General features: G+C 63.0%; 58 protein-coding genes and 1 pseudogene (1 of these 59 only partly in view). 18 read left to right on the top strand and 41 right to left on the bottom strand.

The window, feature by feature from the left end; all coding sequences use genetic code 11:
- Positions 1–32: 32 nt before the first annotated feature.
- Positions 33–2,255, top strand: a complete 2,223-nt coding sequence (locus LB547_RS13710) for an AMP-binding protein (RefSeq protein WP_140764372.1) — start codon at positions 33–35, stop codon at positions 2,253–2,255.
- Positions 2,256–2,356: 101 nt separating this feature from the next.
- Here the strand turns inward: LB547_RS13710 and LB547_RS13705 are convergent, their stop codons facing one another.
- From LB547_RS13705 to LB547_RS13695, 3 genes are all read right to left on the bottom strand, one after another.
- Positions 2,357–3,175, bottom strand: coding sequence for a CDP-alcohol phosphatidyltransferase family protein (locus tag LB547_RS13705; RefSeq protein ID WP_140666238.1), 819 nt, complete (start codon positions 3,173–3,175; stop codon positions 2,357–2,359).
- Positions 3,176–3,178: 3 nt separating this feature from the next.
- A complete protein-coding gene (locus tag LB547_RS13700) occupies positions 3,179–3,877 on the bottom strand; it encodes a phosphatidylserine decarboxylase (protein ID WP_140520667.1) in 699 nt (232 codons plus the stop codon).
- A gap of 90 nt (positions 3,878–3,967) precedes the next feature.
- Complete coding sequence (locus LB547_RS13695; protein WP_181178056.1) at positions 3,968–5,224, bottom strand: DUF4375 domain-containing protein; 1,257 nt, start codon at positions 5,222–5,224, stop codon at positions 3,968–3,970.
- A gap of 246 nt (positions 5,225–5,470) precedes the next feature.
- Between LB547_RS13695 and LB547_RS13690 the strand changes: the two genes are divergently transcribed.
- Entirely contained in the window at positions 5,471–6,352 is an 882-nt protein-coding gene (locus LB547_RS13690; RefSeq protein WP_140764378.1) for an SMP-30/gluconolactonase/LRE family protein, read from the top strand.
- 31 nt (positions 6,353–6,383) lie between these two features.
- Here LB547_RS13690 and LB547_RS13685 read toward each other — a convergent pair whose 3' ends face one another.
- From LB547_RS13685 to LB547_RS13675, 3 genes are all read right to left on the bottom strand, one after another.
- Complete coding sequence (locus LB547_RS13685; protein WP_140517829.1) at positions 6,384–8,267, bottom strand: ABCB family ABC transporter ATP-binding protein/permease; 1,884 nt, start codon at positions 8,265–8,267, stop codon at positions 6,384–6,386.
- Between the two features lie 25 nt (positions 8,268–8,292).
- On the bottom strand, positions 8,293–8,640 hold the full coding sequence (locus LB547_RS13680; RefSeq protein ID WP_140764381.1) for an ArsR/SmtB family transcription factor: 348 nt from the start codon (positions 8,638–8,640) through the stop codon (positions 8,293–8,295).
- A gap of 121 nt (positions 8,641–8,761) precedes the next feature.
- On the bottom strand, positions 8,762–10,129 hold the full coding sequence (locus LB547_RS13675) for a LysM peptidoglycan-binding domain-containing protein (protein WP_140633390.1): 1,368 nt from the start codon (positions 10,127–10,129) through the stop codon (positions 8,762–8,764).
- A 128-nt stretch (positions 10,130–10,257) separates the two neighbouring features.
- Between LB547_RS13675 and LB547_RS13670 the strand changes: the two genes are divergently transcribed.
- Positions 10,258–10,869: a TIGR00730 family Rossman fold protein gene (locus tag LB547_RS13670; RefSeq protein WP_140517827.1), complete on the top strand. Its 612-nt coding sequence runs from the start codon at positions 10,258–10,260 to the stop codon at positions 10,867–10,869.
- 61 nt (positions 10,870–10,930) lie between these two features.
- Here the strand turns inward: LB547_RS13670 and LB547_RS13665 are convergent, their stop codons facing one another.
- The gene (locus tag LB547_RS13665) at positions 10,931–11,827 is read right to left on the bottom strand and encodes a LysR substrate-binding domain-containing protein (RefSeq protein ID WP_140633388.1); all 897 of its coding nucleotides are present in this window, start codon (positions 11,825–11,827) and stop codon (positions 10,931–10,933) included.
- A 119-nt stretch (positions 11,828–11,946) separates the two neighbouring features.
- Here LB547_RS13665 and LB547_RS13660 point away from each other — a divergent pair, with 119 nt between their 5' ends.
- Positions 11,947–12,237: a muconolactone Delta-isomerase family protein gene (locus tag LB547_RS13660; protein WP_140555775.1), complete on the top strand. Its 291-nt coding sequence runs from the start codon at positions 11,947–11,949 to the stop codon at positions 12,235–12,237.
- A 177-nt stretch (positions 12,238–12,414) separates the two neighbouring features.
- On the top strand, positions 12,415–13,413 hold the full coding sequence (locus LB547_RS13655; protein WP_140764163.1) for a transporter: 999 nt from the start codon (positions 12,415–12,417) through the stop codon (positions 13,411–13,413).
- Here the strand turns inward: LB547_RS13655 and rarD are convergent.
- The 8 genes from rarD to cysS all read right to left on the bottom strand — a co-directional run bounded on the left by rarD (position 13,391) and on the right by cysS (position 20,576).
- Positions 13,391–14,317: an EamA family transporter RarD gene (rarD, locus tag LB547_RS13650; RefSeq protein ID WP_140494526.1), complete on the bottom strand. Its 927-nt coding sequence runs from the start codon at positions 14,315–14,317 to the stop codon at positions 13,391–13,393. The two genes, LB547_RS13655 and rarD, sit on opposite strands and share 23 nt — an antisense overlap.
- Positions 14,318–14,400: 83 nt before the next feature.
- Positions 14,401–16,017 carry a citramalate synthase gene (gene cimA, locus LB547_RS13645; protein WP_140764160.1) on the bottom strand — a complete coding sequence of 539 codons (1,617 nt, stop codon included), beginning with the start codon at positions 16,015–16,017 and terminating at the stop codon, positions 14,401–14,403.
- A gap of 187 nt (positions 16,018–16,204) precedes the next feature.
- Positions 16,205–17,164: a prolyl aminopeptidase gene (gene pip / locus LB547_RS13640; RefSeq protein WP_140764157.1), complete on the bottom strand. Its 960-nt coding sequence runs from the start codon at positions 17,162–17,164 to the stop codon at positions 16,205–16,207.
- A complete protein-coding gene (locus LB547_RS13635) occupies positions 17,161–17,637 on the bottom strand; it encodes a GFA family protein (protein ID WP_140494534.1) in 477 nt (158 codons plus the stop codon). The genes pip and LB547_RS13635 overlap by 4 nt, the downstream gene beginning before the upstream one ends.
- The gene (locus tag LB547_RS13630) at positions 17,634–18,125 is read right to left on the bottom strand and encodes a GFA family protein (RefSeq protein WP_140494536.1); all 492 of its coding nucleotides are present in this window, start codon (positions 18,123–18,125) and stop codon (positions 17,634–17,636) included. The genes LB547_RS13635 and LB547_RS13630 overlap by 4 nt, the downstream gene beginning before the upstream one ends.
- Positions 18,126–18,131: 6 nt before the next feature.
- On the bottom strand, positions 18,132–18,518 hold the full coding sequence (locus tag LB547_RS13625) for a VOC family protein (RefSeq protein ID WP_140580914.1): 387 nt from the start codon (positions 18,516–18,518) through the stop codon (positions 18,132–18,134).
- Entirely contained in the window at positions 18,515–18,871 is a 357-nt protein-coding gene (locus LB547_RS13620; RefSeq protein WP_140666284.1) for an endonuclease domain-containing protein, read from the bottom strand. The genes LB547_RS13625 and LB547_RS13620 overlap by 4 nt, the downstream gene beginning before the upstream one ends.
- A 256-nt stretch (positions 18,872–19,127) precedes the next feature.
- Positions 19,128–20,576: a cysteine--tRNA ligase gene (gene cysS / locus LB547_RS13615; RefSeq protein WP_140764154.1), complete on the bottom strand. Its 1,449-nt coding sequence runs from the start codon at positions 20,574–20,576 to the stop codon at positions 19,128–19,130.
- A gap of 416 nt (positions 20,577–20,992) precedes the next feature.
- Between cysS and LB547_RS13610 the strand changes: the two genes are divergently transcribed.
- Positions 20,993–21,148 carry a hypothetical protein gene (locus LB547_RS13610; protein ID WP_140494544.1) on the top strand — a complete coding sequence of 52 codons (156 nt, stop codon included), beginning with the start codon at positions 20,993–20,995 and terminating at the stop codon, positions 21,146–21,148.
- A 65-nt stretch (positions 21,149–21,213) separates the two neighbouring features.
- Here LB547_RS13610 and LB547_RS13605 read toward each other — a convergent pair whose 3' ends face one another.
- Entirely contained in the window at positions 21,214–21,990 is a 777-nt protein-coding gene (locus tag LB547_RS13605; RefSeq protein WP_140565025.1) for an SOS response-associated peptidase, read from the bottom strand.
- A gap of 123 nt (positions 21,991–22,113) precedes the next feature.
- On the opposite strand from LB547_RS13605, the gene LB547_RS13600 reads away from it, so the two are divergent.
- The 4 genes from LB547_RS13600 to LB547_RS13585 all read left to right on the top strand — a co-directional run bounded on the left by LB547_RS13600 (position 22,114) and on the right by LB547_RS13585 (position 24,494).
- A complete protein-coding gene (locus LB547_RS13600; RefSeq protein WP_140764150.1) occupies positions 22,114–22,548 on the top strand; it encodes an NUDIX hydrolase in 435 nt (144 codons plus the stop codon).
- A 62-nt stretch (positions 22,549–22,610) separates the two neighbouring features.
- A complete protein-coding gene (locus tag LB547_RS13595; RefSeq protein WP_140494550.1) occupies positions 22,611–22,985 on the top strand; it encodes a TIGR02301 family protein in 375 nt (124 codons plus the stop codon).
- A gap of 387 nt (positions 22,986–23,372) precedes the next feature.
- Entirely contained in the window at positions 23,373–23,630 is a 258-nt protein-coding gene (locus tag LB547_RS13590; protein WP_008874920.1) for a hypothetical protein, read from the top strand.
- 81 nt (positions 23,631–23,711) lie between these two features.
- A complete protein-coding gene (locus LB547_RS13585; protein WP_140764166.1) occupies positions 23,712–24,494 on the top strand; it encodes a hypothetical protein in 783 nt (260 codons plus the stop codon).
- Positions 24,495–24,598: 104 nt separating this feature from the next.
- Here LB547_RS13585 and LB547_RS13580 read toward each other — a convergent pair whose 3' ends face one another.
- Both LB547_RS13580 and LB547_RS13575 read right to left on the bottom strand, forming a co-directional pair.
- The gene (locus LB547_RS13580; RefSeq protein WP_140764147.1) at positions 24,599–24,826 is read right to left on the bottom strand and encodes a hypothetical protein; all 228 of its coding nucleotides are present in this window, start codon (positions 24,824–24,826) and stop codon (positions 24,599–24,601) included.
- Between the two features lie 51 nt (positions 24,827–24,877).
- Positions 24,878–26,209: a dihydroorotase gene (locus LB547_RS13575; RefSeq protein WP_140764144.1), complete on the bottom strand. Its 1,332-nt coding sequence runs from the start codon at positions 26,207–26,209 to the stop codon at positions 24,878–24,880.
- Between the two features lie 82 nt (positions 26,210–26,291).
- Between LB547_RS13575 and LB547_RS13570 the strand changes: the two genes are divergently transcribed.
- From LB547_RS13570 to LB547_RS13560, 3 genes are all read left to right on the top strand, one after another.
- Complete coding sequence (locus LB547_RS13570; RefSeq protein ID WP_140624531.1) at positions 26,292–27,152, top strand: YgfZ/GcvT domain-containing protein; 861 nt, start codon at positions 26,292–26,294, stop codon at positions 27,150–27,152.
- Positions 27,152–27,784, top strand: a complete 633-nt coding sequence (locus LB547_RS13565) for an HD family hydrolase (RefSeq protein ID WP_140517817.1) — start codon at positions 27,152–27,154, stop codon at positions 27,782–27,784. The genes LB547_RS13570 and LB547_RS13565 overlap by 1 nt, the downstream gene beginning before the upstream one ends.
- 64 nt (positions 27,785–27,848) lie before the next feature.
- Complete coding sequence (locus LB547_RS13560; RefSeq protein WP_140686394.1) at positions 27,849–29,987, top strand: putative bifunctional diguanylate cyclase/phosphodiesterase; 2,139 nt, start codon at positions 27,849–27,851, stop codon at positions 29,985–29,987.
- Positions 29,988–29,996: 9 nt separating this feature from the next.
- On the opposite strand, the gene LB547_RS13555 is transcribed toward LB547_RS13560, so the two are convergent.
- Positions 29,997–30,887 (bottom strand): fatty acid desaturase family protein, encoded by an 891-nt coding sequence (locus tag LB547_RS13555; protein ID WP_140764139.1) that lies wholly within the window; start codon positions 30,885–30,887, stop codon positions 29,997–29,999.
- A gap of 115 nt (positions 30,888–31,002) precedes the next feature.
- Here LB547_RS13555 and LB547_RS13550 point away from each other — a divergent pair, with 115 nt between their 5' ends.
- Complete coding sequence (locus LB547_RS13550; RefSeq protein WP_140672036.1) at positions 31,003–31,920, top strand: LysR substrate-binding domain-containing protein; 918 nt, start codon at positions 31,003–31,005, stop codon at positions 31,918–31,920.
- An 18-nt stretch (positions 31,921–31,938) separates the two neighbouring features.
- Here LB547_RS13550 and LB547_RS13545 read toward each other — a convergent pair whose 3' ends face one another.
- From LB547_RS13545 to LB547_RS13510, 8 genes are all read right to left on the bottom strand, one after another.
- Positions 31,939–32,211: a DUF3303 domain-containing protein gene (locus LB547_RS13545; protein WP_140494567.1), complete on the bottom strand. Its 273-nt coding sequence runs from the start codon at positions 32,209–32,211 to the stop codon at positions 31,939–31,941.
- A gap of 20 nt (positions 32,212–32,231) precedes the next feature.
- Positions 32,232–33,695, bottom strand: coding sequence for a RimK family protein (locus LB547_RS13540; protein WP_140494569.1), 1,464 nt, complete (start codon positions 33,693–33,695; stop codon positions 32,232–32,234).
- Positions 33,696–33,700: 5 nt separating this feature from the next.
- Positions 33,701–34,798: a GNAT family N-acetyltransferase/peptidase C39 family protein gene (locus tag LB547_RS13535; RefSeq protein WP_140494571.1), complete on the bottom strand. Its 1,098-nt coding sequence runs from the start codon at positions 34,796–34,798 to the stop codon at positions 33,701–33,703.
- Positions 34,799–35,005: 207 nt separating this feature from the next.
- Complete coding sequence (locus tag LB547_RS13530) at positions 35,006–35,797, bottom strand: anti-sigma factor family protein (RefSeq protein ID WP_140657961.1); 792 nt, start codon at positions 35,795–35,797, stop codon at positions 35,006–35,008.
- Positions 35,798–35,799: 2 nt separating this feature from the next.
- Positions 35,800–36,312 carry an RNA polymerase sigma factor gene (locus tag LB547_RS13525; protein ID WP_140494575.1) on the bottom strand — a complete coding sequence of 171 codons (513 nt, stop codon included), beginning with the start codon at positions 36,310–36,312 and terminating at the stop codon, positions 35,800–35,802.
- Positions 36,313–36,470: 158 nt separating this feature from the next.
- Complete coding sequence (locus tag LB547_RS13520; RefSeq protein ID WP_140520684.1) at positions 36,471–36,887, bottom strand: type II toxin-antitoxin system VapC family toxin; 417 nt, start codon at positions 36,885–36,887, stop codon at positions 36,471–36,473.
- Positions 36,887–37,129, bottom strand: a complete 243-nt coding sequence (locus tag LB547_RS13515; protein ID WP_140520954.1) for a type II toxin-antitoxin system VapB family antitoxin — start codon at positions 37,127–37,129, stop codon at positions 36,887–36,889. The genes LB547_RS13520 and LB547_RS13515 overlap by 1 nt, the downstream gene beginning before the upstream one ends.
- Positions 37,130–37,181: 52 nt before the next feature.
- On the bottom strand, positions 37,182–39,926 hold the full coding sequence (locus LB547_RS13510; RefSeq protein ID WP_140555802.1) for a DUF2339 domain-containing protein: 2,745 nt from the start codon (positions 39,924–39,926) through the stop codon (positions 37,182–37,184).
- A 255-nt stretch (positions 39,927–40,181) separates the two neighbouring features.
- Here LB547_RS13510 and LB547_RS13505 point away from each other — a divergent pair, with 255 nt between their 5' ends.
- Positions 40,182–40,646 carry an NUDIX domain-containing protein gene (locus LB547_RS13505; protein ID WP_140520686.1) on the top strand — a complete coding sequence of 155 codons (465 nt, stop codon included), beginning with the start codon at positions 40,182–40,184 and terminating at the stop codon, positions 40,644–40,646.
- A gap of 46 nt (positions 40,647–40,692) precedes the next feature.
- Here LB547_RS13505 and LB547_RS13500 read toward each other — a convergent pair.
- The 9 genes and pseudogenes from LB547_RS13500 to LB547_RS13460 all read right to left on the bottom strand — a co-directional run bounded on the left by LB547_RS13500 (position 40,693) and on the right by LB547_RS13460 (position 48,197).
- Positions 40,693–41,188 (bottom strand): annotated as a pseudogene (locus LB547_RS13500) (PaaI family thioesterase).
- Positions 41,185–41,955 carry a DNA repair protein RecO gene (gene recO, locus LB547_RS13495; protein ID WP_140494585.1) on the bottom strand — a complete coding sequence of 257 codons (771 nt, stop codon included), beginning with the start codon at positions 41,953–41,955 and terminating at the stop codon, positions 41,185–41,187. Before recO ends, LB547_RS13500 begins: the two are co-directional and overlap by 4 nt.
- A 131-nt stretch (positions 41,956–42,086) precedes the next feature.
- Entirely contained in the window at positions 42,087–43,223 is a 1,137-nt protein-coding gene (locus tag LB547_RS13490) for a porin (RefSeq protein WP_140633359.1), read from the bottom strand.
- 582 nt (positions 43,224–43,805) lie between these two features.
- Positions 43,806–44,696, bottom strand: a complete 891-nt coding sequence (locus tag LB547_RS13485) for an aminoglycoside phosphotransferase family protein (protein ID WP_140565007.1) — start codon at positions 44,694–44,696, stop codon at positions 43,806–43,808.
- A gap of 5 nt (positions 44,697–44,701) precedes the next feature.
- Positions 44,702–45,634 carry a GTPase Era gene (gene era / locus LB547_RS13480; RefSeq protein WP_140494591.1) on the bottom strand — a complete coding sequence of 311 codons (933 nt, stop codon included), beginning with the start codon at positions 45,632–45,634 and terminating at the stop codon, positions 44,702–44,704.
- On the bottom strand, positions 45,631–46,356 hold the full coding sequence (gene rnc, locus LB547_RS13475; RefSeq protein WP_140494593.1) for a ribonuclease III: 726 nt from the start codon (positions 46,354–46,356) through the stop codon (positions 45,631–45,633). Before rnc ends, era begins: the two co-directional genes overlap by 4 nt.
- Before the next feature lie 4 nt (positions 46,357–46,360).
- Positions 46,361–47,110, bottom strand: coding sequence for a signal peptidase I (lepB, locus tag LB547_RS13470; protein ID WP_140494595.1), 750 nt, complete (start codon positions 47,108–47,110; stop codon positions 46,361–46,363).
- A gap of 77 nt (positions 47,111–47,187) precedes the next feature.
- The gene (gene acpS, locus LB547_RS13465; RefSeq protein WP_140494597.1) at positions 47,188–47,601 is read right to left on the bottom strand and encodes a holo-ACP synthase; all 414 of its coding nucleotides are present in this window, start codon (positions 47,599–47,601) and stop codon (positions 47,188–47,190) included.
- Positions 47,598–48,197: a DUF2062 domain-containing protein gene (locus LB547_RS13460; protein WP_140494599.1), complete on the bottom strand. Its 600-nt coding sequence runs from the start codon at positions 48,195–48,197 to the stop codon at positions 47,598–47,600. Before LB547_RS13460 ends, acpS begins: the two co-directional genes overlap by 4 nt.
- A 216-nt stretch (positions 48,198–48,413) precedes the next feature.
- On the opposite strand from LB547_RS13460, the gene LB547_RS13455 reads away from it, so the two are divergent.
- On the top strand, positions 48,414–48,935 hold the full coding sequence (locus LB547_RS13455; protein ID WP_140559459.1) for a GNAT family N-acetyltransferase: 522 nt from the start codon (positions 48,414–48,416) through the stop codon (positions 48,933–48,935).
- A gap of 6 nt (positions 48,936–48,941) precedes the next feature.
- On the opposite strand, the gene LB547_RS13450 is transcribed toward LB547_RS13455, so the two are convergent.
- The 4 genes from LB547_RS13450 to rpoZ form a co-directional block, all read right to left on the bottom strand.
- The gene (locus LB547_RS13450; protein ID WP_140559458.1) at positions 48,942–49,322 is read right to left on the bottom strand and encodes a VOC family protein; all 381 of its coding nucleotides are present in this window, start codon (positions 49,320–49,322) and stop codon (positions 48,942–48,944) included.
- 10 nt (positions 49,323–49,332) lie between these two features.
- The gene (gene pyrE / locus LB547_RS13445) at positions 49,333–49,911 is read right to left on the bottom strand and encodes an orotate phosphoribosyltransferase (protein ID WP_140520690.1); all 579 of its coding nucleotides are present in this window, start codon (positions 49,909–49,911) and stop codon (positions 49,333–49,335) included.
- A gap of 28 nt (positions 49,912–49,939) precedes the next feature.
- Positions 49,940–52,168 carry a RelA/SpoT family protein gene (locus tag LB547_RS13440; protein ID WP_140565002.1) on the bottom strand — a complete coding sequence of 743 codons (2,229 nt, stop codon included), beginning with the start codon at positions 52,166–52,168 and terminating at the stop codon, positions 49,940–49,942.
- Between the two features lie 128 nt (positions 52,169–52,296).
- Positions 52,297–52,698: a DNA-directed RNA polymerase subunit omega gene (gene rpoZ / locus LB547_RS13435; protein ID WP_140494610.1), complete on the bottom strand. Its 402-nt coding sequence runs from the start codon at positions 52,696–52,698 to the stop codon at positions 52,297–52,299.
- 332 nt (positions 52,699–53,030) lie between these two features.
- Between rpoZ and LB547_RS13430 the strand changes: the two genes are divergently transcribed.
- Entirely contained in the window at positions 53,031–53,612 is a 582-nt protein-coding gene (locus LB547_RS13430; protein WP_140494612.1) for an NYN domain-containing protein, read from the top strand.
- The gene (locus LB547_RS13425; RefSeq protein ID WP_181167210.1) at positions 53,609–54,286 is read left to right on the top strand and encodes a uracil-DNA glycosylase; all 678 of its coding nucleotides are present in this window, start codon (positions 53,609–53,611) and stop codon (positions 54,284–54,286) included. Before LB547_RS13430 ends, LB547_RS13425 begins: the two co-directional genes overlap by 4 nt.
- Before the next feature lie 14 nt (positions 54,287–54,300).
- On the opposite strand, the gene LB547_RS13420 is transcribed toward LB547_RS13425, so the two are convergent.
- A protein-coding gene (locus LB547_RS13420) for a GH25 family lysozyme (RefSeq protein WP_140764136.1) crosses the window boundary here: on the bottom strand, positions 54,301–54,940 show its 3' portion. 71 nt of this gene lie beyond the right edge of the window; only the last 640 of its 711 coding nucleotides appear in the window; its start codon lies off the right edge, out of view; it ends in the stop codon at positions 54,301–54,303.

Genomic DNA, 54,940 nt, shown 5'->3' with positions numbered 1-54,940 from the left:
CGAGGTGCAAGGAACGTTGGGAGAGACGCGGCATGATCCTGACACTGGCGCTGCTTGCGGGTCTGGTCGTGGCCTGGCTGCTGATCGGGGTAGTGGAAAAGTTCCGCCTCGGCCTGCGCTTTGCCCAGGCGCTGCTCTACGTGCCGTTCAAGCTCGCGTACCGGATCAGCGACAGCCGCATGGCAATCGCGCGCGATGCGGCGGCGCCAGTCATCTATGTCATCTCACATCAGTCGCACTTCGAACCGGCGCTGATGCTGTCGCTGCTGCCTGACGACACGCTGCACATCCTCGACGGAGCCTCGGCCAGGGCACCATGGCTAGAGCCGTGGCGCGAGCTTGGCCGCACCATCGCCTTCAACGCCGAACACGTCTTCGTCAGCCGCAGGCTGGTGCGCGTGCTGAAGGGCAAGGGCCGGCTTGCCGTCTACCTGCCGGACGCGGTCGAGCCCGACGTCAAGTCGTTCCGGCTGTTTCGCGCTGTCACGCGCATCGCCATGCAGGCCGATGCCCGCATCGTGCCGATCTTCGTCGGCGGCGCCCGCGACCTTCCGGTCTCGTTGACGCCGGCCAGCATCGTGCCCCGGCGCTGGTTCCCGCGCCTGTCGATCAGCGCATTGGAACCAATGACCATTGCCGAGCTGGTGGCGCGCATTCCCGAGCAGGCCTCGAACACCAACGCGCTGTTCGACCGCTTCGCCGAGGCGCGCTTCGCAGCCGCCGATCTCGATCGCGGCCTGTTCCTGGCCATGCGTGACGCCGCAACCAGGGTCGGCGCATCGCATCCGATCATCGAGGACGTCGTCTCGGGCGCGCTCAGCTATCGAAAACTGTTCATCGGCGCGCGCGTGCTGGGCAGGCATTTCGAGGCGGTGACGGCGCCCGGCGAAGCGGTCGGCCTGCTCCTGCCCAACGCCAATGGCGTGGTGCTGTCCCTGGTCGGGCTGCTCTCGGCCGGTCGGGTGGCCGCGATGATCAACTACACCGCGGGTCCGGCCAGCGTCACCGCCGCCATCCGCACGGCGGTGATCCGCACGGTCGTCTCCTCCCGCGCCTTCATCGAGAAGGCCGACCTCGGCGATATCGTGACGGCGGTCGAAAAGGGCGGCGCGAAATTTCTCTGGCTGGAGGATACACGCGCAAGCGTGACGGCGCTGGAAAAGCTTACCGCCGCCTTGCTGTGGCGCTGGCCGCTGCAGCGCCAGGACGCAGCCAAACCCGCGGTCATCCTGTTCACCTCCGGTTCGGAAGGCACGCCGAAGGCGGTGGTGCTGTCGCACAAGAACCTTTACGCCAACGCCATGCAGGCGGAAGCCCGTATCACCATCTCGCCGGCCGATATCCTGCTCAACGTATTGCCTGTGTTCCACTCCTTCGGGCTGACGGGCGGCACCATCCTGCCGCTGGTTACAGGCGTAAAGCTGTTCCTCTACCCTTCGCCTCTCCACTACAAGATCATCCCCGAGATCGCCCGTAAGGTGAAGCCGACGGTCATGTTCGGCACCGACACTTTCCTCGCCAATTACGCGCGCACCGCCAAGGACGGCGATTTTTCCAGCCTGCGCTTCGTCGTCGCCGGCGCCGAAGCGGTGAAGCCGGAAACCCGCCGCACCTATCGCGAGCGTTTCCAGGCCGAGATCATCGAAGGCTTTGGGCTGACCGAGGCCGCGCCCGTGGTTGCCGTCAACACCGCCATCCATAGCCGCGACGGCACCGTCGGGCGGCTGCTGCCGGCCATCCGCATGAAGCTCGAACCCGTCGACGGCATCGATGGCGCCGGCCGTCTGTGGCTCGACGGTCCGAATATGATGATGGGCTACATGACCGCCGACCGACCGGGCGAATTGCAGCGGCTCGAGGGCTGGCACGACACCGGCGACATCGTCTCGGTCGACCGCGAGGGCTTCATCACCATTCGCGGCCGGGCCAAGCGTTTCGCCAAGATCGCCGGCGAGATGGTGTCGCTGGGTGCGGTCGAGATGCTGGTGGAGTCGCTGTGGCCGGAAGAGCGCCATGCCGCCGTGGCGGTGCCCGACAAACGGCGCGGCGAGCGCATCGTGCTGGTGACCACCGCCGACGATGCGAGTGCCGAGGAACTGCGCCAATTCGGCAAGAAGGCCGGGGCGGCCGAACTGATGGTGCCCAACGACATCGTCAAGGTGGAAGAGATCCCGGCGCTGGGCTCGGGCAAGACCGACTACGTGTCGGCCCGCAGACTGGCCATCGATCGTCTGGGGCTGAGTGCGGCGGCGTAGGCGAAACGGCCTGAAGGGTCGTCTCGCCTAAATCGCAGGCCCGGGCGCAAAGCGTTGGCGTTCAATGCACCCTCTGTCGCCTTCAAAGAGGGATAACAGCGTTATCCTATATCCGAAGGCGGCACCTGCTCGCCTTCCAGCCTGGCGCGCTTCGAATAGGCACGCACGCTGAACGGCAGGAAGAGGAGATAACCGGCGACGGAGGCCGTCAGCGTGTACCAGGGATAGGTCATCAAGAGCAGGATGTAGAGCACGACCCCCAGGATGACCGGCAATACCTTGTCACCCGGCACCTTGACGCTCTTTCCCGAATAGACCGGCAAACGGCTGACCAGCAGGAAGGCGACCAGTATGGTGAAGCCGGTGGCGATGAAGGCGGCCGGGCGGCCGGGCTCCAGCCCAAGCCGCAGGAAATACAGATAAAGCGGCAGCATCACCAGCACGGCGCCCGCCGGCGCCGGTACCCCAACGAAATATTCGGTCTGCCATGCCGGCCGCTCGGCCTTTTCCTCGTCAAGAACATTGAAGCGGGCGAGCCGCATGCCGCAGGCGATGGTGAACAAAAGGGCGGCAATCCAACCCGGCGATCCCGCGCGGTCGAGCAGGAAAGCGTAAAGCACCAGCGCGGGCGCGACGCCGAAATTGACGATGTCGGCCAGCGAATCCATCTGCGCGCCGAATTTCGACGTTGCCTTCAGCATTCGCGCCAACCGGCCGTCTATGCCGTCGAGGAACGCGGCGAGCAGCACCATGACCACCGCGGGCTCGAAGCGGTTCTCGAAAGCGAAGCGGATGCCGGACAAGCCGGCACAGATGGCGAGCACCGTAACCAGATTGGGCAGCACCATGCGCATCGGGATTTCGCGGATGCGCGGGCCGCCGCTGGCATGCGCCTCGAATTTCTTGAACGGCGCGCCCACCGGTCAGGAGATCCGCACGAGAGGCGTGGCGGCGATACCGCCGAATTCCGCCAGCACCGTTTCGCCGGCGACCGCCGTCTGGCCGACGGCCACGCGTGGTGTCGCCGCCTCCGGCAGGAAGACGTCGACGCGCGAGCCGAAGCGGATCAGGCCGAAACGCTCGCCGATGGCGATCGAGCCGCCGGTCTCGGCCCAGCAGACGATGCGCCGCGCCACGAGGCCAGCGATCTGCACTGCCGCGACGGTGCCGTTGGGGCTGTCGATGACCAGCCCGTTGCGCTCGTTCTCGGTGCTTGCCTTGTCGAGTTCGGCATTGAGGAATTTCCCCGGCCGATGCTCGATACGGGAAATCTTGCCGCGCACCGGGGCGCGGTTCACGTGGCAGGAAAAGACGTTCATGAACACCGATATGCGGGTCATTTCGGCATTGCCGAGGCCAAGCTCGCGCGGCGGCACGGCCGGGCCGACCGCCGAGATGACGCCATCGGCGGGGCTCACCACCAGACTGTCATCGACCGGCGTCACCCGCTCGGGATCGCGGAAGAAATAGGCGCACCAGGCGGTGAGGATGAGCCCGATCCAAAACAGGATCGAGGAGAAATAGCCGAGGAAAAGCGTGCCCGCGCCGAAGGCGGCGATGAACGGATAGCCCTCGCGATGGATCGGTACGAACGCGTTCTTGACCGTATCGACAAGGCTCATGGGATGGGGCAGTCCCTGTTTCAGGTTCGGCCTCAATAACCGAAACACCCTCTGCCCGCAACGCGACAATGGGGAAGGAGGGTGGACGAGCTAGCCCGCAGCAGCGGAACGATCAAAGTGCTCGGCGAGTTCCGGGATTGTAGCGTCGGCAAGCTTTTCGTTATCTTTGCCACGCAAGAGCACACTACCATTCCAGGAAGACAGCAAGAGGAAGGCCCGGTCAGACGCCAACACCACCCAGTTCACGACCACGCCTTCCGCCGTTTGCACGATTGAGTTCGCTGAAACGATGGCGTCCGTCGGGTCGAATCCGGCTTTGCGCAGTAGAAGGTCGACAGCAGCCGGGGCATGATACTGCTCAGCCAATTCGACAACCATTTTGATTTCCGAGCCTTCAGCGTGGCCAAGTCGGTTGCCTACTCGCGGAGCGATGGCTCCCAAAGAATTCTCACCCGGGCGTATGACCGGTGGGTCTTCCGCCGCGATGTATTCGTAGATATCGGCGTGCGTCTCAGTTGCAACGCATAGCCGAGGCTCCTTCGCACTGGTACGCAGTTGGAAAACCATCTGCATCTCACCCCCGACATCCAGCATTCTTGCCATGCCAAAGCCCAATCTGACCTCAGGCGGAGACACCTTGGCGCAGGCGAGACCGGCCCCAACGTCGCGCCAGCCGATCATCTGGCGCACCAGCTTGCTAATCGAACGGTGAAGAAGCCTGGCTTCGCGTTGCGGGTTGGCCATCACCAGACCGTGTATAACATCGCTGTAGTCGTCATCTTCGACAATCTGTAGATCAGGCCACGAGACGATCCAGCGCGCCAAGAAACCCTGCATCGGTGCAGCCTCATCTGCGTGGTAGAACTCACCGTCAAGCGCATCCAGAAAATCGTCGCAACCACCCTCGAAGCCCGTTTGTTCGGCCGCCTCATCGGGATGCTCGGCAATCCAGGAGGACATCTTTTCCAAAGTCGCCAATTGGCCGCTCGCACCGCTAGCAGCGAGTCCAACTCGGGCGTTCGTAATCATGGCGTTGGTTTCCTCTGCGCCATTGTAGATGAATTGACTGTGCCCGCCATTCTTCACCTCAGCCGAGTACGAGTTTGCGTGGGAAACCTGCATCGCCCTCGGGCTGATCTCCGGATATCGGTAGAGCCCTTCATAAGTCATGGTATGGATGAAAATCTCAACGGCGAAGACGAGTTCCGAGGGGCTATCGATTGCCTTGTCTACTGTTGAACGGCGCACAAAAACCGGCAGCGGCAGCCTGACCTGTGGCCACCTGGCAGCATTCGGCGCGAGTTTTTCAGACGTTTTTTTGGACTTGCGAAAGAAAAATCCGAACATCGAAAATGCTTTCATAGACCGCAAAGCAACCGCGGCTGGTTGTTCCCGAGGTGACAATATCACCTGCTTTTAGATTTGAAAGAGATCCAGGTATGTGCAGATTTGGCGGGATCACCATCGCGTATTAGCCTTTCAGAATTGTCGGCCGCAATGTCGGCAAGCCATACGCTCGCCCGTCCTTGGCAGGACAGTGCCCCGCGACGCCTTCGGAACGGTGACGTGGGTCACGCAGCCAAGGAGCCAGCAATGTCATCCGTTGCCGAGAACGCCAAGATTATCACCATGGGCCTCGCTTTCGGGGAATCGCCGCGTTGGCATGAGGGACGCCTGTGGCTCTGCAACTGGGGTACCGGAGAGATCGTCGCCGTGAGCGACGAGGGCAAGAGCAGGGTGATGCTCACCGTGCCAGCGGTCCTGCCCTACTCCATCGACTGGCTGCCGGATGGCAGGTTGCTCGTGATTTCAGGCCGCGAAGGCCTGCTGCTAAGGCAGGAGGTGGATGGCAGGCTCGTCACCCATGCCGATCTGCGCGACCTTTCGAAAAGCCCCTGGAACGAGATCGTCGTCGATGGGCGCGGCAATATCTATGTCAATGGCGGCGGCCCGGCGCCGGCACCCGGCCAGCATTTCGGCCCGGGCACGATCGTGCTGATCACGCCGGACGGGACGGCCATGCAAGTGGCTGGGAATATCGCGTTTGCCAATGGCATGGCTGTGACCCCGGACAACAGGACGCTGATCATTGCCGAGTCCCACTCCAACCGGCTGACCGCCTTCGACATAGCCGCCGACGGCACTCTGGCTAATCGGCGGGTGTGGGCCGATGTCGACGGCTATCCCGATGGCATCTGCCTCGATGCCGAAGGGGCGGTCTGGTACGCGGATGTTCCCAACAAGCGCTGTGCGCAGGTACGCGAAGGCGGTGAAGTGATGCAGACCGTGACCGCCGATCGCGGCTGCTTCGCCTGCATGCTGGGCGGTGTCGACGGCAGGACGCTGTTCATCACCGCAGCCGAGTGGCGCGGCTTCGACCACATGACAAGCGACGCCCGCACTGGTCAGGTGCTGGGCGTCGCTGTTTCCTCGCCTGGCGCGGGATGGCCGTCTTACCTTTCGGTCACACGCTGATTGGCGAAAGCGACGGAGATAGCCAACGCCGCTACGACAGCTCCGACGTGCGCCTGCGCACCACCACACCCAGTTCGTCGCTTTCGCGGGCGATGCGCAGACGCTCCTCGGCTTCGGTCGCCTCGCGCTGGCGGTCCCACATCGAGGCGTAAAGCCCGTGCTTGCGCATCAGATCGGCATGTGTACCGCGTTCGGCGATCTGGCCGTCCTTGAGCACGATGATTTCGTCGGCCGTGATCACCGTCGACAGCCGGTGGGCGATGACGATGGTGGTGCGGCCCCGGCTGACCAGGTCGAGCGCGGCCTGGATCTCCTGTTCGGTATGGCTGTCCAGCGCCGAGGTCGCCTCGTCGAGCATCAGGATCGGCGGCGCCTTGAGGATGGTGCGGGCAATCGCCACGCGCTGCTTCTCGCCGCCGGAAAGCTTCAGACCACGCTCGCCGACCATCGAGCGGTAACCCTCGGGCAGCCGTTCGATGAAGGGGCCGATCTGGGCGAGTTCGGCCGCCTTGCGCACCTCCTCCTCGCTGGCGCCGATGCGGCCGTAGCGGATGTTGTAGGCGATGGTGTCGTTGAACAGCACGGTGTCCTGAGGCACCATGCCGATCGCCGCGCGCAGGCTCTCCTGCGTCACTTCCCTGACATCCTGGCCGTCGATCAGCACCTGGCCCGACTGGATGTCGTAGAAGCGGAACAGCAGCCGCGAGATGGTCGACTTGCCCGCGCCCGAAGGACCGACGATGGCGACCGTCTTGCCGGCCGGCACCTCGAAGCTGATGCCTTTCAGGATCTTGCGGTTCGGATCATAGGAGAAATGCACGTCGCGGAATTCGACCTTGCCGGCTTCGATCGCGAGCGGCCTGGCACTGGGCTTGTCGACGATCTCCTGCGGCACGTCGAGCAGGTCGAACATCTGCTCGATATCGGTGAGGCCCTGGCGAATCTCGCGGTAGATGAAGCCGATGAAATTGAGCGGCACCGAGAGTTGCATCAGCATGGCGTTGATGAAGACGAAATCACCGACAGACTGCGTACCGCGCTGCACTTCGAGCGCGGACATGCACATGACAATGACCGTGCCCAGCCCGTAGATGACGCCCTGGCCGAAATTCAGCCAGCCGAGCGACGTCCAGATCCTGGTCGCCGACATCTCGTAGCGCGCCATGGAGCGGTCGAAGCGCTCGGCCTCCATGGCCTCGTTGTTGAAATATTTGACCGTCTCGAAATTGAGCAGAGAGTCGATCGCCTTGGTGTTGGCGTCGGTGTCGCTGTCGTTCATGTCGCGGCGGATCGAAATGCGCCAGTCGCTGGCGCGAACCGTGAACCAGACATAGAGCCAGACGGTGACCGCCACCACGGCTACGTATTTCCAGCCATAGGTGTAGGCGAAGATGCCCGTGGTCAGCGCGAATTCGAGGATGGTCGGCGCCGTGTTGAGCATGATGAAGCGCACGATCGTCTCGATGCCCTTGGTGCCGCGCTCGATGATGCGCGACAGGCCGCCGGTGCGTCGTTCGAGATGGAAGCGCAGGGACAACTGGTGCATGTGGACGAAGGTGCGGAAGGCAAGCTGGCGCACAGCGTACTGGCCGACGCGGGCAAACAGCGCGTCGCGCAACTGGTTGAAGCCGAGTTGCACGAGCCGCACGACATTGTAGGCGACAACCAACATGACCGGGGCGAGCAGGAAGGCGGGCAGCGGCGGCGTCGATCTGCCGTCACCGGCCAAGGCGTCGGTCGCCCATTTGAAGAAATAGGGTCCCGCGACCAATGTCAGCTTGGCAACCACCAGCAGAATTGTCGCCCAGGTGACGCGCGCGCGCAGATCGGCACGATCCGCCGGCCACATATAGGGCCAGAGGTTAAGCAGCGTCTTGAAGGTCGGGGAATCGGCGGAGACGGTTTTTTCGGCCACTTTTCTTGCCTTTTGGGTGAGAGGGTCAGCGGCTGGTCGAGCAGGAAACGACGAGCGCGCTCAGCCAAGCCGACACGCCGGCAAGCGCGGCTTGGTCCACCTCGTAGCGCGAGCGCTGGCGGTCAGGCGCGAAGCGCACCAGCCCCGCCTCGACCAGGATCTTCAGATGCTGCGAGACGGTCGACTGGGCGAGATCGAGATGGTCGACAACGTCCCGACAGCAGCAGAAACCGCTGGCGGACAGGCGTTTCAGGATCTCGATGCGCGCAGGGTGCGAGAGCGCGGCGAAGCGGGCCGCGATGGAGTGGCTGTCGGTGGTGCAAGAGGTTGGCGCGCTCGTCGCGCGGTCCGGTTCAGGCAGGGATTCGGTCATCGTTCATCGGCGATAGACGATGAACAGTGACGAGGCAAGCTGGCCGGATGGGGAGATTGCAGGCGGAGGGCTGCGAAGGATCGGCTTCGGAACGGCTTGCAGCCGCCCCGCTGACGCTTGCCTACTCCGTCTTCGCCGAATGCGTCGTCATCTGGTCACCCATCGCCTTGAGGTCGGCGGCCTCGCCTTCCTTAGACCGTGGCGGGACCTTGAACACCTGTCCCGGCCAGATGCGGTCGGGATTGCGGATCTGGTCCTGGTTGGCGAGATAGATTGTCGAGTAGCGCATGCCATAACCGTAAACGCGCCGCGAAATCCGCCACAGCGTATCGTGGCGGCGGATGATCACGGCGCCATTGGCATGTTCGAGCTTAGGTGAAACAGTCTCGGCCACATCGGAAGGCGGCGTGGCCACTGCATCGGCCGGAGCCGGTTCCGCCGGGTTGGCGGGCGCTTCAGCGGCAGCCGACGGTTCGGCAGACTTTGCATCGGCCGCCTTGGATCCAGCAGGCGCCACGGCGGCGACCGCCTCGCCCGGTTCGCGCTCGAACGGTACGGCGGCGCGGGCCACCACCTTCACCCCGTCGGCATCGAGGCCATCGACACGGATGGTGTAACTGCCGACCGGTACGTCGCGCCTCGCCTCAACCAGGAAATGGCCATTCGGCGATGTCTGCGCTTCGCCAAGCAGGATGTCGTTGGCATAGGCGCGCACCTTGCGGCCCGGGTCGGCGAGGCCGGCGACAAAGATCTTGCTGCCGTCAATCTCGACCGCTTCGACAACGATCTTGGGTTCGGCCACGGATGGCGCGGGCGGCGTTGTCGGCGCCGCAGTCGCAGGCGTTGCTTCGATGGCGGCGGACGCGCCTGGCGCCGGAGCCGCGGCTGCAGGCGCTTCCGGTGTTGTCTGCGGCTGGGGCACGGTCAGCAGTTCGGCCGGCTTGCCCGGTTCCTCGACCATGGCCAGCACCTGGCCGCTCGCATTGGCGGGAATGGAGACGACGGCCGTCTGGGCGGAAGCGGTCGCGACATCGCCGGCGGTGGAGCGCAAGGCAATCGTATAGTCACCAGGCTTCAGCGGATCATCGAGCACGATGACGAAGGCGCCATCCGGACCGGCGACCGTCGAGCCGATCACGGTCGAACCGTTGAGGATCTCGACCTTTGAATTGGGCGCGGCATTGCCGGCGACGACGATCGAACCATCGCCTTCAACGCGCACCACGTCGAAGGTCGGGGCGATCGGACCCGCGACGGCAGGCGCGGTTGCCTCAGAGGTGGGAGCGGACGGTGCCGCAGCCTGCGGCAGCCGCGCTTCCGTGCCCGGATTGGCCGGCTTCGGCGCCACAGGCGGAGCCTGCGCCGCGACGTCCGCCGGCGGCGTGCGATTGAAATATGGGTCGAGCGCGCCCGACACATAGGCGGTTCCCGCGACCGCAACGGTCCCACCCGCCGCGAACAGAAACGCCTTCAACGGATTGATCGCCATCTACTTCCCTGCCCCTTAGCCACCTAACGCCGGTCTAGCCTGTTTTACCATCACCGACAAGAAAAAGCCCGGACTTCTCGGCCCTTAGGGCTTGACCGCGCTTTCAGACCCAATCACCAATCATCGGCATGAATACGATTCGATCCGTCTGCGTGTATTGCGGCTCGTCTCCGGGCCGTGATGAAACCTATGTCAAGGCTGGTCACCTGCTCGGGCGATCGCTTGCGCGCTCCGGCCTCAGGCTGATCTATGGCGGCGGCACCAAAGGTATCATGGGCGCCGTCGCTGAAGGCGCGCTCAAGGCCGGCGGCAAGGTCACCGGCATCATTCCCCGCTTCCTGATCAACAGGGAAGCAACCGAAACCGCGCTAGACCGGCTCGACGAGCTCGTGATCACCGAAAACATGCACGAGCGCAAACATAAGATGTTCGAGAAATCCGACGCCTTTGTGGCGCTGCCGGGCGGCATCGGCACAGTCGAGGAGATCGTCGAGGTCATGACCTGGGCGCAACTTGGCCATCACCGAAAGCCGATCGTCTTCGGCAATGTCGGCGGATTCTGGGATCCGATGCTGGCGCTTATCGACCATATGGCAACCGAAGGCTTCATTCACACCGCACAGCGGGTCAAGCCGCTGGTCGTCAATGACCCCGAGGCAATCGTCGCCGCCATCATGGTGGCAGGCTCCTCGGTCGATGCGCCGACGGAGGGCGTGCAGTCGGTGATAGACAAGATGTAAGGCAGTAGCTGAAGACAGAACCTACTGCCCTACTGCCCTACTGCCCTACTGCCCTACTGCCCTACTGCCCTACTGCCCTACTGCCGGCCAGCCGCAGATCATCGATTACCGCCCGCCGATCCTGGCGCCGCCAGGCGAGATGGATCGAGACCTTGCGCTCGAACCATGGCAGGTCCCGAAACAGGATCCCGGCCGGCGATGCGGTGCGCAGGCTCGCCTGCACGGTGGCAAGGCCGAGCCCGGCGCTGACAAGGCCGAGCGAGGTCAACGGGTCCGCCGTCTCATAGGCGATATCGGGCAGGAAACCCGCCTTGGCGCAGGCGGCCAGGAACTGGCCGCGATTGGTGTCGTCGGGCTGGCGCACGACGGTGATCCAGACGCGGCCGTCGAGATAGTGCGGCTGGATATCGGCCACTTCGGCGAGCGGATCGTCTTCGGGCATCGCCAGCACCAGCGGCTCGTGGCGCAGCGGCGTGCTGGCGATATCGGGATCGTCTGCGGCGGGCGGCGAATAGACCAGGCCCAGATCCAACGACCGCTGCCGCAGTTCCTCGATCTGCGCCGCCGAGCGCAGGCTTCTCAACTGGAGATGAAAATCCGGCCGGTCGCGGCGGAATTGGCGCAGCATCGCGGCGACAAGCCCGGAATGCACGGCGCCTTCGACATAACCGATGGCAAGACGCCCGACAGACCCGCTGGCAAGGTTTCGACCAAGTTCCTCCAGCCGGCGCGCGTTCGACAGCAGCGCGCGGGCCTCGGCGAGAAAGGCGCGGCCTTCGGCATTGAGATGGACGCGCTGTTTTACCCGTTCGAACAGGATCACGCCAAGCTGCTGTTCAAGCTGCATGATCTGCCGGCTCAGCGGCGACTGCGAAATATGCAGCAGTTCGGCGGCGCGACCGACATTGCCGGTTTCCGCGACTGCGACGAAATATCTGATCTGGCGCAAGTCGAACATTTTTTGCTTCGCGGCATCCAGTCCCCAAAGGTCTCAACTTTAGCCTAATCGGTCTTTGACAGTCTGACCACCCAGCGCGATACCTGCTGTCATCAACCGCTGACAAACAGGAGACCGACATGCAGTTCTTTGCCCTTCTCACCCGCAACACCGAAAAGTTTACCGATGCCGATTTCGCGCCGCTGCTGCCCGGCGAGGCCGAGCAGCGGCGCACGCTCTATGCCCAGGGCGCGGTTCGCCAGGTCTGGAACCGTGGCGACATTCCCGGGAGCGGCATGATGTTCGAGGCGGCCAGCGATGCCGACGTGCGCAGTCATCTCGGCAGCTTGCCGCTGGTCAAGGCCGGCATGATGGACATTGCCGCAATCGTGCCGCTGAACCCTTATCCCGGTTTCGGTCCGAAGCGCTAAGTGTGGCAGTCGCAATGCGGTGGCGGCGAAAGGCGCCGCCGCACTGCCGCGGCCGCTCAAGAGAGTGTGATCGGCTGTCAAGGAACCGTCACACGAAACCCCGCCGCCCATGCTAGATGTTGCAATCACGCGCCGCCAAGCGGTGCGATGCTCGAAATATGCATCCGGCACTACACCATGGATACTGCTCTCGCCCCGGAAGGCGCCGACCTGTCGCCCTACCTGCCAGACGAGCATGGGCTGTTCTTCATCTATCATTTCACCGCCGACGGCCTGCGCACCAAGGATGCCGCCGGCGCGCATTGGACGTGGCGCAGCTACCAGCTTTCCGACATGCGCGCACGCCACGAGATCGCCGCCGAACAGGCCCTGCCGGCGCCAGTGCGCGAGGCCTTCCTGTCCGCCAGCCATGGCTGCCACATCGACCTCGAGGATGACTGGCTCTACGGCGACCTGCCGGACCTGCGTCACGACTATTCGGCGGAAGCCGGCGGGCTCGGCCATTTCCGTTTCGCCCTCAACGACACCATGCTGGTCGGCGCCCGCAAGCAGCCCTTGCAGTCGGTCGACAATATCCGCAAGGCGATCGAGAACGGCTCGCGCAAGTTTCGCTCGCCGGCCGAGCTGATCGAGGCGGTCGTGGGCCAGTCGTTCGACGGCATGGCGGTGGAACTCGCTGCACTTGGCGACAGTCTCGACGGCATCGAGGACCGCATCGTCTGCGACGCATGGCACAATGAGCGGCAGGCGCTCGTCGATGCGCGCCGGCACCTGGTGGTGATCCACCGGCAGATGGCGACCCTGACCAATCTGTTTCGCCATCTCGACCATTCGCACCGCAACGACCTGTCCGATTCGATCAACGACATGGCAGCACGGCTTTCGCACCGCGCGCAGACGCTGCACTATGATGGCGAGCAGTTGCAGGCGCGCGCCAGGCTGTTGCAGGACGAGCTGATGGCCAAGCTGACGACGCAGTCGAACCGGCTGCTCTACGTGCTGTCGGTGATGACCGCAGTGCTGTTGCCAATGACGATCATCTCGGGCCTGTTCGGCATGAATGTCGGCGGCTTGCCGCTGGTCAACACGCCGATAGGCTTCTGGGTGGTGACTGCGGTTTCGATGCTGATCGCCGGAGCGACCTATCTCTTCGTCAGGCGGCTCGGGCAGATGTAGCCCGGCGCGCCGTCGCCAGCATCGACCAGGAATACATGGCCAGCGCCGCCCAGATCAGGGCAAAGGCGACAGCCTGGGTGGTGTCGAACGGCTCTTTGAAGATCAGCACGGCGATCAGGAACACAATGGTCGGCGCAATATATTGCATGATGCCAATGGTGGAGAGACGCAAAAGCCTGGCGCCGAATGCGAACAGCAGCAGCGGCACCGCGGTCACCGGCCCGCAACCGGCCAGCAACGCCGCATCGACGCCGTTGCCGGAAACGAAATGGTCCTGTCCGGTGGCGATCAGCCAGGCGATATAACCCAAGGCCGGCACCGACAACAGAAGCACTTCGAGCAGAAAACCCTGGCTGGGGCCGATCGGCAGCGTCTTGCGGAAAAAACCGTAGGCGGCGAAGGAAAAGGCCAGCGCCAGCGATACCCATGGCAACTTGCCAGCCTCGATCGTCAGCACGGCGACCGCGATCGCCGCAAGCACCACGGCCGCGATCTGCAGCCGATCGAGCCGCTCGCCCAGCAGCAGGGCGCCGACCACGACGCTGACCAGGGGATTGATGTAATAGCCAAGGGCGGTTTCTACGGTGCGGTCGACGGCGATCGCCCAGACGTAGACGCCCCAATTGACCGAGATCAGCGCCGCCGTCAGCGCCGCCATGGCGATCGTGCGGGGCGAACGGATTGCCGCCTTGAAATCCGCCGTGCGGCCGGCCCAGACCAGAACCGCGGCGGCGATCGGCACCGACCAGACGATGCGGTGGGCAATCACCTCGGCAAGCGGCAGGTGCGCAACCGCTTTCATGTAGAAAGGCAGCAAACCCCACAAGAAATAGGCACCCAGCGCCAGCAGGAAGCCGCGGCGGGCTTTTGAAACTGCGTCCTGGGTAATTGCTTCAGCGGCCATGGCCCAACGCTATGGCCCAGTAACCTTGGCAAGACCATCGCAAAGTTCTGATGGATCAATGGACTTTCGCTGATGGTTCAAACTTACTCCGCCGCCACCAGACCCGCCATGTCCCGGTTCTTCATCAGCTTGTAGATGATGGAATCCATCAGCGCCTGGAACGAGGCGTCGATGATGTTTTCGGAAACGCCGACCGTCCACCAGCGGGCACCTGTCGCATCATGCGATTCGATCAGAACGCGAGTGATCGCCTCGGTGCCGCCATTGAGGATACGCACCTTGAAGTCGGCGAGTTCCAGATCGACGATTTCGCCCTGGTATTTGCCGAGATCCTTGCGCAGTGCGATGTCGAGCGCATTGACGGGGCCGTGCCCCTCGGCCACCGACATCTTCTCCTCGCCCTCGACCAGCACCTTGACCACCGCTTCCGACACCGTCTTCAACTGGCCATTGGCATCGAAGCGGCGTTCGATCATGCAACGGAACGAGGTGACGTGGAAGAACTCGGGCAAGCCGTGCAGCATCTTGCGTGCCAGGAGTTCGAAGGAGGCGTCGGCGCCCTCATAGGCATAGCCGGAGGCCTCACGCTCCTTGACCACCGATATCAATGCGTCGAGCCGGTGATCGTCCTTCGGCACATCGATGCCGCGCCGCTTCAGCTCGGCCAGGAAATTGGCCTTGCCGCCCTGGTCGGAAACCATGACGCGGCGGCGGTTGCCAACCGCTTCCGGCGGCACATGCTCGTAGGTCGCAGGTTCCTTGGCGAGCGCCGAAGCGTGGATGCCGGCCTTGGTGGCGAAGGCGGAAGTGCCGACATAGGGCGCCTGCGCCTCCGGAGCGCGGTTCAAGAGTTCGTCGAAGGCGCGCGACAAGCGCGAAATGCCGGTAAGCGCCTCGGCGGAAATCCCCGTCTCGAAACGGTCGGCGAAGGCCGGCTTCAACGCCAGCGTCGGCACGATGGAGATCAGATTGGCGTTGCCGCAGCGTTCGCCAATGCCGTTCAGCGTGCCCTGGATCTGGCGCACGCCCGCTTCGACCGCGGCCAGCGAATTCGCCACCGCCTGGCCGGTGTCGTCATGGGCATGGATGCCGAGATGGTCGCCGGGAATGCCCGCGGCGACGACCCTTTCGACGGTTGCGCGTAGTTCCGAGGGCTGCGTGCCGCCATTGGTGTCGCACAGCACCACCCAGCGCGCGCCGGCATCATAAGCGGTCTTGGCGCACGCCAGCGCATAATCCGAATTGGCCTTGAACCCGTCGAAGAAATGCTCGCAATCGACCATCGCCTCCTTCCCCGCGGCAATGGCGGCTTCCACCGAGGCCTTGATGGACTCCAGATTCTCCTCATTGGTGCAGCCGAGCGCCACACGGACATGATAGTCCCAGCTCTTGGCGACAAAGCAGATGGCGTCCGACCGCGACTGGACGAGTGCGGCAAGCCCAGGATCGTTGGAAGCCGACACCCCCGCCCGCTTGGTCATGCCGAAGGCGACGAACTTTGCCTGCGCGGTGCGCTTCTCCCTAAAGAAGGCCGTGTCGGTCGGGTTGGCGCCGGGGTAACCGCCCTCGACATAGTCGAGGCCGAATTCGTCGAGCAGCTTGGCGATGGCGATCTTGTCCTCGACCGAGAAGTCGATACCGGGCGTCTGCTGGCCATCGCGAAGTGTTGTGTCGAAGAGGTAGAGGCGTTGCTTTTTCATCGTCCTGTGGGCGCTTGAACGCCCCCCTCTGTCCTACCGGACATCTCCCCCTCAAGGGGGGAGATCGGCAGTTCGAATGTCCCGCCATCACCTGCGGCGCTGAAAATTTGCGAAACCCCGGGTGATGGCCAATCTCCCCCCTTGAGGGGGAGATGGCCGGCAGGCCAGAGGGGGGTGAGCGCCGACATCAGTTTTTCCCCACAAACCCATCCGTAGCCCGGATCAGCCGGTCCAAGATACCCGGCTCGGAATAGGCATGGCCGGCACCCTCGATCAGGTGAAAATCCGCCTTCGGCCAGGCCTTGTGCAGCGCCCAGGCGTAGCGTGCCGGGCACGGCATGTCGTAGCGGCCGTGGACGATGGTGCCGGGAATGTCCTTCAACTTCCAGGCATCGCGCAGCAACTGTCCCTCCTCCAGCCAACCGGCATGGACGAAGTAGTGGTTCTCTATGCGGGCGAAGGCGACGGCGTAGTCGTCCTCACCAAACGGTCCGCTGGTCTCCGGCTCGGGCAAAAGCGTGATCGTCTCGCCTTCCCACAGGCTCCAGGCGCGGGCCGCCTCGATCTGCGCGTTTCTGTCGGACCCCACCAGCCGCTTGCGATAGGCGGCCATCAGGTCGCCGCGCTCGGCCTCGGGGATCGGCGCCAGGAAGCGCTCCCACTTGTCGGGAAACATCTCGGAGACGCCGAACTGATAGTACCATTCGAGTTCGGGGCGGGTCAGCGTATAGATGCCCCGTACGACGAGCTCACTGACGCGTTGCGGGTGCGTCTCGGCGTAGGCGAGCGCCAGCGTCGAACCCCAGGAACCGCCGAAGACCAGCCATTTGTCGAAGCCGGCCATTTCGCGCAAGCGCTCGATATCGGCGACCAGGTGCCACGTGGTGTTGGCCTCCAGCGAGGCATTCGGCGTCGACTTGCCGCAACCGCGCTGGTCGAACAGGATGACGTCGTAGAGATCGGGATCGAACAGCCGCCGATGCTTTGGCGAGATGGTGCCGCCCGGCCCGCCATGCAGGAATACCGCCGGCTTGGCGCCTTTGGTGCCGGAGCGTTCCCAATAGACCTGGTGGCCGTCGCCGACGTCGAGCATACCGCTCTCGAAAGCTTCGATCTCGGGATAAAGCGTGCGCAGTTCAGAGCTCATAGTTGCAAACCTTTGGACGGCCAGTCCGTCGTTTCATGGTCGGGATGCTGGAAGGAGATGATCTCCTCCTGCCTAGCGTAATAGTCTGGATCCTGGTGGACGGGCTGGTCGAAGATCGTCTCCACCCAAGGCAGCCGCCCGGCGTAATTGACCTGGATCTGCGGCGCCAGGTCGGAGCGATCGTCGAAGGCGCCGATGGCGATCTCGAAGCCGCCGGGCTGGCGGTAGGTCAGCGGCGTGCCGCAGCGGGCGCAGAAACCGCGATCGATGTTGACCGAGGACTGGAAATAGCTCGGCTCCTCACGGGTCCATTCGACGCCGTCCTTCGGCGCTGTCACCAGGGCGCCGAAAAAGGAACCGAACTGTTTCTGGCACATGCGACAGTGGCAGATGGACGGGCGTCCAAGCTTGCCTTTGATGCGGAAGCGCACGGCGCCGCACTGGCAGCCGCCGGTTCGAATGGTCTCGCTCATGATGTTTTCTCCGGCGGCCATTGCTCGGTGTCGTGGTCGGGATGCTGGTAGGAGACAAGCTCTGCCAGATAGGGGGCCGAACCCATATCCGCCATCGTATCCTCGCCCGGCAATTCTGGAATGGAATCGACGTAAGGCAGCTTTGCCTCGGTGCCCCATTGGATGGTCGGCGCGATATCAGCCGGAGCGTCGAAGGCGGCAATCGCCAGCGCCATGCCGTCCGGCGCCTCGAAAGTCAGCGGCGTTCCGCATTCGGCGCAGAACCCACGCCAGGCAGCGTTCGACGAGCGGAAGCGCTTGGGCTCGCCGCGCGTCCAGTCCACCTTGGCGCCGCGCACCGAGACCAGCGGAAGGTAGAAATTGCCGCTCGCCTTCTGGCACATGCGGCAATGGCAGACCGAGGCATCGCCGAGTGCGCCCTCGACGCGAAAGCGCACGGCGCCGCACTGGCAGCCGCCGGTGTAGATCGGCCGGTTGTCGAGGCTCATGGCAGGTCACTCCGCATCATGGCAGACGGCCTCGACATTGTTGCCGTCGGGATCGAAGACGAAGGCGCCATAGTAGTCCGCATGATAGTGCGGGCGCAGGCCCGGCCCGCCATTGTCCTTGCCGCCGGCGGCGAGAGCGGCAGCATGGAAAGCATCAACCTCGGCGCGGCTGCGCGCGGTGAAGGCAACGTGCTGGCGGGCCTTTTGGCCCTCCTTGCCTTCCTGGAGCCAGAACACCGGCCGATCGCGGCCGTAGCCACCGACCTTGGCGCCGCCGGTGTATTCCAGCGGCACCATATGGAGCAGCGAGGCCCCAAGCGGCGCCATCGCCTTGTCATAGAAAGCCTTCGAAGCGTCAAAGTCAGCAACGTCGATGCCGAGATGGTCGATCATGGAACGAACTCCTCCGTTGCTGGTTCCGGCATTTCCGCGCCAGCCAGGCCGGCCGCAATCACGATGTGCTGACAGACATTGTCGATATCCCGGATCACGTCATCATTCCAGAAGCGCAGGGCGGTCCAGCCGAGCGCTGTGAGCTTGGCTGTTCGCGCGGCGTCAGACGCCGAGACCTCATGAGAGGCGTGCTGAGAACCATCCAGCTCAACGATCAGCTTCCTGTTAGGGCAAGCAAAATCGACGATGTAGCCCGCTATTGGCATTTGACGTCGAAACGCCAGCCCCATGAGTCGGTGTGCGCGTATCTCATTCCAAAGCTTCAGTTCGGCGTCGGTCATAGCCTTGCGCATCTTGCGCGCATTGGCTCGATTGACAGGAGACACACGATAATGGATCACGGCGAGGCGCCCCCCTCTGTCCTGCCGGACATCTCCCCCTCAAGGGGGGAGATCGGCAGTTTCGCTGACGGTACCCAACCTCCAACGTCAGCGATTGGCGAAAGCCTCGGTGATATCCAATCTCCCCCCTTGAGGGGGAGATGTCCGGCAGGACAGAGGGGGGTGCTTCGCGCCAACCTCTCCATTCCCGCCACAAGAACAGTCGCCCTCACCGCTTCACCTCCCACGTCGTCACACGTTCGCCGGTGACCGGGTCCTTGCCGTCCTTCAGTTGCACGCCTTTCGCCAACAACTCGTCGCGGATGCGGTCGGCTTCGGCCCAGTTCTTGGCGGCGATCAATTCCAGGCGCCTGGCGATCGCCTTGGCGAGCGCGGCTTCGTCGACCTTGGCCGCCCCGACATCGAAACCCAGGAAGGCAAGCGCACCCTTCAGCGAGGCCGCTGCGGCGTTTTCGCCATCGCCGCTGAAGTCGACCGCCTCGCCGGCCAACTGGGTCAAAACCTGGAAGGCGGCGTAGGTGGCGAGATCATCCGACAACGCCTGCACGACCTCGTCCGGCAATTGCCCGACCGCCGGCGCCAGATCGGCCGCGCGTTTCCACTTGCGCAGCGTGTTCTCCGCTTCCTCGAGCTTGCGCACGGAAAAGTCGATCGGTTCGCGATAATGGGTCATCAGCATAGCCAGCCTGAGCACCTCGCCGGGCCATTTGCGGCCGCCGAACGTTTCGGTCTCCAGCAGCTCGTTGATCGAGTAAAAATTGCCGAGGCTCTTCGACATCTTCTGCCCTTCGACCTGCAGGAAGCCGTTGTGCATCCAGATGTTGGCCATCACATCGGTGCCGTGCGCGCAGCGTGACTGGGCGATCTCGTTCTCGTGGTGCGGGAAGATCAGGTCGAGACCGCCGCCATGAATATCGAAGACCTCGCCCAGATAGGCGGCGGACATGGCCGAGCATTCGATGTGCCAGCCCGGCCGGCCCCTGCCCCATGGGCTCTGCCAGCCCGGCTCCTCCGGGGACGACAACTTCCACAACACGAAGTCGCCAGGATTCTTTTTGTGCGCCTCGACTGCAACGCGAGCACCCGCCTGCTGCTCGTCGAGATTTCGCTTCGACAACTGGCCGTAGTCGGGCATCGAAGCGGTGTCGAACAGCACTTCGCCTGCGGCAACATAGGCATGGCCGCGTTTGATCAGGCTTTGAATCAAGGTGATCATGTCTGCCTTGCCGTCGGCGCGGGGCTCGACGAACTCGGTGGCGCGCGGCTCGACTGTTGGCTCCAGGCAGCCGAGCGTCGCGACGTCCTTGTGAAATTGGCCCGCGGTCTTCTCCGTCACCCGCCTTATCGCCTCGTTGAGCGACAGTCCGCCGGCTGATATCTCGCCGCCGAAATCGCGCAGCGCGCGTGCGTTGATCTTATCGTCGACATCCGTGATGTTGCGCACATAGGTGACATGCATCTCGCCATAGAGATGGCGCAGCAGCCGGAACAGCACGTCGAAGACGATCACCGGCCTGGCATTGCCGATATGGGCGAAGTCGTAGACGGTCGGACCGCAGACATACATGCGCACGTTCAGCGCGTCGATCGGGACGAAATCCTGCTTCGCGCGCGTCAGCGTGTTGTAGAGGCGCAGGCCCTTCGATGCGTCAGACATTCCATGCCTTTCCGGTTCAGAACTTTTGCCTGGATGAAGCCAGTTCCGCGCCGAGGCGCAAAACGGACTCCAGCCTGCTGGCCGGGGCGTTTGTCCAATCTAGGGGAAGATGAGGCGAAAACGTCCGGACCAGCGCGAAGCTAGCCAATAATGCAAATGCCACAAATGGCGAAAGACGTTTTCATAGGCGGCTTTATCGCCTTGGCCAGTGTTGCCGTCAAGTCGCTTATCCCGAGAAAAACGACGCCAGAACCGGCAAATGCGTCGCCCGATCACACGGAATCAGCCACTGAAACATTTTATTAAACATGTCGGCACAGTCATGAAACATACGCCGGCTAGATCAACCTGCGTCACGATTTGGTCGGATTCGGCCGCCAAACGCAGACACGGAAACGTTATCTGGGAAGAGACACATGCCTCGAAGCAAGCAGGAAGCCAACCGCGCCAAGCAACCAGCGCTGGCAAACCATTATCGCGCAATCGGCCCGGCCGCGATCGTCGCCGCCCTGCTCCACACCGCGAAGAAGAAAAAGCCGGTGCAGAAAATCGTATCGCCCCGCGCTGCCTGAAGCAGTGCGCGATCGGCCCAAGGGTCGGAACGAGGCGCCAAACCGCACCTCGAACAGAGTTCCTGCTAAAACAGCGTCATCTGACTGTCGTCCGCGCCGGGTTTCCGGCGCTTGACCTTCTCGGGCTCGGGCCCGATCTCCCCCTTCTCCTGAATCTCCGGCCCGGTGTTGGCGACCTTGTTGACGAGGTCGGAGACCGGAATCGCTTCGAAGAAGTCGCGTTGCGCCGGCCGCAACAGGTCGGCGACGTCGCGCGGCTCAAGTCCGCGGCAATCGAGCCAGCGGGTGAAGTCTTCAGGTGCGATCACCACGGGCATGCGGTCATGGATATGCGCGATGTCGGCATTGGCCTCGACCGTCAGAATGGCGCCGGTGTCCAACTCCGAGCCGCCCGGTTCCGCATAGGTTTCAACCAGCCCGGCAAAGGCGACCAACTCGCCATGCCGCGGCCTGATCCAGTAAGGCTGCCCCTTCCTGCCGCCCGCCTCTCCGGGCCGCGCCTGGCGCCATTCGTAAAAACCTGATGCCGGCACGAGCGCCCGGCGATGGCGCATGGCGGCTTTGAACGAGGCCTTTTCGATCACGCCTTCGGAGCGTGCGTTGAACAGCAGCGGAAATTCGCCGACATCCTTTACCCAGGCGGGGATCAGGCCCCAGCGCACCAGCATCGGCCGGCGGTCCGGCAGGTTGGAACCCGGCGCCCGCGGCGGGCCTGAGATCGCCATCAGCACCGGCTGCGTCGGCGCTATATTGTAGCGCGTAGGAAACTGCTCCACCTCCGCCAGCCCGAGGAAAGCGGCTGTCTGGTCCGGTGTCGCGGTCAAGGCAAAACGTCCGCACATGTCTATTGGTCCTGATGTCCGGTTTCGAAAGTGGCGATGGAACAGCAGCACTGCAACCGTTAAAGCTGTCCGGCGTCGGCCGGTCCACAACAGGCTGCCGTAAATCAGGGCGATCGGATATCCATGGACGAAGTGCGAAAAGTCATTCCCGCGGTCTCGGTCGCCGTTGTGCGCGGCGACGCCGTGCTTCTGGTCAAGCGGGCGCGACAACCCTCGCAAGGGTTCTATGCATTCCCGGGCGGCAAGGTCGAAGCCGGTGAGACGCTGGAACAGGCGGCACGGCGCGAATTGCTGGAGGAGACGCAATTGCAGGCCGAGAACTACCGACGGCTGCGCGAAATCCTCATCGACGGCACGCTCGACGGGCATCCGGTCGATTACCTGCTGACGGTATTCGGTGCGGCCCATGCCGGCGGCGAGGCCGTGGCCAGCGACGACGCCGAGACCGCCGCCTTCTACACGCTGGCCGAAATGGCTGATCTGCCGCTTGCCGGTTCGGTGCTCGCGATCGCCGAGGAACTGCTTGGACGGCCGTCGCAAACCCCTGAGCGACCCTGAAATCCGGAATTCGCCCGGCACAATCGCCTTGCAGGCGGCAAATTGTTTGGCCAGATTGACTTATGCGTTGCCTTCCTCTCCTTCTCGCGACATGCCTTGCCGTCAGCCCTGTGGCGGCACGACCGGCGTTCAGCGCCGAGGCACCCTTCGAACCGGGGCTGATGCGGCTGGCGGAGGTTCTGGGGTCGCTGCATTTCCTGCGCAATCTGTGCGGCGAAAAGGGCGACCAGTGGCGCGGCGAGATGCAGAAGCTGCTCGAATCGGAGAACCCGGATCCGCAACGGCGCGCCCGCTTCATCGCCAGCTTCAATCGCGGCTACCGCTCATTCGGCGGCACCTACACGCAATGCACCGCGTCGGCGACCGAAGCCATCGGCCGCTACATGAAGGAAGGCGAGACCCTGTCGCGCGACATCGCCTCGCGCTACGGCAACTAGCGCATATCGCCCAAAGTGCCCTCGCAAGAGCGCATCCGGCCTTCATCAACAGATATCCGGTCCATTGGCGGCGACTGCGGGCATATCCAGCTTGTGTCGAGAACTGTCATGGTGCAATCCTTTTGTTGCGCTTATGCAACAGCGTTAATGAAACGTTAGCGCGCGGATGTGGAATTAACTCAAACTGAAGGTTTTCACCCCGCAGGCACGCCTAATCGGCTAAGTTTGACCAGGATTGAATGCAGCTTCGCAAGCGCAACCGGCCTCCTGTAAAGAACGATCAAAAAAATGTCGTATTTACAAAGACTTATTTGCGGCTGCGTGTAAACGGAACAGATCAAGCCTGATCCATCGACGGATCGCTGCTTGCAAGGGTGGACATCGCTTATGGAACATGGTGTCAACGACATCGACGCGCTGGTCAGGGAAGAAAAGCGCCTGACCGCGGTGGAGAGCCACAGCGAGGCCTGGGCCGAAGGTCTTTCGGCAGGCATAGAACCCGAGATCATCGCCGAAGCGGCGCTTGAAACCGCGTTCGGCGAAATGCTGCGCGCCAACGGCGAGACATCGGCCCTTGCCCTGCTCGACCGCATGCGTGAAAAGGTCATTGCTGGCGCCTTCGAACCCGAACGGCTGCGGCACTGAACCGACGTCCGGTTCTTTGACGGCAAATGCCGCTCGGGCATCATGCCCGGAAGCAGGGAGAAACGGGCAGTGAATTTTTCGATGTCAGGCGAGCCGCGCGGCTTGGTCCTTTGCATCTGTTTCGCCGCGTGCAGTGCCGCGATTCCCTTGGTTGCGTGTCTGACAAGCAGTCCCGCTTATGCGCTGAGCGAGATCAAGCGCGAAGAACTCCCTTCGCCGGTCCAACCGATGGTAGACGACGACGTGTCGTCGCCGGGAAGCACCGTGCCGATACCCGATCCGGTCGGAACGCCATCTTCGACCAGCCAGCCAACCGCCCCGGACAAGGCCGAGCCGGTCACCCCGCCGAACGGCGACGGTGCCACCAACAGGCCGCGCGTCGATCCCGACGCGCCCACGCCGGAGGTCGTCTACGACCTCGGCAAGCTGCCTGAACCGGTGCGGCGCATGCATGACCTGATCATCGAAGCCTGCGAGAGCGGCGACGTCGAAAGACTGAGGCCTTTGATCGGCACGGGCGACGGCATGACCCAATTGTCACTGACCGACATAGATGGCGACGCCATTACCTTCCTCAAGGGGCTCTCCGGCGACCAGGATGGCCAGGAGATTCTTGCCATACTGGAGGAGGTGCTCAATGCCGGCTATGTCCATGTCGATGCCGGCACGCCACAAGAGCTCTATGTCTGGCCGTATTTCTTCGCTCTACCCCTGGACAAGCTCGACGCCAGGCAACGGGTCGAGCTGTTCAAGATCGTCACCGCGAGTGACTTCGACGACATGAAGCAGTTCGGCGCCTACATCTTCTACCGCGTCGGCATCACGCCCGCTGGGCAATGGACGTTTTTCGTCGCCGGCGACTGAAACTCGGACACGCGAGTGCCTATTCGTGCGGATCGCCTCGTCGAATGGCTGCATCGGGCCCGTTAATATTCCAGTTGCGGAGAAATCAGGAAGGAAACGAAACTTCAGCCAGTGGTCAAAAGAATGCCCTGGCCGAATTTTTCCGCCAAGTTCTGGATAAGCAGCCTTTCAGATGTTGTAAGGCGCTCTTGATCGACAAACCGCCAGTTGCGCTCGTAGATGGCGAAAGCTTCCTCGGCAGGAAGTGGGCGCGTTGCATCGCGGCTCCAGACGAGTGCCTGGAGCTCCGGAAACTCAGCGGGAACAATCATTGGCGTGATATCTGTGCGCATAACCACTCAATTTAGTGGATCGTGCCTAAGAAATCCAATGATGTGAAATAGCTACGCGGAGGGCGCTTCGGAGAACTCCACTGCCCTGCCCTGGCCCGGCGTCACGATCTCGCCCTCCCACATGATGCGCTGGCCTCGAATGACAGTGCCGACCGGCCAGCCGGTGACTTCCTTGCCGTCATAAGGCGTCCAGCCGGCCTTTGAGCCGGCTTGTGCATTGGTGATGGTCTCTCGCCGCTTCATGTCGACAATTGTGAAATCGGCGTCATAGCCGGCGGCGATACGGCCTTTCCTGGCCATGCCAAAGATGCGCTGCGGGCCGTGGCTTGAAAGATCGACGAAGCGCTGCAAGGTCAGCCTGCCGGCGTTGACGTGGTCGAGCATGATCGGCACCAGCGTCTGCACCCCGGTCATGCCCGAGGGCGATGCCGGATAGACTTTTGCTTTTTCGGCCAATGTGTGCGGGGCATGGTCGGAACCGAGTACGTCGACAATGCCTTGCGCGATGCCGTGCCAGACGCCGTCGCGATGGCGCGGGGCACGGACGGGCGGGTTCATCTGGATCAGCGTGCCGAGCCGTTTGTAGTCGTCCGCCGACAGTGTCAAATGGTGCGGTGTCGCCTCGCAGGTGGCGACATCCTTGTGCTGTTCGAGGAACAATATCTCCTCGGCCGTGGAGATGTGCAGGACGTGGATGCGGGCACGGGCGGCCCGCGCGACGCGCACCAGCCGCTCGGTGCAGCGCAAGGCGGCGATCTCGTCGCGCCAGACCGGATGCGATGAAGGATCGCCCTCGATGCGCTCGCCAAGGCGTTCGCGCAGCCGGAACTCGTCTTCCGAATGGAAAGCGGCGCGGCGGCGGGTGTTCCTGAGGATCGAGGCGACGCCTTCATCGTCCTCGACCAGCAGGTCGCCGGTGGACGAGCCCATGAAAACCTTTATCCCGGCCGCGCCCGGCAGGCGCTCGAGCTCGGCGACATCGTTGGCGTTGTCGCGGGTGCCGCCGACCCAGAAGGCGAAGTCGCAGTGCATACGGCCGGTGCCGCGTCGGACCTTGTCGGCAAGCGTTTCTTCGCTGGTGGTCAATGGATTGGTGTTGGGCATTTCGAACACGGCGGTGACGCCACCGAGCACCGCCGCCCGAGATCCAGTCTCCAGATCCTCCTTGTGCTCCAGTCCCGGCTCGCGGAAATGCACCTGGCTGTCGACGACGCCCGGAAGGATATGCAGGCCCCGGCAGTCGATCGTCTCGCCGGCCGAGGCCTGGCGCAGATCGCCGATGGCGGCGATGCGCCCATTCTTCACGCCGACATCGCGTTGCCCCTCGCCGTCATGGTTGACCACCATGCCGCCTGTCAGGATGAGGTCGTAGGTGTTGGCCATGCTGATCGATCTCTTGCGGGGGGAGTGTCAGCGGCTTACGTAATGGCCAACCGTTTTGCAAGATCAGGCTTTTATTCGCCCCATGCCCTTTGCCCTGCTGAAAGACCGCGCGCTCATCTCCATCTCCGGCCCTGATGCCGAACACTTCCTGCAGAACATCCTGACCACCGACCTCGACGCGCTCGGCGCCGGCGAGGCAAAACCGGGCGCGCTTTTGACACCGCAAGGCAAGATCCTGTTTGACTTCCTGATCTCACGGGCCGGCGAAAACGCGTTCCGCCTCGAATGCCGCGCCGACATCGCTGACGATTTCGTACGCCGGCTGATGCTGTACAAGTTGCGCGCCAAGGTCGAGATTGCCAAATCCGAACAGACGCTTGTCTCCATTGCCTGGGGAAATGAGTCAGCTCCCTCACAAAAGGATTCAACCGTGCTGGCCGACCGGCGCTTTCGCGATGAAAGCGTCACCCGCTCCTATGGCAGCGCTCAAGAGACTGACGACGGTGCCGCATGGCAGGCCTTGCGCATCGCGCATGGCATTGCCGAGAGCGGCACCGACTACCAGCTCGGCGACGCCTTCCCGCATGACGTGCTGCTCGACGAGACCGGTGGCGTCGGCTTCAGGAAAGGCTGCTATGTCGGCCAGGAGGTCGTCTCGCGCATGCAGCATCGTGGCACGGCAAGGCGGCGGGTGCTGATCGTCAGGGCCGAACGGGCCTTGCCTGAGGCCGGCGCCGAATTGACCGTCGACGGGCGATCGGTGGGCACTCTCGGCTCGAATGCCGGCACGATCGGCCTCGGCATCGCCCGTATCGACAGGGTCAAGACAGCGCTCGACGCCGGCCAGCCGATCCTGGCCGGAGACGTGCCGGTTACGGTGGCCATTCCACCTTTCGCCAAATTCAGCTTTCCCCAGGAAGCCGCCGGCACGGAGGAGGCCTGATGGCGGCCGACCGCATCGGTGCGCCGCCACGCGCCTGGCAGCGCATGCTGTCCGGCCGCCGGCTCGACTTGCTCGACCCCTCACCCCTCGATATCGAGATTTCGGACATCGCCCACGGGCTCGCCCGCGTCGCGCGCTGGAACGGCCAAACCCGCGGCGAGCACGCCTTCTCGGTCGCCCAGCATTCGTTGCTGGTGGAAGCGCTGTTTTGCGACCTGATGCCCGATGCGCCGGCGGACGCCCGGCTTATGGCATTGCTGCACGATGCGCCCGAATATGTAATCGGCGACATGATCTCGCCGTTCAAATCGGTGATGGGCGGCAGTTATAAGGACTGTGAACTGCGCTTGCAGCGCGCCATCCATCTGCGCTTCTCGCTACCGCCGGAACCAGGCGCCGGCCTGCGCAAGGAGATCAAGCGCGCGGACCAGATCGCCGCCTATTTCGAGGCAACGCTGCTCGCCGGCTTTTCGACCGCGGAGGCGACCGAGTTCTTCGGTCGTCCACGCGGCTTCAGTGCCGAGCGCTTCGATTTCACGCCGCGCTCGGTAACCTGGGCACAGAATGCCTTCCTGAAGCGTTTTTCCGCGATCGAGAAGTCGCGGCGCAAGGTTGCTACGGCGGTAGGGTAGAAAACGCTAAATTAACCGGAACAGCCGACAGTGCGGTGTTCGATCACGAGCCGCAGGCACGCTCATGCCCGTCGTTGACGACAAGGATGGTTCGACCGTCCCTGAACAGGGGGCCGAAGGCGTGGATCGTCGTGATATGGAAGACGAACTGCGCGAACAAAACGAACGCTTTTCGGCCGCCGTCGAGAACATGTCGCATGGTCTTTGCATGTTCGACGCCGACGAGCGCATGATCATCTGCAACGGCAACTATATCAACATCTTCTGCCTCGACGCCAACGTGGCGCAGCCGGGCATCCATTTCATCGACATCCTGCGGCACAGCGTCGATGTCGGCATCGCCTCGCAAAGCGCCGAAGAACTTTACGCCATCCGCAAGCCCTATATCGATGGAGCGAAACCCTCGACCTATGAGGAGGCGCTCTCTGATGGACGCATCATCAGCATCTCGCACCGGCCATTGGCATCGGGCGGCTGGGTTTCGATCTACGAAGACATCACCGAGCAGCGGCGCGCCGAACAGGATCTCAAGGAACAGCATCGCCGCTTCGACGCGGCGCTCGCGAACATGTCGCAGGGCCTGCTGATGTATGACGCCGGCGGCAGGCTGATCGTACGCAATCAGCGCATCCTGGAGCTTTATGGTGTGACCGAGGCGGATCTGCCGCTCGGCATGACTCACCGCGAACTCCTCGAACGGCTGGTGCGGCTTGGCGTCTATGCGCCCATAGATGTCGAGGACGAAGTTTCGAGGACCGAGGCTCGCGTGCTGGCCGGCCAGACGCGGTCGACCCCCCGCCGGCTCGCCGACGGACGAACGCTGATGGTTGCCCGCCGGCCGATGAGCGGCGGCGGCTGGGTCGCCACTTTCGACGACGTGACCGAGAGCAGGCTTGCCGAGGAGCGCATGACCCATCTTGCGCATCACGACGTGCTGACCGGGTTGCCCAATCGCTCGGTGTTTCGCGACCGGCTCGACCGGGCACTGGAGGATGCGGCCGCGGGACCGCTGGCAATCTTCTCGCTCGACCTCGACCGCTTCAAGGTCGTCAACGATACGCTGGGACATCCGGCTGGCGACCGGCTGCTGAAAGGCGTGGCCGCAAGACTGCTGCGCTGCGTGGACAACGACGCAGATATCGTCGCCCGTTTTGGCGGCGACGAGTTCGTGATCGTCCAGTTCAACGTCGAGGGCCTGGCCAGCGCGGAAAAACTGGCGAAACGCATTGTCGAGGCCATCGCCAAACCATTTCATGACAAGAGCCGGGACATGCATGTTGGCGTCAGCGTTGGCATCGCGCTTTCTCCCGGCGATGGCAGGGACGCCGATACATTGCTGACAAACGCCGACATGGCGCTCTACCGGGCAAAAAGCGAAGGGCGCAACCTGTACCGTTTCTTCGAGCCCGGCATGGATGCCACGGTGCGCGCGCGCCGGGCGCTCGAAGCCGATCTCGATACGGCGCTGCCGAGCCGGGAATTCGATCTCGATTTCCAACCGATCATGGCCATAGCTTCGGGCGAGATTGTCGGCGCCGAGGCCCTGATGCGCTGGCATTCGCCGTCGCGCGGCACTGTGGCGCCGGACGAATTCATTCCGGTCGCCGAGGAAACCGGGCTGATCGTGCCGCTTGGCGAATGGGCGCTGAGAAAGGCCTGTGCGACGGCGGCAGCCTGGCCACCTGGCCTGCGCATTGCGGTCAATGTCTCCGCCGTGCAGCTCAAAAGCGGCGGCTTTGCTCGCAGCGTCATCTCCGCCCTGGCCTTTTCAGGCGTGCCGGCCGGACGACTGGAACTGGAGATCACCGAAACCGTGCTGATGGACGAGAGCAAAGCCGTCCTGAAGACGCTGCGACAGTTGCGTGAACTCGGCATCCGCATCGCGCTCGACGACTTTGGCACCGGCTATTCCTCACTCGGCTATCTCAGGCGCTTTCCCGTCGACAAGATCAAGATCGATCGTTCCTTCATCTCCGACATCGGCAATCTCGACACCGCAGCGATCGTGCGCACCATCATCGGACTGGGCGCCGAACTGGGCATCACCGTCACCGCCGAAGGCGTAGAAACCGAAGCACAGCTCGACATGCTGCGCCGAAACGGCTGCGTGGAGGCGCAAGGCTATCTGATCGGCGTGCCGTCAAAGGCGGCGGAGATTCAGCACCTGTTGAAATCGAGCGCGGTGCGCAGCCAGACCGGCTGACGCCATAAATCAGCGCAGCGTCTCGATGTATTTTTCATGGAAGCCGATATAACCCGGCTCGACAACCTTCAGATGCCGCTCGATCAGCGCATGAAACTCCGGCAACCGGTGGAAGGGCACGCCCGGATAGGCGTGATGCTCGGCATGGAAGGGCATGTTCCAGGCAAGCTTGCGCACAGCCCAGTTGGTCAGCGTCGTCCTGGTATTCTCCAGCATGTTTGCGACGAAGGGGCAGCGGCCATGCTCGGCCACCAGATAGAGCCGCAGGAACGGCTGGCCGAGCAGCGCGGGAAAGATCCAGACATGGAGCAGCACCTTCGCCTTGAACCACAGCGCGAGCATCAGCACGACGGCGTAGAAGGCAATCATCGCGCGCGCCTCGGCGCGTACCTTCGGACGCCCCTTGGGGGGCACGTAGCTGTCCTGGCAACGTCCCACAGCATTGGCGTAGAGCGTCTTCAAATGCCCCAACCACACTGGAAGTCCGGAAACGTGGACCAGGTACTGCCGCCAGGTTTCCGGCTTCGGGAAAGCCAGTTCCGGATCGCGTTCGGGATCCTGTGTGAAACGGTGATGGGCGAAATGGAAATAGCGGAACCAGTCGGCCGGCAGCGCGATCGCCAGGCTGCAGACACGCGCGACTGCGTCGTTCAGCCATTGCCTTTCGAAAGCCGTGCGATGCACCGTCTCATGCAGCAGCGTGAACAGGAACACGATCAGTATGCCTTGCGGCAGCATCAGCAGCGGCCAGAACGGCACCTTGGCGGCGATCAACGATCCGAGGAGCAGGATCGCGCCGAGGTGGAAAGCGAGCTGAACAAGGCCGGGCCCATCCGACTTGCCGGTTAGCCGGCTGCGCTCCTCATTCGTCAGCGAGGCGATCACGTCACGATGATCCATAGGGGCATTCCGGCTGATTGAATTCATTCGGTCAGCATACCCCAGCAAGAAACCTTTCTAACAACGAGGATTTCTGCAATATAGATAAGCTGAGCTTATCTTTTTGGTCACCGCCATGGTTGCACTGCCATCGTTGCGAGGTCTTCAGGCCTTCGAGGCGGCTGCGCGCACCGGCAGCTTCGCCGCGGCGGCGGAAGAGCTATCGGTCTCGGCCGCCGCAGTCAGCCAGCTCATCCGCATCGTCGAGGAGCAAGTTGGCCGCAAGCTCTTCCACCGCGCCAACCGGCGTGTCGTCCTGAGCGAGGCTGGCGTCGAGATGCTGCCTCGATTGACCATGGCCTTCCAGGAAATCGGCAGCGTCTCGCGCCAGCTTGCAGGCGATGCGTTCCGCCCGCGGCTCGTTGTCTCGGTCCCTCCGTCCATGGCCATGGGCTGGCTTTCCGAGCGCCTTGCCGGCTTCATCGCCATCCACGGTGCCGTCGACATATCTCTCAGGGGCGATGACGACCCGGTGTCGTTCGACCGCGACCTGATCGACCTCAGGCTCTCCTACGGTCCGCACTATCGTGAGCACCCGATCGAGGACATTGTCCAGGACGCGGTCTATCCCGTCTGCGCGCCAAAGCTCGCCAGTGTGCTGGAGGCGGATGGCGGTCCGCTCGCCGGGCTGCCCCTGATCCACACCGACTGGGGACCGACCGGCGCATCCTTTCCCTCATGGCGCAGCTGGTTCGAGGCGGCCGGCATCGCGCCTGGGCGCGGCATTCAGCGCGGCCTGTCGGCAAACTCCTCGCGCGCGGCGCTCGACCTCGCCATTTCGGGACTGGGTGTGGCGCTGGCGCAAGGGATCTATTGCGCCGAAGCCGTGGAGGACGGCCGGCTGTTCCGGCCTGTCGCCAAGGCGATTGCGCTGCGTCAGCCCTATTGTCTGACAATTCCGCAGCGGAGCGCAAGAAGAGACGTCGTGGCGGCGTTCCGCGCCTGGCTGGTCGATGAATGCCAGCGCGCGGTGGGCTCGCCGGCGCTCCGCTGAGCCAGCAAGCGGCGATGGTCAGAGGTGCCCGCTCAATGCCTCGACCATGTCCTTGTTCGCCGCCACCGGCACGATCTCGAACTCCACCAGATCCGCCCACTCGATCACCCAGCGCTGCAGCAGCGTGACGTCGTCGGTCTCCACCAGCAGGAAACAGCGGCTCATGTCCGCCGCGATCCAGCTATGGTGCACCAGAAGCTCGTTGGGCTTCAGGCGACCGTAATCGCGGAAGCGGCGGTAGATCTCCTTGCGGTCGCAGCCGCGAAAATCCTCGGTCACCAAAAACAGCATCTCTGCCCCCGATTGGATGATTATCGGCCCGGCCGCTCCAAACGTTCCAGGAACCATTGCGTCAGCCGTACCCAGACCTCGTCCTTCTCGCCGGAGTCCTCCCAGCCATGATCGAGGTTGGGATTGTCGTTGACCTCGATGACGAAGACGCCGTCCTTGGTCTCCTTGAGGTCGACGCCGTAGAGGCCGTCGCCGATGCAGCGCGCCGCCTTGACTGCCGTCTCGACGACATGGGGCGGCGTCTCCTTCAGCGTGAAGGTCTTGATGCCGCCCTGGTCGGGCTTGCCGCTGGCCTTGTGGTTGACGATCTGCCAGTGCTTCTTGGCCATTAGGTAATGTACGGCAAACAGCGGTTGGCCGCCGAGCACGCCGACACGCCAGTCATATTCGGTCGGGATGAATTTCTGCGCGATCAGAAGATCGGAATCCTCCAGCCATTCGGTGGCGAGTGTCTTCAATTCCTCGAAATTGGCGCATTTCTTGACGCCGCGCGAGAAGGAGGAATCCGGGATCTTCAGCACCAGCGGAAAACCCAGCGTCTGCGCCGCGAGTTCAAGGTCGGAAGTGCCGGCTATCATCACGGTCGGCGGAACCGGCACCTTGTTGTAGGCCATCAGCTCGTTGAGATAGACCTTGTTGGTGCAGCGGATCATCGACAGCGGGTCGTCGATGACCGGCATGCCTTCCTGCTGGGCGCGGCGCGCGAAACGATAGGTATGGTTGGAGATCGAGGTGGTCTCGCGGATGAACAGCGCGTCGTAATTGGCGAGCTTGGCGAGGTCCCTCTTGGTGATCGGCTCGATTTCGACGCCCATCTTTTCGGCGATCCTGGCCCAGTAGCGCAGCGAGGAGATTTCCGAGGGCGGCAATTCCTCATGCGGATCGACCAGCGTGGCGAAAGTGTAGCGCGCCGGCGTGCGGCCCTTGGTGTCGCGCCATTCGCGATTGGTATAGGTGTCCAGGCATTGCAGGAAGAAGCTCTCTTCCTCCTCGGTCATGCGCGCCAAGGGATGAAAGCCGATCTTGCGGATCGAGGCCCATTCGGCACTATCCTTGATGTGGACCTCGAGCGCCGGCGCGCGGAACCAGTCGAACAGGAGCTTGGCGAATCGGTCCCACACCTTGGACGGGCCAATGCCGAAGAAGATGCAGACCTTCGCCGGAAAAGCGCCGCCAAGATCCTTGCGGCACTTGTTGAGCGCCAGCTCCAGTTCGGGCAGCGCATGTTCGTAAAGCTTGCGCTCCGACAGATCGATCATGGTTTCGACGGTCGGGATGACCTTGTGGCCGCGCGAACCCGCCAGCAGCGAGGCATAATAGCCGCGGCTCTGGTAGCCGTAATTGTTCGACAGGTTGATGACTTTGGGACGCTGGCCGCGAAACAGCGCCGGATGCGCGAGATAGTCGCGGTTCGTGATAATCTTGTGCGGTGTCGCCACCTGGTCGAGATCGCTCTGCCGGCCAGTTAAGATAACCCAGGTCATTGTTATCAGCGCTTCCCCAGAGTGATGGCGGCGCGCAGTCCGTCGCGGCCGAACTGCGCCATGTTCATAAAGATGCCGTAAGGCACGGGAATGTTGGCGGCATCAAGGATGGTCTCCTGCCTCTCGTCCTCAACCCAGGGATCGTGGATCAGGATATGGTCGCCGTCGTCGCCGATGGCCAACACCCAGTGCGGCACCTTCTTGCCGAACATCAGGAAGCCGCTGATCAGCACCAGCACCAATTTTCCTTTCGCGATCGCGGCGCGAATGTCGTCGATGGTGAATGAACGGTAATTCACCGGGATGCCGTAAAGTTCCGCGCGTCGGCGAAAGTCGACCTGGGCCAGTTCCATCACCCGGCGCTTGTCCGCGCTGCGCACCGACTGGAGGAACAACGCGCCGTAGAAAGACACGTAAATCTCGGCCGCAAGGCCGCTCTCATAGCCGGCGACCGCAAGGCCGAACGGCTCGCAGCCACCCGGGCCCGACATCATGAAGACGGTCGTCGCTTCGCGCCAAAGACGAATTTCCCTGACCGGGTCCGGTACGAAGTCGTGATCGAAATTGCCCATGGCCATCATCAGGCAGCAGGGACCGCAAGTGAATTCGCAGGTCTGCTGGTAGAATGGCACGCTGGTGGCGGCCGGAAGTTCGCCGCGCAAGGTCTTCTCGTAGCGCAGCGCCGTGGCGCCGTCCTCGTAGTAATCGGGTTCGCGACCGATCTTGCGGTAGCCGGCCCGCTCGTAGATGCTGATGGCGCGGGCATTATCCTCCCGCACTTCTAGGCGCAGCATCATGCGGTCGTGTTCGAAGGCCGCCTCCTCCGCCGCCACTAGCAACCGGCGGCCGATGCCGAGGGCGCCAAAAAAGGGACTGGTGGCGATCGAATAAAGGCGCGCCACGCCGCTGCCCTTGCGAAACAGCACAATCGCATAACCGGCGACGCGGCCATCTCTTTCGGCGACCAGCGTCTCGGCGGTCTCGCGCTCGATGAACTGTCGGAAGGAGCGACGGGAAATGCGGTCGCTGGAGAAAACAGCTTTCTCGATGGCGGCGAGATCATCGACGTCAGTCGCGCGGGCCGTGCGGATCTCGGCAGGCATGCGGGCTTGGAAAACCTCGATTGGGTTGTGATGAAGGCCCTATTCGAAACGTCCAGACACCAGCCCAGAACGGCAGCGCCCATCCAGCGCTATCGCACCTCGATTAGGGCCGAATTGTGACAGATTCGGCGCCAGCCCGGGAGGACAAAGGCTTTGAACCAGGTCACCGTTTTCGAGTAGGCGGCGCCGCCAAAAAAACGATGCTGTTCAACTCGCCAGGCCGGCCAGAAGCTGGCTGTAGGCGCTCTTGGCCACGATGGCCAATTGCTCGCGCGGCACTGAGCCGACGACAGCGCAGCCATAGCCCTTGTCCAGCCAGTAGACCGCCTGTGGGCCGGCTTGCGCCGAAGCGTAGGTCCCCCTGGCGTTCTCCACCGATTCGGCCGTTACAAAGAGCGATATGCGCTCGCCCTTGTCGTCTTCATAGAGCAGCATTGCCGCCTTGCTCTCGCCAGCCGGCAGCAACCTGCCGCCGACCAGTTGGAACCCGCTGCCGGTCAAGTCCGGCGCAACCAGCTTCAATCCGACCCGGTTGGACAGCCAGGTCAGCAGATGGTCCCTGTCGCTTGCCGGCACTTCCACCGCATGCCGCTTCTCGGCGGCATAGATGACATGCGCGGCGATCGCCTGCTCGGCCAACTGATCCTCGGCCTGATCTTCCCGGCCAATACCGTCGCTGCCGGCAAAGTAGCCGCCAAACCCGCCCGCGGTCAGTAGACCGGCAGCGGCGGCAGCAAGCCACCAGCGCGAGCGTGGCATTGGCGTCCTGGCTGGCGTCTCGCCAAGCACCACCTTGCGCAACCGCACCGGCACCGGCTCGTCGATCACGCCAGCGAAGGCATCTCGCAATGCCGTCCTGTCGGCGATGAAACGGGCGCTTTTCGCCTTCATCTCGGGAGTGGCGTCGAGCCATGCGTCATAGGCGGCGCGCTCATCGGCCGGCAACTCGCCGTCGAGTGCCATGTGGATGTCGCGTTCGGAGAAATCGCGGCGGATCATTTCTAGACGATCCTTATCGAACGGCGGCGTGCCGTGTCGTCCAGCAGCCCGCGCAACTCCTCGCGCCCGCGCGCGATGCGCGACATCAGCGTTCCGGCCGGCACGCCCAGGATGTTGGCGGCCTCGGCATAGGAAAAGCCTTCGATCGCGACCATAACGAGCGCTGCACGGCGGTCGGGGCTGATCGCCTGCAATGCGTCAACGATCTCGCGCGAGGCGATGCTTTCCACCTGCTCGGCCGGCTGTGCAACCGCCTCGCCCGCTTCCAGCGACAGCATCGCGGCTTCGCCGCGCCGGTTCACTTTGCGCATCTGGTCAATGAACAAATGATGCATGATCGTAAACAGCCACCTCCTGGGGCTTTCTCCCGTCTGCCAGTTGTCGAGCCGCATGAGGGCCCGTTCGAGACAGTCCTGGACGAGATCGTCGGCGGCATCGCGGTCGCGCAACAACGAGCGTGCGTAGCGGCGCAGGCGCGGTATTTCGCCGAGGATTGCTGCCTTCTTTTCGTCCATGACCGCTGGTTTTCGGAATTGCCCTATTCATCAGATTGAACGCGCCTTCGCGGCGCGACGCAAGCAGCCAGTGCGAAGCGGTCCACCGCCCCGGTCACCCAAGCAATGATGTAACGATGGGAGCGGCGGGTTTATTCCCGCAATCAACAGGAGGCCAACTACGCCAAATCGGTCTTGAGAAAGTCATTGCCTTTAAAGAGCAACGGAACATCAAGAGCCTTGGCGCAGGCGTAGGAAAAGCAATCACCAAAATTAAGGTCGGCCGGATGACCGACCGCTTTGCTGTACCGGATGCTGGCATCAATGGCGCGCCCACCGATATCCTCGTTGATGGTTACATTGCGAGCGTCGATCTCAACAATGAACGCATCGACCAGATTGCGCGCCGCAGACAGCATTCCGGGAGTCGGCTTTTTGGCACCGGCATTCACTCGCCCGAGGGCAAGCGTAGCTTCGAGCCGAACAAGCGCTGAAATGTACAGCTGACCGTCGACGTCGGCGATCCGCTTCAGCAATTCCTCCCAACCCGATTCCTTGGCGAGAATTGCAACGACAACCGATGCGTCGACAAACATCAGTCTTCCCACATCTCGTCCATGAATGCCTTCATATCGAAGGTGGTGTCGGACGGCCCCAACGCCGCTGCTTGCGCTTGAAGAACGGCAATCCTCTCCCGCAGCGGTTTGCGGGCGCGGCTTCGTTCAAGTTCGTGCAAAAGCGCGGTTCGCACGGCTTCCGTTTTGCTCGGCGCATTCGTCTCGCGCTGCAATTTCGTCGCCAGCGCATCTACCTCATCGTCGCGGATATAGAGCGGCATATGAATATCTCCGTGAATATTCATATATTCCATTTTGAATATTCAAACAATCCTAACCCTCACGCCCCTTCGCCACCCTGGTCAAAAGCCGCTGGTAAAACAGGCCGATGCCAATCAGCACGGCGCCAAGGCCGATGAAGGACAGCGCGCGAAGCACACCCTCCAGCTCCGACATGTCGAAGAGGAACACCTTCAGTACGGCGACCGCAATCAATGCGGCCGAGGCGATGCGCAGCACCTGCGATTTCAGCCAGACGCCGGCGGTCAGCAGCGCCACGCCGATGATCAGCCAGAGTGCCGAATAGGTGTAGGTTTCCAACTGGCCAAGGCCGCTCCACAAGCCGATGAACTCACCCTTGAACAGGCGCCGCACCGACAACGTGGCATAGGCGAAGGCAAGCAGGGCCGCCACCAGCGCCAGCATGGCGGCATACCATTTCGGCCGCTTGTTGCGGGCATAGAGCGCAAGCCCTCCGGCCGCGACCGCCGGCAGCAGATAGGCGAGGAACAACAGGTTGAAGACCGGGATCTGCCCGGTCGACTCGTCGGTGAAAAGCGGGTTCAGCACCAGGAAATGCTGCACGACGATGAAGGCGACCGAGATCACGCCCGCCGCCATGGACCCGTAGCGCAGCACGGAACTTGGCGAGCGCCTGTCGATGGCCACGAGTATGGCGCCGGCGCCGATCGCGATCAGCGTGTAGATGGCCTGTTCGGCAAGTGTGGGCGCATCGCTGTTGAGGACACCGCCATGCATGGCGTGGCGCACCAGCATGGCAAGCGTCAGCAGTGCAAACAGCGCCGCCGAAGCTTCCATGGCCAGGCGCGGCCGGCCGTCGGTGGTGCGGGCCAGTTGCCAGGCGGCGAAAGCGAAGGCGAGCGCCGGCACGCCATAGCCCGGCAGCAGCCAGTTGAAAACCGGGGTCGTCGACAGGAACTCGGGGCCAACGACGGTCGGATCGAAGATGACACGTCCAAGCACCGCCGCGACCGCGCCGACCGAAATCCAGCCGAGCACCGGATAGGAACGCCAGCGCGTGGCCAGCGCCGGCACGATTGCGGCCGCACCAAGCAGGATGGTTGTCCAGCCGGAACTGAAGGCCATATGCAGCATCAGCAGGCCTGCGAGCGCGGCTCCGCCGAGCGCGAAGAATACGGCCGCCCTGCCCTGCAACGGCGGTTGCTCGCCGCGCGCGATCCACTCGCCGCCGGCAGCGAAAACCACGACCAGCAGCGCCGCCACGGCCGCGTAGGCAAGATCGCGGTCGAGATTGCCGAACGTGAACCAGAGTGCCAGCAGGACGACCAACGGCACGATGACGCCCCACGCCGCCCATGACGCAGCGCGGAAGTGGGTCGCAGCGGCAAATTTGCGGGCGGCCCAGAAACCGGCGCCGATGAAGACAAGGCCAAGCGCAACACCGATGCGCAAGGTCAGTGCGTTCGATGTCGCCAGGGGCACGGCATCGATGCCCAAGACGTCGCCTGAAAAATCAGAAGCGATCGAAGTCGGCGGGATGATCCCGAGATAGATCAGCACCGTCACCAGTCCCGCCGCATAGAGCAGTGGCAGCGCCGGGGGGCGGTAGAGCGCGACGGCCACCATCGCGGCGAGCACGACGGCTCCCGGCAAGGCATCGCCGGCAGCGACGAAGGCCGGATCGACCGAAAGGCCCAGCGCCGAGAGGGCAACAAACAGGCCCGGCGCGACGGACGGCCAGTCGAAAGCCGTGGCTGATCCGCCTTCGTCGCTGCGGCGGCCGAGCCAGACGAAGGCGAGCACGGCCAGCGTGACGGTGTTCACGAACAGGATCACGGATAAATTCGCGCCCGGCGCATCGGTCATATAGAGGATCGTCCAGATGCCGGTACCGACAAAGGCCGCCGTCATCAGCAACTTCCAATCGCGCATGCGGGCAATGACGCCGCTGGCGGCAAGCACGATCGCCAGATAGCCGAACAGGGCCCAGGGATTGGGCGCCTGAGAGGCAATCAGCATCGGCGTCACCATGGCGCCGACGAGGCCGATACCAGCCAGCGCCTGGCCGTGGACAAGGGCGGCGGCAATCGTCGCTATGCCGATGGCGCCGAGCAGCGTGAAGGCGAGCGCCGGCCCGATAAATCCGTAGATGCCATGTGCGGCATAGACGGCGCCGAACAGGATGAAGGCGCCCGCCGCAGTCAGGATCGCCGGGATGTAGGCGCCTGCGGCGCCTTGCACGGGCACCCTGAAGCCGGTGCGGCGAATGAATTCGCCGGCTGCAATCAGCACAAGGCCGAGCAGCCCGGCCATGGTCAGCCGCACACCGGGGCCGAAAATTCCGGCTTCGATCGTGTAGCGGATGAGAAACAGGCCGCCCAGCGCCAGTGCCAAACCGCCGACCCAGACCGCCCAGCGGGTGCCGAGCGCCGTTTCGATATCGGGTTTGCCGGGCGCTTTCACCGCTGCGACAGGCTCGGATTCTGCTGCCTTGGGCGCCGCCTCGCCTGGTGTCCATGGTCCCGGCTTGACCTCGTCCGTCGCGGCGTCGGTTTCCAGAGCCGGCAGCGCCTGCCCGGTGGCTGCCTCGCTGGCCGTTGGCGAAACGACCACGGCCGCAGCAACAACGGCTTCGGCCGGCTGGCCCTCGGTCGCCGCCGGTTCGGACTGCTTGGCGAGAGGCGGCACGGCGCCGGAAAGGACGAGGCTCCGCAGTGCGCCTAGCTCACGCTCGATCAGTCCGATGCGGCTCTGCTGGCGCGAAATGATGACGAACAGCGCGATGATGGCGACAAGGCCGATCAGGCTTTCAAACATGGCGGCTCCCCCAAACCAGACCAGTTGCTACTGACAATCAAATGTGGCCTGCAAACGACCAGCCAACGGCCGTCGGATCGGCGGCTGGAAAGATCGAGCATGTTTCGGCGTCGAAAGCCAGCGGCTTGCGCCCATTGGCCCTCGGCATCGCTTGCGAATGGCCGGTTTCCGGAACATTGCCTGCCAAACCCGCAGCCGATGGCCTATGATACCTTGGCCGCAAAGGGTTCTCCAAGCGACGTCATGGGAATACGTATGCCGCAACGAAGCGCAGGACTGCTGATCTACCGGCGAAACGCCGGGGCCCTCCAGTTCCTGCTCGTCCATCCGGGTGGACCGTTCTGGGCAAGAAAAGACGAGGGGGCATGGTCTATCCCCAAAGGGCTCGTCGACGAAGGCGAGGACGAGTTGAAAGCCGCCCGACGTGAGGCGGAAGAAGAACTCGGCGTCGCCATCAACGGCGACTTCCAGCCTGTCGGCAGTTATCGGCAGCCTGGCGGCAAGATCGTGAGTGCGTGGAGCGTCGAGGCCGATGTCGACACCGATGCCATCAGAAGCAACATGTTCACCATGGAGTGGCCGCCAAGGTCGGGATCCATGAAGGCATTTCCCGAAGTTGACCGGGCCGGTTGGTTTTCAGAGTTGGAGGCCGGTCTCAAGATACTCAAAGGCCAGCGCGCGATCCTGGACGATTTCGTGGAACGGCAAAAAGCCGGATAGGCGCCTGCTGTTCTCACCGGTCGTCCAGTGCGTGTTTGGACGATCCTTATCGTGCCGCCAGATTGGCGGCCGGGAAGATCGAGCATGTCTCGGTGCCGAAAGCCAGCAACTTGCCGCCGGCATCCTTCAACGTCGCCTCGGATACCGCCAGCGTGCGACCCTTGTGAATAACCTTGCCCTCACAGACCACCTCTCCGGTCCTGGGCGTGATCGGCCGCGTCAGGTTCACCTTGAATTCCGCCGTCGTATAGGCCTCGCCTTTTGCGAGCAGCGTCTGCACGGCGCAGGCAAGCGCCGAATCGAGCAGTGTCGCCGCCCAGCCGCCATGCACGCCCCCCAACGGGTTCAGGTGGCGCTCGTTCGGCACACCCCGAAACACGGCACGGGAAGCTGAGCTGGAAGGAAATCGGCGGCGCCGGATATTTGCCATCGATGATGCGCTGCAAAAGTTCCAGGCCGGTGTAGGCAAGCATGTCGGCATGCGGAATGGTGCCGAGGCCGAGCGGCGAGACCCGGCCTGGATAAAGTTCCACTTCGCTCATGTGATGATTTCTCTCGCGGCGGTTTCTCCCGACAGGCCTTTTGTCGTGTGGTGCTTCCGCAGCGCGGCGAGGAAGCCGGAGCGCGCGTCCGGCTGCTCGATGCCGCGCGGCTCGTAGACGTGACGGGTGAAGAAGAAGCCGGTGAGCCGGAAGGCATCCTGGATCGCCGCCGGATCGGCGCGCAGGCCGGAGCCACGCAGGAAGGCCGGCAGCGCCAGCATCTTGTCGCGCCAGGGCGCGCCGGCTTCCCGCGACACCGCTCGGCCCGATTTCGGCGAGACATAGGCAAGATCCTGCCGCGTGCCGGTCGCGGCGCACTGGCTGAGATCGAGACCGAAACCCAGTTCGTCGAGGATCAGGAGCTCGAAACGGGCCACCAGTTCGCCGGCCGCATCGACGTCATCGAGATGCACGATCATCACCGACAGCGCCTCGTAGAGGCCGCCATGGGCGTCGCGCTCGGGCAGCAGGCGCAGATGCGCGGCCATGGTCTGCAGGCCATACACGGCGACCGCACTCTCCATCAACCTGGCCGCATTCATCTCGATCGCTTCGGCCTGGAACGTGCCTAGGTGCTCATCAAGGCGCGCCCGCCAAAGCAGGTCGACACGGTTGCCGGGCTGGAGAACAGGCTGCTGCTTGCGCGAGCGCCCGCCACGCACGAGGCCGAGATGGCGGCCATGCGCACGCGTCATCACCTCGAGGATGGCGCTGGTTTCGCCATGCTTGCGGGTGCCGAGAATGATTCCCTCGTCGCGCCATTCCATGCCTGGAGCATTTCACCGATCGGGTGGCGAAATCAAGGTACGGGCTTGGTGCCTGGGCTGGCTCTCGCAAGGGTGCATAAAAAGCCGCCCGCAGCATAGCTGCGGGCGGTCTGGTGGGGTCAGTCGATCCGTTAGAACGAGCGCTGGAAGCGGAGGATGCCGCCGACGCTGCTCTTCTTGTCGGCCTTGGTCCAGTTGTTGAAGTCGGCGTCGTCGAATTTTCCTGCATTGAGGTAATCGACTTCAGCCGTGATCGTGTAACCGGGCACAATCGTGTATGCGACGTTGGCAGCGACGCCGAGGTTCTTCCAGTCGTCATAGGAGATCTGGGCGTTGAACGAGGTCTTGTCGTTGAACTTGTAGGTGCCGCCACCCCAGATCGCCCAGTTTCCGCCCCACGGCTTGTATTGGGTGCGGCCCGTGCCGAAGTCGTTGATGTTGTCGTTGGTGCCGTAGCCGCCCATGACGAACAGCGTCAATTCTTTGCCGACATTGACGTCCAAGCGAACCTTGCCGGCCACTTCCTCGTAGTTGCTGTCATAGGCGACGACGCCGGTGACCGCACCCCAGTCGCCCTTGTACTTCAAGCCGCCGACGACATGCGGAACATAGCTGTCGATCGTGTTGACGCCGGTACCTTCTTCGAGCGAGACCACGGCCGAGAAGCCGCTGCCACCGTCGAAATAGTACTGCACGACGTTGGTATCCTTGATACCGTACGGGATGATCGTGTCCTGGATGACGTTGCCGGCATAGCCGATAAACGAATCGTATGCCGTTTCATCCTTACCGACGCGCAGGCCGCCGAGCTGAATCCAGGCGAAGTTGAGGGTCGTCGCCTTGTTGCCGGCCTGCCAGCCAGTGCCGCCGGTCTCATAGTCGCCGCTGCTGTTGCCAAATTGAAAGCGAGTCTCGGTGTAGGTCTTCAACGTACCGAGCTCGGTTTCCTGGCCGGTCCAGGTCTTCAGCGCGAAGCGCATGTTCTTGTAGTAGGTGTCGTGGCTATCGCCGTCCATGTGATCGGCAACGTTGTTGACGCCATCCAGCGTGCCGCTGTCCCCGACGCCTATGTCATAGCGGAGATAGCCGCCGATGCGCAGGCAGGTCTCGGTGCCGGGGATATAGAAGTAGCCGGCGCCGTAGACGTCGCAGATCCTGACGTATTCAGCGGGTTCCGGCTCGGCGACGACGACAGCGTCGGCGGCGCGAGCGCCGGAGACCGCGATCAGTGCCGCGGCTGAGCCGAGAAGAAGGCTCTTGATGTTCATTTTCTGACCTCTCCAGTCAAAGTTAAAAATGGCTTCGGATTTTGGTTGGCGGATATATTTTCCCGCCTCACCACAACGAAAAAGGCCCGCACCGCGTCCCCTTTTCGCGGCGAACATACCCATCAATCTTCCGCCTTCAATGACAATTCCACAAATATTCGGGATTGATGACGTAGATTAAATCTGTGTTGCAGAAATAGCACTGGCGAATTCACTTCAAACCACGGCACCGCACAAGTGGAACATTGTCATATTTCCGTAATAATTCCCTGTATGTTCCAATTTTATGATGATATTCTACGAACACCAATTGTTTGAGAAACTTCGCGTAAATAAACCCACTTCCATGGTCGTTTCTACCTAGCCATTCCCCAGCCACGTGAAACCGAAGCCGATCCCCTCGAAGGAGTCTTTTCAGCGGGTCACGGGCACGCCGCGACGGACCATGGGCCATGATGGGAAGATCAACCCGACGTCAACGGGCTCATCTGCAAGAATCCGCGCTGGCCAACTGAGAAGTCGACCCAAGCGGAGCCTCGGCGTCCCTGGTCGATAGCCGCCAGCCAACGGTTTGGGTCATTATTACCGGCGCTTGTGGTCGGCCAGCACCGCGTCGATGACGCGCCAGGATTGTTCGATCTCGGCCGAGTTGACGTCTATCTCGCCGGCGGCGGTGATCAGCGCCTTCCATAGTGCCCAGCCGCGGCCGCGCGCCCAGGTCGCGTCGTCGACGCCGAGGCCAGCGCGGAACACTTCACGGCTTTGCCCCTCGAACAACGTCCAGGCAATCGCCAGATCGCATGAGGGATCGCCGATGCCGGAGGTGCCGAAGTCGATCACCGCGCTTAGCCTGCCGTGTTCAACCAGAAGATTGCCCCAACTGACATCGCCGTGGAACCAGACGGGTGGGCCTTGCCAAGGGGCGGCAAGAGCCGTTTCCCAGACGGCGCTTGCCGCGCCGGCGTCGATACGGGTGTCGAGCGCCGCGATCGCTTGTCTCGTCTCCCCGTCATAGACGTTCAGCGGCCCGCCGCGAAAGAAATTGTGTTGGCCCGGCCCCGGTCCGCCAGCCGGGTCGATCCGCTTCAGCGCAATCAGAAAGCCGGCCAGGTCCGCCGCGAATTCCGACAGGTTGGCGATACGCTCGCGCTTTGCAGTCTCACCTTCGATCCACCTGTAGACGGACCAATGCCACGGATAGCCTTCGGCCGGGGCTCCCATCGCCAGCGGTATAGGGATGGGCAGCGGCAACAGCGGCGCCAGGCTCGGCAGCCAGCGATGTTCCTTCTCCACTTGCAGGGAATAGGCGGCGGCACTGGGCAACCGAACGGTCATCTCGTCGCCGAGACGAAAGCTTCTGTTGTCCCATCCGCCAGGTTCAATCGGCCGAACCGCAAGATCCCTCCAGCGAGGAAACTGCGCCGCGATCAACCGGCTGACCAAAGCTGCGTCGATATTCGACTTGCTATCCATCCATCCTAGTGCGGAAACTCGAGCCCCATCTCACGGTAGCGTTCGGGATCGTCGCCCCAGTTCTCGCGCACCTTGACGAACAGGAACAGATGCACCTTTTGCTCGAGGATGCCGGCGATTTCCATACGCGCCGCCTGGCCGATGGCACGGATGGTCTCGCCCTTGTGGCCGAGCACGATCTTCTTCTGGCTGTCGCGTTCGACATAGATGACCTGCTCGATGCGCACCGAGCCGTCCTTCTTCTCTTCCCATTTCTCGGTTTCGATGTGCGAGGAATAGGGCAGTTCCTGATGCAGCCTGAGATAGAGCTTCTCGCGAGTGATCTCGGCGGCGAGCTGGCGCATCGGCAGATCGGAGATCTGGTCTTCCGGATAATACCAGGGCCCCACCGGGAGCGCCTCGGCAAGGTAATCGAGAAGGTCCTTGCAGCCGGAGCCGGTCAGCGCCGAAACCATGAAGGTGCGCTTGAACGGCACTCTTTCGTTCGCTGCTGCCGCCAGAGCCAACAACGCCTCCGGCTTGACGCGGTCGACCTTGTTGAGGATCAGCGCCATCGGCTGGCGCACATCCTTCAGGCGTTCGAGAATGGCGTCGGCATCACCTCTAATGCCACGCTCGGCATCGATCAGGAGCAGCACGATATCGGCATCCTTGGCGCCGCCCCAGGCTGTCGTCACCATTGCCGTGTCGAGACGCCGCTTTGGCTTGAAGATGCCCGGCGTATCGACGAAGACGATCTGCGCGTTGTCGTGCGTGGCGATGCCTCTGACGATGGCACGCGTCGTCTGCACCTTGTGGGTGACGATTGACACCTTGGCGCCGACAAGCTGGTTGACCAGCGTCGACTTGCCGGCATTGGGCGCACCGATCAGCGCTACGAAGCCGGAATGCGTAACGGCCGCAGGCGCGGCCGGAACCGTGTCTTCCGTGGCTGTCATGCCGCGTCTCCCTGATCGATCCAGACACCTTCACGAATCAGAAGGGCGGCGGCGGCGGCCTGCTCGGCCTCGCGTTTGGAGCGGCCGCTGCCGACAGCCGGCTGGAACCCACCAACCATGACACTGACGGTGAACAGCGGATCGTGATCCGGCCCCTCGCGGCTATCGATGCGGTAGACGGGCACGGCGCTTGCCGCCTGATGCGCCCATTCCTGCAACTCGGTCTTGGCGTCGCGTCGGCCGGCGCCCGACGCCTGCGAGCGCGGCTGCCAATATTTGTGGATGAAAGCGCGCGCCGCTTCCAGCCCTCCGTCGAGGTAGAGCACGGCGATCAGCGATTCCAGTGCGTCGGCGCGCAGATTGACGCGCTTGCGTCCCTCGAGCCCTTGAACGTCGGATCCGGCGCGGATCAGCTCCGGCAGACCAATATGTTCGGCGATCTCCGACAGCGCCTCGGCATTGACCAGCGCGTTGAAACGCAGCGACAATTCGCCTTCCGCCGCATCGGGAAACGCGGCCAGCAGCATATCGGCCACCACCAGGCCGAGAACCCGGTCGCCCAGGAACTCAAAGCGCTCATAGTCGGTGCCGGCATTGGCGCCGCGGGCGCTGGCATGGGTCAAGGCACGCTGCAGGCGCCGGCGGTCGGCAAAGGCATGGCCCGTGCGTTCCACCAGCGCTTCGGCGAGCGCGTCGGCGGTCAGCCGTCTTGTCGCCGCCATGACCCTAATTAACGAAGTGGAAGAGGCGCGAAGCACGCATAAGCGACGGCCATTTCCAAATTTCGAGCGGGCTCGCCTTGCCGGCGATCGAGAAGAAAACAAGGTTGGCGCGGCCAACCAGGTTTTCGGCCGGAACGTAGCCGACGGAGAATCGGCTGTCGGCGGAGTTGTCCCTGTTGTCGCCCATCATGAAATAGTGACCGGGCGGAACATCGAACTCGCGCGTGTTGTCGCCGATCGAGTTCGGCGACAGATCCAGCGTGTCGTAGCTGACGCCGTTGGGCAGCGTCTCGCGATAGACGTCGATCGGATAATCCTTTTCGGTGATGTCGGGATTGTCGATCTGTCCGGTCTTCACGCGCGGCACGCCGACGCCGTTGATGAACAGCTGGCCGTCCTTCACCTGGATCTTGTCGCCAGGCAGGCCCACCACACGTTTGATATAGTCGACGGACGGGTCTGGCGGGAACTTGAACACAGCCACATCGCCGCGCTTCGGCTCGGAGCCCCAGATGCGGCCCGAGAAGATGTCCGGGCCGAAGGGCAGCGAATAACGGGAATAGCCGTAGGACCATTTGGTGACGAAGAGATAGTCGCCCTCGAGCAGCGTCGGCCGCATCGAACCCGACGGGATGGAAAAGGGTTGGAACAAGAGCGTGCGAATGACCAAGGCAAGCAAGAGCGCCTGGACGATGACGCTGACGGTTTCGCCAAGCCCGCCGGATTTCTTCTGGGGTTTTTCAGCCACGCTCATGTCGTCCTCGATTGTGCGTTGGATGGTATAGAGTCTCGGCGCGCGCTGGGCAACGTCATGCCGGTGGTCAGATGCAATCAATGTGGCGCTTGTTCGACGGGCAACGCTTCGATGATCACAAAGGCTTGAGCAAGCGGAAAATCATCCGTGATGGTGAGATGGATCATCGCCCGATGGCCCTTTGGCAGAATCGCGTTCAGCCGCGCCTCGGCGCCACCGGTCAGTGCCATGGTGGGCGCGCCGCTCGGAAGATTGACGACACCCATGTCGCGCCAGAACACGCCCTGCGCCAGGCCGGTGCCCAGTGCCTTGGCGCAGGCCTCCTTGGCTGCGAAGCGCTTGGCGTAGGAGGCCGCCCGCGCCCGACGGTTTTCGGAGCGGGCTTGCTCGACCTCGGTGTAGATTCTCTGGATAAAGCGCTGGCCATGGCGCTCCAAGGACTTTTCAATGCGTCTGATATCGATCAGATCGCTGCCGATGCCGATGATCATCGCGCGGTGGAACCGATGCTTGCGTTTGGGTGAGACGATTGCTCATGGCGGGCCGCGCGCTCTGCCAGCCGTTTGCGCCGCTGCTCGCGAAAGGCGTTCATGCCCCAGCGCGTGATGGCGTAGAACAGAACCCCAAAGGCCAGTCCAAGCGGTATCGCACCGATCAGCATCGGCTTCAGCACCGGGGCCCACAATTGCGCGAAGGAAAGGTTGTGCAGCATCTCGCCCAGATGTGCTGGCGGGCCGTGCGCCGGCAGGCGGCTGTGCAGGATCAGCTTGCCGGTCTCCCAGGAGGCGCCCCACAGCAGCGGGAACGTCAGTGGATTGCCGAAGAATACGGCGCCAAGTGCGGCCGCCACCAGATTGCCGGCTATGAGCCAGCACAGCACCGCGGCAATGGCGAAATGGAAACCCACCGGAAAGAACGAAGCAAAGACGCCAGCGGCGACGCCGGCCGCCACCGCATGCGGCGTGGCCTTCAGCCGCAGGATGCGCTTGGAGAAGTACTGCAGCGAGCGCGAAAACGACCGGCGCGGCCATAGATAGGTACGCACCCGCTCCAAGAGGCCATCAGGCTCGCGGCGTCGAAAAAGCACTCTATTCCAATTCCTGATCTACCAATACCCGCCGTCCTGCCACCCAAGCCAGGTCACAGCAACTTATCTTGCGCTTCCGGGGCGCAGAAAGGCAACAACGACTTTGATATAGCGACAGGCTGCCTTCGGAACAACGAAACGCTGCCGCGATGGTCTGCCGCAGGGGGTAACAAGATCGCCATTGAGGCGAAACTGAGGAAAAGAAGGACGGCCGGCATGGCCACCATTCGACCAGCGCGCGACGACGAGGCGAAAGAGTTGCCCGATATCGAGCAATCCGCCGGGCTGGCGTTTCGTTCCATACCGGACCTCGCCTGGATCGCCGAAGACGGCAACATGAGCGTCGAGCGGCACCGCGCGCTGACCACGGAGGGCACATGCTGGGTCGCCACGGACAAGCGCGACCGCGCCATCGCCTTCTTGAGCGCCAGCGTTGAGGACGATGCATTGCATATCCTGGAATTCGACGTTCGTTTTGAGTGGCAAGGCTCGGGCATCGGCCGAGCCCTGCTGGAGACCGTCATCGAGGAGTCCAGGCGGCGCGGCCTTGCAACGATCACGCTGACGACATTTCGCGATGTTGCTTGGAACGTGCCGTTCTACCGAAAGTTCGGATTCCGCGTCCTGGAGGATGCGCAGATCGATGCGCGGCTCGCCGGGTGGCTGAGACAGGAAGCCGCGCACGGCATGCCGGTGAGCCGGCGCTGCGCAATGCTGCTCGATCTCGCGCGGATTTAACGGCGGCTATTCCAGATATTCACTGACCTCGATCAGATTGTCGTCGGGATCGCGGAAATAGACAGACATCATGCGGCCGCGTGCGCCGATCCGCTCTACTGGTCCAAGTTCCACCGCCACACGATCGGCTTCGAGACTGGCGAGGAGTTCGCCGAGCGGCCGATCGGTGATCAGGCAGAAATCACCGGCTCCGGGCGTCGGCGACTTCGCCTTCGGCTCGAAGGTGCGGCCGACCTCGTGGACATTGATCTTTTGGTTGCCGAAAGCCAGGGCTGTCGGCAGGCCCGGCGTATCGATGCGCTTAAAGCCCAGAACGCGCTGGTAAAAGGCGCAGGTCGCCTCGAGTGAGGCCACCGTCAGCACGAAATGATCGATACTGATGATCATCCCGCCCCTCTCAGATATTGCGACTGCCCGGCTTGATCGCCGGTATGGCGGCGAGTTCCGGCGGCAGCCGATCGGCCGGATAGGCCGGCACCTCGTACTCGGCGAGGGCGATCAGCGGCACGCCGACATCGGTCTTGCCCGCCGAGCGGTCGATGATGCAGGCCGCCGCCGTGACCTCGGCGCCAAGTTCGCGCAGGCAGTCGATGGTCTCGCGGATAGACAATCCAGTGGTGACGATGTCCTCGACAATGACGACACGCGCGCCGAGCGCGATCTCGAAGCGGCGCAGCCGGAACTCGCCCCCTTCCCGCTCGACCCAGATCGCCGGCACGCCAAGATGGCGCGAAGTCTCGTAGGCCGGGATCAGCCCGCCGATGGCCGGGCCGACGACATAGTCGATTTTACCCGGCACGGCGGCGCGGATCTTTTCGGCCAGCGCCTTGCACAGCCGCTCGGTCTTATCGGCATGCATGAACACGCGCGCCTTCTGCAGGAAGACAGGGCTGCGCAGACCCGACGTCAGGATGAAATGCCCCTCCAGGACAGCACCAGCCTGGCGAAAAATATCCAGCACTTCGTCCGTATTCATCCGTCTATCCCCGTGTAGATCAGCCGAGTTAGCCATTGACACGCCGTGCATCGCTGACGCTCGAATTGTCCTTGAGCTGCGACAGCAGCCGGTTGAGATGCTTCAGATCCCAGACTTCGAGATCGATCAGCATTTCGGTGAAATCGGGCGCGGTGCGCACCATTGACAGCGTATGGATGTTGGCATCGTTCGAGGCAACGACCTGAGCGATGTCGGCGAGCGATCCCGGTGCATTGATGGCGGTGACGGAAACACGAGCGGGAAAGCGTTCCTTGGTGCGCTCGTCGATGTCCCAGCGCACGTCAATCCAGCGCTCGGGCTGGTCGTCGAAAGCCTGCAGCGCCGGCGACTGGATCGGATAGATGGTGATGCCGGTGCCCGGCTGTACGATTCCGACGATGCGGTCGCCAGGCACCGCCCCTTCCGGCGCGAAACGCACCGGCAGGTCGCCGCGCACGCCACGGATCGGCACCGCGCCGTCGCGCGGCTGGTCCTTGTCCTTGCGCGCGGCACGGCCCGGGATCTGGAACAGCATGCCGGCGGCGTTGCGGATCTTCGACCAGCCTTCCTCGCGCTGCTTGGGCGCCGCCGGCGTGACGCGCTCGTCCTTGTAATCTGGGAAGACGGCTTTCATGACGTCGGTGGACGCCAATTCGCCGCGGCCGACGGACGCCAGCACGTCCTCGATGTCCTTGCGCGCCAGCCGGTGCAGGACGGGCTTCAGGCTTTCCTTGGTGAAATTCTTGCCGGCCCGCTCGAAAGCCCGTTCGAGAATGCGCGCGCCGAGACCCGAATACTGCTTGCGGATGGCGTTCTTGGTGGCGCGGCGAATGGCGGCGCGCGCCTTGCCGGTGACGACGACGGATTCCCACGCGGCCGGCGGCACCTGCGCCTTGGAGCGGATGATCTCCACCTCGTCGCCATTCTTCAGCTCCGTCATCAGCGGCATGATGCGGCCGTTGACCTTGGCGCCGACGCAGGTGTCGCCGACATCGGTGTGAACCGCATAGGCGAAGTCGATCGGCGTGGCACCTTTCGGCAGCGCGATCAGCATGCCCTTGGGGGTGAAGCAGAACACCTGGTCCTGGAACAGTTCCAGCTTGGTGTTCTCGAGGAAATCCTCGGGATTGTCGCCCTCGGCGAGCTGTTCGATCGTGCGCCTCAGCCAGGCATAGGCATTGGTTTCCTTCGAGATCGAATGGGCCGTGCCGTTCGCCTTGCCGCCGGTATCCTTGTAGATCGAATGGGCGGCGACGCCATATTCGGCGATCTTGTTCATCTCGCGGGTGCGGATCTGAAGCTCGACGCGCTGGCGCGACGGCCCGACGATGGTGGTGTGGATCGAGCGGTAATCGTTCTGCTTCGGTGTTGAGATGTAGTCCTTGAAACGGCCGGGCACCATCGACCAGGCGGTGTGGATGGCGCCAAGCGCGCGATAGCAGTCCTCGACATTGTCGACGACGACGCGAAAGCCGAAAATGTCGGACAATTGCTCGAAGGAGAGCGCCTTGGCCTCCATCTTGCGGAACACCGACCACGGCTTCTTCTGCCGGCTTTTGACGCCTGCATTGATCGCATGCTTCTCGAACAGAGCCGACAGCGCTTTCTCGATCTCGGACAGCACGCCCTTGTTGCGCTCGAAAATCTCGGCGAGCCTGGCGGTGACGGCGCGATAGGCTTCCGGATTGATGTAGCGGAAGGCGATCTCCTCCAGCTCCTCGCGCATGCCCTGCATGCCCATGCGCCCGGCCAGCGGCGCATAGATATCCATCGTCTCCTCGGCGATGCGCAGGCGCTTGGCTTCCGGCACATGGTCGAGGGTGCGCATATTGTGCAAGCGGTCCGCGAGCTTGACCAGAAGCACGCGCACGTCTTCCGAGATCGCCAGCAGAAGCTTGCGCAGGTTCTCGGCCTGCTCGGCCTTCTTGGAGACGAGGTCGAGCTTCTTCAGCTTGGTCAGGCCCTCGACCAGCTTGCCCATTTCGGGCCCGAACAGTTCGTCGATCTCGGCCCTGGTCGCCGTGGTGTCCTCGATCGTGTCATGCAGCAGGGCGACGGCGATCGTCGCCTCGTCCATGTGCATTTCGGTGAGGATGGCGGCGACTTCGAGCGGATGCGAGAAATAGGGGTCGCCGGAAGCGCGCTTCTGGTGGCCATGCTTCTGCATGGCATAGACATAGGCCTTGTTGAGCAACGCCTCGTTGACGTCAGGCTTGTAGCGCTGGACGCGCTCGACAAGCTCATACTGACGCATCATGGGCGGAATCTCTCGGCGATGAAATGAATCATGCGCCGCACTGCTGCACGGCGCATGTCATAGATAGCCACGAAACTGCCGGGACGGAAGTGCCGGAAGATTGTTCCAGGCGCCTCCGCAAAGCAGTCTTAGTAGTCGTCGCTCTTTTCCGGCGGCACCAGGCCTTCGATGCCGGCCAACAGGTCTTCCTCGGTCATGCGATCGAAGGCGATGTTGTCCTCGGCATCGTCGGTATCGGCGGCCGTGACGGCGGCGCCGGTCTGATCGGCGATCGCCTCGCCATCGGCTTCGGGCTCGTCGACCTCGACATGCTTCTGCAGCGAATGGATCAGGTCTTCCTTGAGGTCGTCCGGCGACAACGTCTCGTCGGCGATCTCGCGCAGTGCGATGACCGGGTTCTTGTCATTGTCGCGCGGGACGGTGATCTGCGCGCCCTGGCTGATCTGACGAGCACGGTGGCCGGCCAGAAGCACCAGCTCGAAGCGGTTGTCGACCTTGTCGATGCAATCTTCAACGGTTACGCGGGCCATGGATTGCCCCTTTCATGCCTGGATTTAATGGAAAACAGGCGCGGTCAATAACCCGAACGCCGCCGAAATACAAGCATTATGGAATGCCGGGGCCGGAGAACGGACGATCTGTCATTGTTTTGTCGGATTTCCCCCGAAGCCGGTTTCGGTCGAGCTCCGGTGCGCCGGTACCAAGCCGGCGATCACAATTGCTTGCAGTGCGGCAACGAACCCTTGGATTGCCACAAAACTGGCGTTATTTCGAAAAGCGTAAGGTCAGCCGGTTTATTGCGAACCCTACTGATAGTCGCATTTCGTTTTGACGGCCGCTTATTTCGAAAAGGAATTTTTCCATGTTCGACCCCCGTGAAAAGATCGCCCTGTTCATCGACGGCGCCAATCTCTACGCCACGTCGCGCGCGCTCGGTTTCGACATCGATTATCGCAAGCTCCTGTCGAGCTTCCAGAAACGCGGCTACCTGCTGCGCGCCTACTATTACACCGCCCTGGTCGAGGATCAGGAATATTCCTCGATCCGGCCGCTGATCGACTGGCTCGACTATAACGGCTTCAAGGTCGTCACCAAGCCGGCCAAGGAATTCACCGACTCGACCGGCCGCCGCAAGATCAAGGGCAACATGGACATCGAATTGACCGTCGATGCGCTGGAACTGGCCGATGTCGTCGACCACTATGTCATCTTCTCCGGGGACGGCGATTTCCGCACGCTGGTCGAGGCGCTGCAGCGGCGCGGGCGCAAGGTGTCGATCGTCTCGACCATGGCCTCGCAGCCGCCGATGATCTCTGACGATCTGCGTCGCCAGGCCGACCATTTCATCGACCTGATGACGTTGAAGAACGAGGTGGGCCGCGATCCCTCCGAAAGGCCGGTGCGCCGACCCGAACCGGCCGAGACGGAAGAGGACGAGTACTGAGGGCGGCTGCGTTGGCCGCACATCTGGCCGCCTCCCCGGAACCCGATCGCGATTGCCCGCTCTGTCCGCGGCTGCACGGTTTCATTGCCGAGTGGCGGCAACGCGAGCCATCGTGGTTCAACGCGCCGGTTCCGACCTTCCTGCCGCCCGAAGGCGACGATTCGGTCCGGCTGCTGATCGTCGGGCTTGCGCCCGGCCTGCGCGGAGCGAACCGCACGGGCCGGCCTTTCACGGGCGACTATGCCGGCGACCTGCTCTACGGCACGTTGATCGCGCACGGCTTGGCGCGCGGCGAGTTCAAGGCACGGCCTGACGATGGGTTGGAGCTCGTTGGAACGGCAATCACCAACGCCGTCCGCTGCGTGCCTCCCGAGAACAAGCCTGTGGGCGCCGAGATCGCCACCTGCCGGACTTTCCTTGTGCCGACGATCGCACGGTTTCCCAATTTGCGGGCCGTGCTGACACTTGGTTCGATCGCGCACCAGTCGACCGTGCGGGCACTGGGCCAGCGCGTCGCCGCCTATCCCTTCAAGCATGGCGGGCGGCAGGAGGCCGATGGCATTACGCTGTTTTCCAGCTATCACTGCTCGCGCTACAACACCAACACCGGCGTGCTGACCGAAGCGATGTTCGTCAGCGTTTTCAGGGAAATTGCGGCGTTCCTGGATTCGTAGGGTCTGGAATTGCCTTACAACGCCGGCGCGAACAACGCGGCCAGCGTCTCCTGACCGCCTTGCAGGACGTTCAGGTCGACGTCACCGACGATGCCCTCGACGCGGCCCCTGTTGTGGTACTGCCAGTAGACCCAATCGTCGCGACCCGGCTCGAGCAGCAGTGAGCGAAGCCAGAGCGGACGGGCGGCGATCTGTCCTGCATAGGCCGTTGCTGCATCGTCGGTCAGATAGATGATGGCTTTCTTGCCAAAGGCGGCTTCAACGGGACCGAGGAAGGCCTGGAGTTCGGTGTCGAGTTGTTCGGGCGAAGGACGCTGCGGGCAATTGCCGCCGAACTCGATGTCGACAACCGGCGGCAGCAAAGGCTGGTCGTGCGGCACCACGGCGATGAAATTCTTCGCCTGGTCGGCGCCCGGCCGGCAGAAGGTGAAAAAGTGATAGGCGCCGACAGCGAGCCCGGCAGCACGAGCCTCGCGCAGATTGGTGGCAAAGGCATCGTCGACATGATCGCCGCCCTCGGTCGCCTTGATGACTGCAAAGGCGACGTCGGCGGCGGCAACGCGCCGCCAGTCGATCCGGCCCTGATGATGCGAAACGTCGATGCCCCTGACAGGATATTTGCCGCGATCCGGAGAAAACGCATGGAAATAGAAG

The sequence above is a fragment of the Mesorhizobium sp. B264B1B genome (genome assembly GCF_020165765.1).
Taxonomy (GTDB): domain Bacteria; phylum Pseudomonadota; class Alphaproteobacteria; order Rhizobiales; family Rhizobiaceae; genus Mesorhizobium.
The sequence above is the reverse complement of the archived record's forward strand: the minus strand, read 5'-3'. Positions and strand labels throughout refer to the sequence as shown.

What these genes read in the sequence shown, in the direction of transcription:
- LB547_RS13710 (WP_140764372.1), top strand. Translation starts at nt 33, where the DNA reads ATGATCCTGACACTGGCGCTGCTTGCGGGTCTGGTCGTGGCCTGGCTG.
- LB547_RS13700 (WP_140520667.1), bottom strand. Translation starts at nt 3,877, where the DNA reads ATGAGCCTTGTCGATACGGTCAAGAACGCGTTCGTACCGATCCATCGC.
- LB547_RS13695 (WP_181178056.1), bottom strand. Translation starts at nt 5,224, where the DNA reads ATGTTCGGATTTTTCTTTCGCAAGTCCAAAAAAACGTCTGAAAAACTC.
- LB547_RS13690 (WP_140764378.1), top strand. Translation starts at nt 5,471, where the DNA reads ATGTCATCCGTTGCCGAGAACGCCAAGATTATCACCATGGGCCTCGCT.
- LB547_RS13680 (WP_140764381.1), bottom strand. Translation starts at nt 8,640, where the DNA reads ATGACCGAATCCCTGCCTGAACCGGACCGCGCGACGAGCGCGCCAACC.
- LB547_RS13675 (WP_140633390.1), bottom strand. Translation starts at nt 10,129, where the DNA reads ATGGCGATCAATCCGTTGAAGGCGTTTCTGTTCGCGGCGGGTGGGACC.
- LB547_RS13670 (WP_140517827.1), top strand. Translation starts at nt 10,258, where the DNA reads ATGAATACGATTCGATCCGTCTGCGTGTATTGCGGCTCGTCTCCGGGC.
- LB547_RS13665 (WP_140633388.1), bottom strand. Translation starts at nt 11,827, where the DNA reads ATGTTCGACTTGCGCCAGATCAGATATTTCGTCGCAGTCGCGGAAACC.
- LB547_RS13660 (WP_140555775.1), top strand. Translation starts at nt 11,947, where the DNA reads ATGCAGTTCTTTGCCCTTCTCACCCGCAACACCGAAAAGTTTACCGAT.
- LB547_RS13655 (WP_140764163.1), top strand. Translation starts at nt 12,415, where the DNA reads ATGGATACTGCTCTCGCCCCGGAAGGCGCCGACCTGTCGCCCTACCTG.
- rarD (WP_140494526.1), bottom strand. Translation starts at nt 14,317, where the DNA reads ATGGCCGCTGAAGCAATTACCCAGGACGCAGTTTCAAAAGCCCGCCGC.
- cimA (WP_140764160.1), bottom strand. Translation starts at nt 16,017, where the DNA reads ATGAAAAAGCAACGCCTCTACCTCTTCGACACAACACTTCGCGATGGC.
- pip (WP_140764157.1), bottom strand. Translation starts at nt 17,164, where the DNA reads ATGAGCTCTGAACTGCGCACGCTTTATCCCGAGATCGAAGCTTTCGAG.
- LB547_RS13635 (WP_140494534.1), bottom strand. Translation starts at nt 17,637, where the DNA reads ATGAGCGAGACCATTCGAACCGGCGGCTGCCAGTGCGGCGCCGTGCGC.
- LB547_RS13630 (WP_140494536.1), bottom strand. Translation starts at nt 18,125, where the DNA reads ATGAGCCTCGACAACCGGCCGATCTACACCGGCGGCTGCCAGTGCGGC.
- LB547_RS13625 (WP_140580914.1), bottom strand. Translation starts at nt 18,518, where the DNA reads ATGATCGACCATCTCGGCATCGACGTTGCTGACTTTGACGCTTCGAAG.
- LB547_RS13620 (WP_140666284.1), bottom strand. Translation starts at nt 18,871, where the DNA reads ATGCGCAAGGCTATGACCGACGCCGAACTGAAGCTTTGGAATGAGATA.
- cysS (WP_140764154.1), bottom strand. Translation starts at nt 20,576, where the DNA reads ATGTCTGACGCATCGAAGGGCCTGCGCCTCTACAACACGCTGACGCGC.
- LB547_RS13610 (WP_140494544.1), top strand. Translation starts at nt 20,993, where the DNA reads ATGCCTCGAAGCAAGCAGGAAGCCAACCGCGCCAAGCAACCAGCGCTG.
- LB547_RS13605 (WP_140565025.1), bottom strand. Translation starts at nt 21,990, where the DNA reads ATGTGCGGACGTTTTGCCTTGACCGCGACACCGGACCAGACAGCCGCT.
- LB547_RS13600 (WP_140764150.1), top strand. Translation starts at nt 22,114, where the DNA reads ATGGACGAAGTGCGAAAAGTCATTCCCGCGGTCTCGGTCGCCGTTGTG.
- LB547_RS13595 (WP_140494550.1), top strand. Translation starts at nt 22,611, where the DNA reads ATGCGTTGCCTTCCTCTCCTTCTCGCGACATGCCTTGCCGTCAGCCCT.
- LB547_RS13590 (WP_008874920.1), top strand. Translation starts at nt 23,373, where the DNA reads ATGGAACATGGTGTCAACGACATCGACGCGCTGGTCAGGGAAGAAAAG.
- LB547_RS13585 (WP_140764166.1), top strand. Translation starts at nt 23,712, where the DNA reads ATGTCAGGCGAGCCGCGCGGCTTGGTCCTTTGCATCTGTTTCGCCGCG.
- LB547_RS13580 (WP_140764147.1), bottom strand. Translation starts at nt 24,826, where the DNA reads ATGCGCACAGATATCACGCCAATGATTGTTCCCGCTGAGTTTCCGGAG.
- LB547_RS13575 (WP_140764144.1), bottom strand. Translation starts at nt 26,209, where the DNA reads ATGGCCAACACCTACGACCTCATCCTGACAGGCGGCATGGTGGTCAAC.
- LB547_RS13570 (WP_140624531.1), top strand. Translation starts at nt 26,292, where the DNA reads ATGCCCTTTGCCCTGCTGAAAGACCGCGCGCTCATCTCCATCTCCGGC.
- LB547_RS13565 (WP_140517817.1), top strand. Translation starts at nt 27,152, where the DNA reads ATGGCGGCCGACCGCATCGGTGCGCCGCCACGCGCCTGGCAGCGCATG.
- LB547_RS13560 (WP_140686394.1), top strand. Translation starts at nt 27,849, where the DNA reads ATGCCCGTCGTTGACGACAAGGATGGTTCGACCGTCCCTGAACAGGGG.
- LB547_RS13555 (WP_140764139.1), bottom strand. Translation starts at nt 30,887, where the DNA reads ATGGATCATCGTGACGTGATCGCCTCGCTGACGAATGAGGAGCGCAGC.
- LB547_RS13550 (WP_140672036.1), top strand. Translation starts at nt 31,003, where the DNA reads ATGGTTGCACTGCCATCGTTGCGAGGTCTTCAGGCCTTCGAGGCGGCT.
- LB547_RS13545 (WP_140494567.1), bottom strand. Translation starts at nt 32,211, where the DNA reads ATGCTGTTTTTGGTGACCGAGGATTTTCGCGGCTGCGACCGCAAGGAG.
- LB547_RS13540 (WP_140494569.1), bottom strand. Translation starts at nt 33,695, where the DNA reads ATGACCTGGGTTATCTTAACTGGCCGGCAGAGCGATCTCGACCAGGTG.
- LB547_RS13535 (WP_140494571.1), bottom strand. Translation starts at nt 34,798, where the DNA reads ATGCCTGCCGAGATCCGCACGGCCCGCGCGACTGACGTCGATGATCTC.
- LB547_RS13530 (WP_140657961.1), bottom strand. Translation starts at nt 35,797, where the DNA reads ATGATCCGCCGCGATTTCTCCGAACGCGACATCCACATGGCACTCGAC.
- LB547_RS13525 (WP_140494575.1), bottom strand. Translation starts at nt 36,312, where the DNA reads ATGGACGAAAAGAAGGCAGCAATCCTCGGCGAAATACCGCGCCTGCGC.
- LB547_RS13520 (WP_140520684.1), bottom strand. Translation starts at nt 36,887, where the DNA reads ATGTTTGTCGACGCATCGGTTGTCGTTGCAATTCTCGCCAAGGAATCG.
- LB547_RS13515 (WP_140520954.1), bottom strand. Translation starts at nt 37,129, where the DNA reads ATGCCGCTCTATATCCGCGACGATGAGGTAGATGCGCTGGCGACGAAA.
- LB547_RS13510 (WP_140555802.1), bottom strand. Translation starts at nt 39,926, where the DNA reads ATGTTTGAAAGCCTGATCGGCCTTGTCGCCATCATCGCGCTGTTCGTC.
- LB547_RS13505 (WP_140520686.1), top strand. Translation starts at nt 40,182, where the DNA reads ATGCCGCAACGAAGCGCAGGACTGCTGATCTACCGGCGAAACGCCGGG.
- recO (WP_140494585.1), bottom strand. Translation starts at nt 41,955, where the DNA reads ATGGAATGGCGCGACGAGGGAATCATTCTCGGCACCCGCAAGCATGGC.
- LB547_RS13490 (WP_140633359.1), bottom strand. Translation starts at nt 43,223, where the DNA reads ATGAACATCAAGAGCCTTCTTCTCGGCTCAGCCGCGGCACTGATCGCG.
- LB547_RS13485 (WP_140565007.1), bottom strand. Translation starts at nt 44,696, where the DNA reads ATGGATAGCAAGTCGAATATCGACGCAGCTTTGGTCAGCCGGTTGATC.
- era (WP_140494591.1), bottom strand. Translation starts at nt 45,634, where the DNA reads ATGACAGCCACGGAAGACACGGTTCCGGCCGCGCCTGCGGCCGTTACG.
- rnc (WP_140494593.1), bottom strand. Translation starts at nt 46,356, where the DNA reads ATGGCGGCGACAAGACGGCTGACCGCCGACGCGCTCGCCGAAGCGCTG.
- lepB (WP_140494595.1), bottom strand. Translation starts at nt 47,110, where the DNA reads ATGAGCGTGGCTGAAAAACCCCAGAAGAAATCCGGCGGGCTTGGCGAA.
- acpS (WP_140494597.1), bottom strand. Translation starts at nt 47,601, where the DNA reads ATGATCATCGGCATCGGCAGCGATCTGATCGATATCAGACGCATTGAA.
- LB547_RS13455 (WP_140559459.1), top strand. Translation starts at nt 48,414, where the DNA reads ATGGCCACCATTCGACCAGCGCGCGACGACGAGGCGAAAGAGTTGCCC.
- LB547_RS13450 (WP_140559458.1), bottom strand. Translation starts at nt 49,322, where the DNA reads ATGATCATCAGTATCGATCATTTCGTGCTGACGGTGGCCTCACTCGAG.
- pyrE (WP_140520690.1), bottom strand. Translation starts at nt 49,911, where the DNA reads ATGAATACGGACGAAGTGCTGGATATTTTTCGCCAGGCTGGTGCTGTC.
- LB547_RS13440 (WP_140565002.1), bottom strand. Translation starts at nt 52,168, where the DNA reads ATGATGCGTCAGTATGAGCTTGTCGAGCGCGTCCAGCGCTACAAGCCT.
- rpoZ (WP_140494610.1), bottom strand. Translation starts at nt 52,698, where the DNA reads ATGGCCCGCGTAACCGTTGAAGATTGCATCGACAAGGTCGACAACCGC.
- LB547_RS13430 (WP_140494612.1), top strand. Translation starts at nt 53,031, where the DNA reads ATGTTCGACCCCCGTGAAAAGATCGCCCTGTTCATCGACGGCGCCAAT.